43 protein-coding genes and 1 pseudogene (2 of these 44 cut by a window edge) are annotated in these 57,671 nt (G+C 68.7%); 32 read left to right on the top strand and 12 right to left on the bottom strand.

From position 1 onward, the window contains the following. The 3 genes from glmM to Q0654_RS08525 all read left to right on the top strand — a co-directional run. Positions 1-870, top strand: the 3' portion of a protein-coding gene (gene glmM, locus Q0654_RS08535; protein WP_298852731.1) for a phosphoglucosamine mutase. It extends 468 nt beyond the left edge of the window; only the last 870 of its 1,338 coding nucleotides appear in the window; its start codon lies beyond the left edge, outside the window; the stop codon is at positions 868-870. Between the two features lie 239 nt (positions 871-1,109). Next, on the top strand, positions 1,110-2,042 hold the full coding sequence (locus Q0654_RS08530) for a 2-oxoglutarate and iron-dependent oxygenase domain-containing protein (protein WP_298852729.1): 933 nt from the start codon (positions 1,110-1,112) through the stop codon (positions 2,040-2,042). Positions 2,043-2,306: 264 nt separating this feature from the next. Beyond that, a complete protein-coding gene (locus Q0654_RS08525; protein WP_298852725.1) occupies positions 2,307-3,215 on the top strand; it encodes an aldo/keto reductase in 909 nt (302 codons plus the stop codon). Positions 3,216-3,232: 17 nt separating this feature from the next. On the opposite strand, the gene rsxA is transcribed toward Q0654_RS08525, so the two are convergent. Next, complete coding sequence (gene rsxA / locus Q0654_RS08520; protein WP_298852722.1) at positions 3,233-3,811, bottom strand: electron transport complex subunit RsxA; 579 nt, start codon at positions 3,809-3,811, stop codon at positions 3,233-3,235. A gap of 90 nt (positions 3,812-3,901) precedes the next feature. On the opposite strand from rsxA, the gene Q0654_RS08515 reads away from it, so the two are divergent. Both Q0654_RS08515 and Q0654_RS08510 read left to right on the top strand, forming a co-directional pair. Continuing rightward, on the top strand, positions 3,902-4,870 hold the full coding sequence (locus Q0654_RS08515) for an alpha/beta hydrolase (protein WP_298852720.1): 969 nt from the start codon (positions 3,902-3,904) through the stop codon (positions 4,868-4,870). A gap of 172 nt (positions 4,871-5,042) precedes the next feature. Next, a complete protein-coding gene (locus Q0654_RS08510) occupies positions 5,043-6,545 on the top strand; it encodes a phospholipase (protein ID WP_298852718.1) in 1,503 nt (500 codons plus the stop codon). 436 nt (positions 6,546-6,981) lie between these two features. Here the strand turns inward: Q0654_RS08510 and Q0654_RS08505 are convergent, their stop codons facing one another. Further along, positions 6,982-8,067 carry a porin gene (locus Q0654_RS08505; protein ID WP_298852716.1) on the bottom strand — a complete coding sequence of 362 codons (1,086 nt, stop codon included), beginning with the start codon at positions 8,065-8,067 and terminating at the stop codon, positions 6,982-6,984. A gap of 285 nt (positions 8,068-8,352) precedes the next feature. On the opposite strand from Q0654_RS08505, the gene Q0654_RS08500 reads away from it, so the two are divergent. The 4 genes from Q0654_RS08500 (at position 8,353) to Q0654_RS08485 (ending at position 14,103) form a co-directional block, all read left to right on the top strand. Continuing rightward, positions 8,353-10,017 (top strand): diguanylate cyclase, encoded by a 1,665-nt coding sequence (locus tag Q0654_RS08500; RefSeq protein WP_298852713.1) that lies wholly within the window; start codon positions 8,353-8,355, stop codon positions 10,015-10,017. Between the two features lie 554 nt (positions 10,018-10,571). Continuing rightward, positions 10,572-12,671: a glycoside hydrolase family 97 protein gene (locus Q0654_RS08495; RefSeq protein ID WP_298852711.1), complete on the top strand. Its 2,100-nt coding sequence runs from the start codon at positions 10,572-10,574 to the stop codon at positions 12,669-12,671. A gap of 131 nt (positions 12,672-12,802) precedes the next feature. Beyond that, positions 12,803-13,285, top strand: coding sequence for an energy transducer TonB (locus Q0654_RS08490; protein WP_298852709.1), 483 nt, complete (start codon positions 12,803-12,805; stop codon positions 13,283-13,285). Between the two features lie 494 nt (positions 13,286-13,779). Then, entirely contained in the window at positions 13,780-14,103 is a 324-nt protein-coding gene (locus Q0654_RS08485) for a hypothetical protein (protein WP_298852707.1), read from the top strand. A 68-nt stretch (positions 14,104-14,171) separates the two neighbouring features. On the opposite strand, the gene Q0654_RS08480 is transcribed toward Q0654_RS08485, so the two are convergent. Both Q0654_RS08480 and Q0654_RS08475 read right to left on the bottom strand, forming a co-directional pair. After that, on the bottom strand, positions 14,172-14,543 hold the full coding sequence (locus Q0654_RS08480) for a YciI family protein (protein WP_343230132.1): 372 nt from the start codon (positions 14,541-14,543) through the stop codon (positions 14,172-14,174). Between the two features lie 148 nt (positions 14,544-14,691). Continuing rightward, complete coding sequence (locus Q0654_RS08475) at positions 14,692-16,224, bottom strand: serine hydrolase domain-containing protein (protein WP_298852704.1); 1,533 nt, start codon at positions 16,222-16,224, stop codon at positions 14,692-14,694. 154 nt (positions 16,225-16,378) lie between these two features. Here Q0654_RS08475 and Q0654_RS08470 point away from each other — a divergent pair, with 154 nt between their 5' ends. The 7 genes from Q0654_RS08470 to Q0654_RS08440 all read left to right on the top strand — a co-directional run bounded on the left by Q0654_RS08470 (position 16,379) and on the right by Q0654_RS08440 (position 23,493). Then, positions 16,379-18,874, top strand: coding sequence for a right-handed parallel beta-helix repeat-containing protein (locus Q0654_RS08470; protein WP_298852702.1), 2,496 nt, complete (start codon positions 16,379-16,381; stop codon positions 18,872-18,874). Between the two features lie 495 nt (positions 18,875-19,369). Next, positions 19,370-19,792 carry a hypothetical protein gene (locus tag Q0654_RS08465; RefSeq protein WP_298852700.1) on the top strand — a complete coding sequence of 141 codons (423 nt, stop codon included), beginning with the start codon at positions 19,370-19,372 and terminating at the stop codon, positions 19,790-19,792. Between the two features lie 146 nt (positions 19,793-19,938). Next, the gene (locus Q0654_RS08460) at positions 19,939-21,471 is read left to right on the top strand and encodes a hypothetical protein (protein WP_298852696.1); all 1,533 of its coding nucleotides are present in this window, start codon (positions 19,939-19,941) and stop codon (positions 21,469-21,471) included. Positions 21,472-21,600: 129 nt separating this feature from the next. After that, positions 21,601-21,876 carry a hypothetical protein gene (locus Q0654_RS08455; RefSeq protein WP_298852694.1) on the top strand — a complete coding sequence of 92 codons (276 nt, stop codon included), beginning with the start codon at positions 21,601-21,603 and terminating at the stop codon, positions 21,874-21,876. Positions 21,877-21,971: 95 nt separating this feature from the next. Further along, the gene (locus Q0654_RS08450; protein WP_298852692.1) at positions 21,972-22,472 is read left to right on the top strand and encodes a hypothetical protein; all 501 of its coding nucleotides are present in this window, start codon (positions 21,972-21,974) and stop codon (positions 22,470-22,472) included. A 157-nt stretch (positions 22,473-22,629) separates the two neighbouring features. Then, positions 22,630-23,022 (top strand): MAPEG family protein, encoded by a 393-nt coding sequence (locus tag Q0654_RS08445; RefSeq protein WP_298852690.1) that lies wholly within the window; start codon positions 22,630-22,632, stop codon positions 23,020-23,022. 183 nt (positions 23,023-23,205) lie between these two features. Then, positions 23,206-23,493, top strand: coding sequence for a hypothetical protein (locus Q0654_RS08440; RefSeq protein WP_298852688.1), 288 nt, complete (start codon positions 23,206-23,208; stop codon positions 23,491-23,493). Positions 23,494-23,547: 54 nt separating this feature from the next. Here Q0654_RS08440 and Q0654_RS08435 read toward each other — a convergent pair whose 3' ends face one another. Together Q0654_RS08435 and Q0654_RS08430 are read right to left on the bottom strand one after the other, a co-directional pair. Further along, positions 23,548-26,619: a ligand-binding sensor domain-containing diguanylate cyclase gene (locus Q0654_RS08435; protein ID WP_298852684.1), complete on the bottom strand. Its 3,072-nt coding sequence runs from the start codon at positions 26,617-26,619 to the stop codon at positions 23,548-23,550. Positions 26,620-27,075: 456 nt separating this feature from the next. After that, the gene (locus Q0654_RS08430; RefSeq protein ID WP_298852682.1) at positions 27,076-28,389 is read right to left on the bottom strand and encodes an amidohydrolase family protein; all 1,314 of its coding nucleotides are present in this window, start codon (positions 28,387-28,389) and stop codon (positions 27,076-27,078) included. Between the two features lie 428 nt (positions 28,390-28,817). Between Q0654_RS08430 and Q0654_RS08425 the strand changes: the two genes are divergently transcribed. From Q0654_RS08425 to Q0654_RS08385, 9 genes are all read left to right on the top strand, one after another. Then, complete coding sequence (locus Q0654_RS08425; RefSeq protein WP_298852680.1) at positions 28,818-29,981, top strand: acyl-CoA dehydrogenase family protein; 1,164 nt, start codon at positions 28,818-28,820, stop codon at positions 29,979-29,981. Then, a complete protein-coding gene (locus Q0654_RS08420) occupies positions 29,971-31,317 on the top strand; it encodes a hypothetical protein (RefSeq protein ID WP_298852677.1) in 1,347 nt (448 codons plus the stop codon). Before Q0654_RS08425 ends, Q0654_RS08420 begins: the two co-directional genes overlap by 11 nt. A 166-nt stretch (positions 31,318-31,483) precedes the next feature. Then, on the top strand, positions 31,484-32,242 hold the full coding sequence (locus Q0654_RS08415; RefSeq protein ID WP_298852675.1) for a PspA/IM30 family protein: 759 nt from the start codon (positions 31,484-31,486) through the stop codon (positions 32,240-32,242). Between the two features lie 287 nt (positions 32,243-32,529). Then, positions 32,530-34,179 carry an AAA family ATPase gene (locus tag Q0654_RS08410; protein WP_298852673.1) on the top strand — a complete coding sequence of 550 codons (1,650 nt, stop codon included), beginning with the start codon at positions 32,530-32,532 and terminating at the stop codon, positions 34,177-34,179. Continuing rightward, positions 34,176-35,051: a hypothetical protein gene (locus Q0654_RS08405; RefSeq protein ID WP_298852671.1), complete on the top strand. Its 876-nt coding sequence runs from the start codon at positions 34,176-34,178 to the stop codon at positions 35,049-35,051. The genes Q0654_RS08410 and Q0654_RS08405 overlap by 4 nt, the downstream gene beginning before the upstream one ends. 52 nt (positions 35,052-35,103) lie before the next feature. After that, entirely contained in the window at positions 35,104-36,789 is a 1,686-nt protein-coding gene (locus Q0654_RS08400) for a phosphate ABC transporter substrate-binding/OmpA family protein (RefSeq protein WP_298852669.1), read from the top strand. 66 nt (positions 36,790-36,855) lie between these two features. After that, positions 36,856-37,428, top strand: coding sequence for an excalibur calcium-binding domain-containing protein (locus Q0654_RS08395; protein ID WP_298852667.1), 573 nt, complete (start codon positions 36,856-36,858; stop codon positions 37,426-37,428). Between the two features lie 138 nt (positions 37,429-37,566). Beyond that, positions 37,567-40,584 carry a diguanylate cyclase gene (locus tag Q0654_RS08390; protein ID WP_298852664.1) on the top strand — a complete coding sequence of 1,006 codons (3,018 nt, stop codon included), beginning with the start codon at positions 37,567-37,569 and terminating at the stop codon, positions 40,582-40,584. Positions 40,585-40,691: 107 nt separating this feature from the next. Continuing rightward, positions 40,692-41,633 (top strand): 2OG-Fe(II) oxygenase, encoded by a 942-nt coding sequence (locus tag Q0654_RS08385; protein ID WP_298852661.1) that lies wholly within the window; start codon positions 40,692-40,694, stop codon positions 41,631-41,633. A gap of 290 nt (positions 41,634-41,923) precedes the next feature. On the opposite strand, the gene Q0654_RS08380 is transcribed toward Q0654_RS08385, so the two are convergent. The 6 genes and pseudogenes from Q0654_RS08380 to Q0654_RS08355 all read right to left on the bottom strand — a co-directional run bounded on the left by Q0654_RS08380 (position 41,924) and on the right by Q0654_RS08355 (position 49,281). Then, complete coding sequence (locus Q0654_RS08380) at positions 41,924-43,897, bottom strand: methyl-accepting chemotaxis protein (RefSeq protein ID WP_298852658.1); 1,974 nt, start codon at positions 43,895-43,897, stop codon at positions 41,924-41,926. A 16-nt stretch (positions 43,898-43,913) separates the two neighbouring features. Then, positions 43,914-44,462, bottom strand: coding sequence for a DUF6436 domain-containing protein (locus Q0654_RS08375; RefSeq protein WP_298852656.1), 549 nt, complete (start codon positions 44,460-44,462; stop codon positions 43,914-43,916). 300 nt (positions 44,463-44,762) lie between these two features. Then, a complete protein-coding gene (gene rluB / locus Q0654_RS08370; RefSeq protein ID WP_298852654.1) occupies positions 44,763-46,322 on the bottom strand; it encodes a 23S rRNA pseudouridine(2605) synthase RluB in 1,560 nt (519 codons plus the stop codon). Further along, a complete protein-coding gene (gene scpB, locus Q0654_RS08365) occupies positions 46,319-47,305 on the bottom strand; it encodes an SMC-Scp complex subunit ScpB (protein ID WP_298852651.1) in 987 nt (328 codons plus the stop codon). Before scpB ends, rluB begins: the two co-directional genes overlap by 4 nt. A 229-nt stretch (positions 47,306-47,534) precedes the next feature. After that, a pseudogene (locus Q0654_RS08360) lies at positions 47,535-48,371 on the bottom strand (ScpA family protein); the annotation flags it as partial. A gap of 274 nt (positions 48,372-48,645) precedes the next feature. After that, a complete protein-coding gene (locus tag Q0654_RS08355; protein ID WP_298852649.1) occupies positions 48,646-49,281 on the bottom strand; it encodes an L-threonylcarbamoyladenylate synthase in 636 nt (211 codons plus the stop codon). 191 nt (positions 49,282-49,472) lie between these two features. Between Q0654_RS08355 and Q0654_RS08350 the strand changes: the two genes are divergently transcribed. The 7 genes from Q0654_RS08350 to rnc form a co-directional block, all read left to right on the top strand. Continuing rightward, complete coding sequence (locus Q0654_RS08350) at positions 49,473-49,772, top strand: YciI family protein (protein WP_298852647.1); 300 nt, start codon at positions 49,473-49,475, stop codon at positions 49,770-49,772. Next, a complete protein-coding gene (locus tag Q0654_RS08345) occupies positions 49,769-50,041 on the top strand; it encodes a BolA family protein (RefSeq protein ID WP_298852646.1) in 273 nt (90 codons plus the stop codon). Before Q0654_RS08350 ends, Q0654_RS08345 begins: the two co-directional genes overlap by 4 nt. Next, the gene (locus tag Q0654_RS08340; RefSeq protein ID WP_298852644.1) at positions 50,038-50,916 is read left to right on the top strand and encodes a peptidyl-prolyl cis-trans isomerase; all 879 of its coding nucleotides are present in this window, start codon (positions 50,038-50,040) and stop codon (positions 50,914-50,916) included. The genes Q0654_RS08345 and Q0654_RS08340 overlap by 4 nt, the downstream gene beginning before the upstream one ends. Before the next feature lie 24 nt (positions 50,917-50,940). Then, positions 50,941-54,444, top strand: a complete 3,504-nt coding sequence (gene smc, locus Q0654_RS08335; protein WP_298852642.1) for a chromosome segregation protein SMC — start codon at positions 50,941-50,943, stop codon at positions 54,442-54,444. A 10-nt stretch (positions 54,445-54,454) separates the two neighbouring features. Further along, positions 54,455-56,839 carry an NAD-dependent DNA ligase LigA gene (ligA, locus tag Q0654_RS08330; protein ID WP_298852640.1) on the top strand — a complete coding sequence of 795 codons (2,385 nt, stop codon included), beginning with the start codon at positions 54,455-54,457 and terminating at the stop codon, positions 56,837-56,839. 112 nt (positions 56,840-56,951) lie between these two features. Continuing rightward, positions 56,952-57,338, top strand: coding sequence for a DUF4845 domain-containing protein (locus Q0654_RS08325; RefSeq protein WP_298852638.1), 387 nt, complete (start codon positions 56,952-56,954; stop codon positions 57,336-57,338). A gap of 16 nt (positions 57,339-57,354) precedes the next feature. Beyond that, positions 57,355-57,671, top strand: the start of a protein-coding gene (gene rnc, locus Q0654_RS08320; RefSeq protein ID WP_298852634.1) for a ribonuclease III. It continues 361 nt past the right edge of the window; 317 of the gene's 678 nt are visible here — the first part of the coding sequence; it begins with the start codon at positions 57,355-57,357; its stop codon lies beyond the right edge, outside the window.

The following is a 57,671-nucleotide window of genomic DNA, read 5'->3' as shown; positions in this document are numbered from 1 at the left end:
CGCTACAGCAGCTTCTGCAAGTCGACGGTCGACCGTGGCTTCAGCCTGCGCGGCATGAAGATCGTGCTCGACTGCGCGCACGGCGCCAACTACCAGATCGCGCCCGAGCTGTTCCGCGAGCTCGGCGCCGACGTGATCTCGATGGGCGTCTCGCCCGACGGGCTCAACATCAACCAGGACTGCGGCAGCACCCACATGGATGCGCTGCGTTCGCTGGTGCGCGGCTCGGGTGCCGCGCTCGGCATCGCCTTCGACGGCGACGGCGACCGCGTGCTGTTCGTCGATGCCGAGGGCGGGCTGGTCGATGGCGATGCCCAGCTCTATATCCTCGCCTGCGACCGCCTGGCCCAGGGCGAGAACCCCGGCACCGTGGTCGGCACGCTGATGAGCAACTACGGCCTTGAGCGAGCCTTCGCGCAGCGCGGCATACCCTTCGTGCGCGCCAAGGTCGGCGACCGCTACGTGCTGGAGCAGCTGAAGGCCCACGGCGGGCTGATCGGCGGCGAGGCCTCGGGCCATGTGCTGGTGCTGGACAAGGCCAGTACCGGCGACGGCATCGTGAGCGCACTGCAGGTGCTGCAGGCGCTGCGCCGCAGCGGCACGTCGCTGAAGGCCCTGCAGGAGGGCCTGAGCTGGGTCCCGCAGAAGACCGTGAACGTGCGCATCACCCCGGGCGCCAAGCCGCTGGAGTCGGCAGGGGTGCAGGCCGAGGCCAAGGCGGCCGAAGCCCGGCTGGAGGGCAGGGGCCGGCTGGTCTTGCGCGCCTCCGGCACCGAACCGCTGATCCGCATTACCGTCGAAGCGGACGACGAGGCGCTGCTGCTGGATGTGCAGCAGCGCTTGCGTTCCGCTGTTGAAGCCGCGCTTTAGCGCGGCTTCAACGGCGGCGGGATTCGGGATTGGAGATTCGGGATTCGTTTTAGAGCCTTGCGACTGGGGCGAGCCTCTTGGACTCGCCCCGTATTCAGCCGTCAACGGAGCGAGCGCTTAACGTCTGCCGCGCGCTGACGACCGCGCTCTACGAATCCCGAATCCCCAATCCCGAATCCCGTCGCCTCCAAACCCCAGAACCCTGAACTCCGCCACTGCCAACAACGAAGGCGAACCAAATGTCCATCCCCACCCTAGATATCCGTCGCTTCGACACCGACCGTGATGCCTTCGTCGCCGAGCTTGGCGCGGCGTATCGCGAGTGGGGGTTCTGCGGCATCCGCGGCCACGGCATCCCGCAGGCGCAGATCGACCGCGCCTACGACGTGTTCCAGCGCTTCTTCGCGCTGCCGGACGAGGTCAAGAAGCAGTACCACGTGCCCGGCAGCGGCGGCGCCCGCGGCTACACCCCGTTCGGCATCGAGACCGCCAAAGGCGCCAAACACTTCGATCTGAAGGAGTTCTGGCACGTCGGCCGCGAGATCCCGCGCGACTCGAAGTACGCGGACGTGATGCCGGCCAACCTCTGGCCCAGCGAAGTCGCCGACTTCAAGGAGGTGGCCTACGGTCTCTACACCACGCTCGACCAGCTGGGCTCGCGCGTGCTGTCGGCGCTGGCCCTGCACATCGACCTGCCGGCCGACTGGTTTGCCGACAAGACGAACTTCGGCAATTCGATCCTGCGGCCGATCCACTACCCGCCGATCACCGCCGACGACATTCCCAACGTGCGCGCCGGCGCGCACGAGGACATCAACCTGATCACCCTGCTGGTCGGCGCATCCGCGGCCGGCCTGGAAGTGCTGTCGCGCAAGGGCGAGTGGGTGCCGTTCACCGCCGACGAGGACACCATCGTGGTCAACATCGGCGACATGCTGCAGCGCCTGACCAACCATGTGTATCCCTCGACCACCCACCGGGTCACCAACCCGCCGGGCGAGGCCGCGCGCAAGCCGCGCTACTCCACGCCCTTCTTCCTGCACCCGAATCCTGACTTCCTGATTGAGACCCTGCCGCAGTGCATTTCGGCGGAAAACCCGAACCGCTACCCCGAGCCGATCAGCTCGCACGACTACCTGATGGAGCGGCTGCGCGAGATCAAGCTGGTCTGATCACCGCGGTGGATGCATAAGGCGGCCCGGCCAAGCGCCGGGCCGCTACGTTTCTGAAGGCTGCAACTCTTCCGAGTGGGCGACACCTCGCAGTTGCGCAGCTTTCTCCCCTCTCCCCTCGTGGGAGAGGGGCCGGGGGAGAGGGGTGATCTTGCCGCGAGATGGCCCCCTCTCCCCAACCCCTTTCCCTCAGGGGGAGAGGGGCTTCAAATTGCCCACCGCGCGCCGCGTGCTGCACGCTCTGCCTCGCTCATTGGAACGCACATGAACACCTCCCCTACCCGCAGCCTCCCACGCGCCCGCTTCCATGGCTTGAGCCCGGTCGTCGCTGGCTGCTGGCGCATGGCCGAATGGGACATGGATGCGCAAGCGAGGCTGCGCTGGATCGAGGGCTGCATGGAGCTCGGCGTCACCAGCTTCGACCACGCGGACATCTATGGCGACTACGCGGTCGAGGGGCTGTTCGGCGAGGCGCTGGCGATCTCTCCATCAATCCGTGCGCGCATCCAGCTGGTCAGCAAGTGCGGTATCCGTCTGGTTTCGCCGGCGCGGCCGGGGCATCGCCTCAAGAGCTACGACACCTCGGCCGCGCACATCGCCGCCAGCGTCGACCACAGCCTGCATGCGCTGCGCACCGATCATCTCGATCTGCTGCTGATCCACCGCCCCGATCCGCTGCTCGATGTAGCCGAAGTCGCGGGCGCGTTCGAGCGTCTGCAGCGCGCCGGCAAGGTGCTGCGCTTCGGCGTGTCGAACTTCAGCCCGGCGCAGTTCGAACTGCTGGATTCGGCGGTCGAGCTGGTCACTCAGCAGGTCGAGCTGAGTCCGTTGGCGCGCGCCGTGCTGCACGACGGCACCCTGGATCACTGCCAGCAGCTCGGCGTGCAGCCGATGATCTGGAGCCCACTGGCCGGCGGGCGACTGCTGAAGGGTGAGGACGAGGATGCGCAGCGCGTGCGCGCCGAGCTCGATCGCATCGGCGCCGAGCTCGGCGTCAGCGCTGCCACCGTCGCCTATGCCTGGGGACTGCGCCATCCGAGCCGGCCGTTGGCGATCACCGGCAGCCAGCGCCCGGAGGGCATCGCCGAAGCGGTCGCGGCGACCCGGCTGCCGCTGTCGCGCGAGGATTGGCATGCGCTGTGGAGCGCTGGCGCGGGCGTGCCGGTGCCCTGATTCGCGGAAAGTGTGCTTCAGCGGTCCATGCCGACGAAGCCCATGAAGGCGAGCGCCATCAGGCCTGCGGTGATCAGCGCGATCGGCGTGCCGCGAAATGCGGCCGGCACGTCCGCCAGCTGCAGGCGCTGGCGCAGCTGGGCGAACAGCAGCAGGACCAGCGCGAAGCCCAGCGAGGCGCCGAAGCCGAACAGCAGCGCCTCCAGCAGCGAGTGCCGCGCCTGCACGTTGAGCAGGGCCACGCCCAGCACCGCGCAGTTGGTGGTGATCAGCGGCAGGTAGAGGCCCAGCACGCGATACAGCAGCGGCGCCCGCGCGCGCATCAGCAGCTCGGTGAACTGCACCACGGCGGCGATCACCAGGATGAAGCCAAGGGTGCGCAGATGGGCGAGCTCCAGCGGCTCCAGCAGCCAGGCCTGCAGTGCCCAGGCCAGCCCCGAGGACAGGGTCAGCACGAAGGCCGTGGCCAGCGACAGGCCGAGGGCCGAGTCCAAGCGCTGCGACACGCCCATGAACGGGCACAGCCCGAGGAACTTCGCCAGCACGAAGTTGTTGACGAGGGCGGCACCGAACAGCAGCAGAGCGAGGTCGGACATGGCGCGCAGTGTAGTGCAGCGCGCCCTCGCCACTGGCGATGCGGGGTCCGCCGCTGGCATGCTCGCCGCCGGTCGATGGGGGGGTGAACGATGCGAGTCCTGAAGCGCGTGGGCGTGGCACTGCTGGGTCTGCTGGTGATGGCTGCGGTGCTGCCCTATCTGCTGCCGATGCCGGGGCGCGGCCTGCCGCCGCGCAAGTCGCCCTATCTGGAAGGGCGCTTCACCGAAGTCTGCGGGCTGCGCTGGCATTTCCAGCGCTGGATGCCGGCGTCGGGCGCGGCCTCACGCGCGCGCATCGTGCTGATCCATGGCTTCGCCGGCTCAACGTTTTCGTGGCGGCTGACCGGCCCGGCGCTGGCCGAGCGTGGCCACGAGGTGCTGGCCATCGACCTGCCGCCCTACGGCTACACCACGCGCGGCGAGCCCGATGCGCCGCTGTCGCAGTGCGTCGCCAAGATCGTGCGCGATGAGGCGGGCGAGCTGCCGGTGATCGTGGTGGGCCATTCGATGGGCGCCAGCGTGGCGGCGCGGGTGTCTGCGGCGCTGGGGCCACAGGCCGCCGGCGTGGTGCTGGTCGACGGCGGGCTGGGCGGACGCAGCCGACCGCCCGGTGCGCTGGCCGGCCTGCTGCAGTACCCGCCGCTCTCGCGCTGGGCCGAAGTCGCCGCGCATTACCACATGCTCGAACCGCAGCGCTTCGCCGCACGCCTGGCCTCGGCCTACGGACGCGAGCCCACCGAAGCCGAGCTCGAAGGCTATCGCACGCCGCTGCTGCTGGCCGGCACCGCGCCGCGCGTGCTGGCGCAGGGGGCGGCCACCGAAGCCCTGGATGTGGCGGCGCTGCCCGCCGCCCAGCTGATCATTTGGGGGCGTCGCGACACCTGGGTGCCGCCTGCAGCGGCCGAGCGCACCGCGCAGGCCTTGCCGGGCGCCCGCCTCGAATGGATCGAGGAGGCCGCGCACAACCCGATGGAAACCCATCCGCAGGCCTTCATGGACATCCTTCTGGCCTTCATCGACGAGCAACTGCCAGCGCCTGCGGATACGCCTGTGCCGTAGCCCTGCGCGGCGCCTGCGCGGGCGCCGTCAGCGGGGAGACCGCACACAGGGGCGTTTGGCATGTCGCACCAAAGGTGGGCGGGCGCCCAGCCGCTGAGTCAAGGTCCATCCTCGGCACTCCGCTGCTGGAGCCTCACTGCGCAGGCGCCGAATTCATTCCGTGGAGACCGCCATGCCGCTGCCCGATGTCCTCGTCTTCCTGCACGGCTGGTCGGTGACCAGCACCGAAACCTACGGCGGCCTGCCGGAGCGACTGGCGGCCGAATACGCGGCGCGCGGTGCAGGGCTCGAACTGCGCGACATCCACCTCGGTCGCTATGTGTCCTTCCACGACGAAGTGCGGATGGAGGACCTTGCCCGCGCCCTGCAGGCGGCGTTTGAGCGCGAGCTCGGCGCCCTGGTCCAGGCCGGCCGCCGCTTCGCGGTGATCACCCACAGCACCGGTGGCCCGCTGGCCCGTGAATGGTGGTGGCGCTACCACGTGCAGCCGCGCAGCGCCCCGCCGTGCCCGATGAGCCACCTGGTGATGCTCGCGCCGGCCAACTTCGGCAGCGCCCTGGCCCAGCTCGGCAAGGGGCGCCTGAGTCGCTTGAAGACCCTCGCACAGGGCGTGGAGCCCGGCGCCGGCGTGCTCGACTGGCTGGAGCAGGGCAGCCCCGAGGCCTGGGCGCTCAACGAGGCCTGGTGCCGCGGCCGCTTCGGCGCGCCCGGTGGCGACGACGGCAGCGGCGTCTATCCCTTCGTGCTGACCGGGCAGAGCATCGATCGCAAGCTCTATGACCACCTCAACCCCTACACCGGCGAGAGCGCCAGCGACGGTGTCGTGCGCGTCGCTTCAGCCAACCTCAATGCCGGCCTGCTGGTGCTCGAGCAGGGCCGCGGCGGTGACCCGGGACGGCTGGAGCCGGTCGGCGGTCTGAAGCGCGCGCCGCGCACCGCCTTCCGGCTGATGGCCGGCGTCGCCCACTCGGGCGCCAGCATGGGCATCCTGCGCGGCGTGTCGGCGCAGGCTGGCGGGCAGGGCGACGAGACGGTGCGGGCGATCCTGCGCTGCCTGCAGGTCGGCACTCCTGCGGCCTATGCGGCGCTGGCCGATGCCTTCGATGCGGAATCCGAGGCGGTGCAGGCCGCTGAGCGGGTCGAGATCGAGCAGGTGCCGGTGCTGCCGGATCGCGTGCACATCCACGACCGCAGCAGCCTGGTGATCTTCAGGCTGCAGGACAGCGAAGGCCATGCGCTGAAGGACTACGACCTGGTCCTGACCGGCGTGCAGGACAGCCCCAACCTGCTGCCGGAGGGCTTCCTGCGCGATCGCCAGCGCAACAGCCGGCATGCGGGCACGCTCAGCTTCCTGTTCAACCACGATCTGATGACCGGCAGCGAGGCCATCGCCGATCCGCGCAAACCGGAGCGCGTGCTGCGCCCAGCGCGGCCCGGGGTGGACCGCCTGGGCCTGCAGCTGCGGGTGCGGCCCGAGCAGGGCTTCGTTCGCTACGCCGCGGCGGCGATCCACGCCGAGCCGACCCTGCTGCGGCAGGTGCTGCGCCCAAACCAGGCCACCCTGATCGATCTCCGCGTGCAGCGCGTGGTCGACCGCGCTGCGGTCGAGCTTGGGCCGGTCGGCGCGAGCAAGTCCTTCAAGGGCGTGAAGCCTGTGGGTGAGGGCGTGGCTTAGGAACGAGAGAGGGGCGTGTGGCGATGTTCTAGGCGCCCTTGGGTATGCGGCTTCGATGACGCTGCGGCGCCACTCGTGTTCGTAGGGCGGATAAGCGCAGCGCATCCGCCAGCCGGTGACGCAGACGCGGCGATTTTCCTGATGTCTCTGCCTGGATTCGGGCGTGTGGCATTGCTCTGGTACATGCGCTGCGCTTATGTACCCTACGCGCGCACCTGCCTGCGGCTTCGATGACGCTGCGGCGTCACTCGTGTTCGCAGGGAGGATAAGCGCAGCGCATCCGCCAGCGCGTGCTCTCAGGCTCACCTTGCCCGCGCCAGCCGCGCCAGCCGCGCCAGCCGCGCCTGCGCGCAAGGGCCGGCATGGCCCTGCTCATGCCCGGCCCTACTGAGAAGAGGTTCTCCGCGTAAGTGACCCCGATCGGAAGCGGCTTTGCTCAGAAGCTGAATTGTGCGCGCAGGCTGTTGAAGCGTCCGCGGTAGTCGCCGGGGCGCGGCGCGAGGGCCGTCTGCTCGGCGCGGTATTCGCTGTGCTCCAGCGCGAACTGCCAGTGCGGCCCGACGTAGAACGCAGCGCCGATACCGAGCTGGGTCTGCGTGCCCAGCGCATCATCTCCGAGGTCGAACTCCACGCGGCCCAAGCGCGCGCTCAGCTCCCAGGCGCGCTGGCCCGGCTCGAAGGCCGGCTTGCGGAGGCTGCCGTCGCGCAGGCTGCGGGCGTGGCCTCCGCTCAGCCAGCTGGCCTGCAGGTAGGCGCCTGCGCCGTCCGGGTCGGCGCCGCGACGCTGTCCCCGCAGCGCGAAAGCCTCGCCCTGCACAAGCCAGCTGCCGCGCAGCCATGCGGCTTCGGTGCCGATGCGCAGGCTGCTGTCGACCTCGCGGAAGTTGCCCACGTCGAGCGGGGTCAGCGGCAGCAGCCGCGACTCCGGACGTGCGCGCAGGCGCAGGCGCTCGTCCTCGCGCTGCTCGTAGGCGAGCGCCACGCCCAGGTGCATGTCCGGCCGCGCGGTGCGGACGAGTCGCAGGGCGGTGCCCGCGCTGCCCGACACCTGCTCGGCGTTGCCGGCGAAGGCGCTGGCCTGCAGCTGCAGGCCAGCGATCGGCTGGGTCCACATCACCCCGACGCGGCGGCCGATGGTGGAGGCATCGTGCACCTGCGAACGCTCGAGCAGGACCAGGTCGCGCGACGAGCCCAGCTCTTCCAGTGAGAACGGCTGCTTGTACTGGCCGAGCCGCAGGCGCCCACCGCCCAGCGGCAGCTCGGCGAACAGATCGGTCGCCGCCCCGCTGGCGAAATCCCATTCACCGCGCAGCTCCAGGCCCGAAGCGTGGCGTGCGCGCAGACCCAGGCGGCTGCGCCGCGCACCATCGGCGCCGTCCGATCCGCCGCCGCGCAGGCGGTAGTCGGTGTAGTCGTGCTGGAACACGCCGCTGGGCGTCACGCTCCAGTTCGAAGCGGCGCTCATCGCACTCACGGGCAGCAAAGCCACCGCCAGCAGCAGGGCAGGAGTCTTGGGAGTCATGGGCAGGGCTGGGCTGAGAAAGCGCAGACGATATTGCATTGAGATGACATATTTGTGACTTGGTCATCCAGACGTCATTCGCGTGTCATGTGGCTGTGTTCTGGCCGGTGCCGGGGCGTGGGCAGAGAGTCTCTGCAGGTCGGATGGACCTCGCGTGAGCCGAGGTGTCATCCACCGTTCATCGAGCCAGTCCGCGCCCGATCCGGCGGGTGATGGCGCGCTGCGAAGGGGTGACGCATCGATGTGCACTTGCGGCATTGGCGCGGATCCTGCTTCCTTCCAGCCATGATCCCGCCGCCATCGCGCCTGTCCGCGCTCCTGCTGTTCCTGCTCCTCTGTCTGCTGGCCGGTGTCGTCGGCGCGGCCGAGGTGGAGCTGCGCGTGGAGGTACAGCGTGTGCACGACGACGCCCCTGGAGCCTTCGAGCCCTTGCCGAACCCGGGTTGGCGCAACCGGATCCTGTCTTCCACCCAGCCGCAGGCGCGACTGCGCATCCTGCCGGCCACTGGCAGCTGGCCCGAGGGCGCCTGGGTGCTGCAGCTGCGGGTGTCACCGCTGCATCGGATCAGCCTTGAGGCCGCAGGCGAGCGCTGGCCGGCCACGCGGGCGCTCAATCCGGTGCGCGGGGTGCATGCCGGGCACGGGGATGTCGCCTTTCGTCTGGAGTCGCTGCCTGCGGCGGGTGCGCCGCTGACGGTCGACATCGACGCACGCGGCAGCCTGCCGTCCACGGTGGCGCTGCGCCTGCTGCCTGCGGCCGACTACGCCGCCGCGGATGCGGCCTGGCTGGCCTATGCCGGCGCGTCCCTGGCGGTGATGTTCACCATGGCGGTGATGGCGCTGATGTTCGCCGCCTACCTGCGCGACGCCAGCTTCGTCTGGTACGCCGCCTACCTGCTGGCCTACGTGTGGATTCTCGGCCTGCAGTCGGCCTTCCTGGCTTCACCGCTGGGCCTGCCGTTTCCAGAGGACGGCGCGCCGCTGTCAGGACGCATCGCCACCGCGGCGGCGGTGGCCTGTGCGGCGATGTTCCTCGATCGCTTCGCCAATCTGCGCCATTACGCGCCGCGGCTGCGCTGGGGCCTGCATGCGCTGGCCGCGGCCATCGTCGCCGCCAGCCTGCTGTCGCTGCTGCCGGTGCAGGCGTTGGTGCAGTTTGGCCGCGGCGTGACCAATCCACTGATCATCCTGGGCGGCCCGCTGCTGCTGATCGCCGCTCTTTGGGCGGCGGTACGGGGCTCGCGCTATGCGCTGATCTTCGCGGTCGGCTGGGCGCCGCTGCTGGCGGTGACGGTGATGGGCAGCCTGCAGATGTTCGGCCACTTCAGCCGCTGGCTGTGGCTGGACAACGCCGGCATGGCGGCGGGCGCCTTCGAAGCGCTGGTGCTGTCGGCGGGCCTGGCCTACCGCAGCATGGAGCTGCGCCGCGACCGCGACTCGGCCCGGCAGCTGGCCAGCATCGACCCACTCACCGGCCTGCTGAACCGCCGTGCCTGGAGCGAGCGCGTGCGCCGACTGATGGCGGAAGGATCCGCTCCGCTGAGCGTGCTGTTCATCGATCTCGACCACTTCAAGGCGCTGAACGACCGCCACGGCCATGATCTCGGCGACCGCGCGCTGGCCGCTGTCGCGGACTGCCTGAAGCAGAACCTGCGTGGCCAGGATCTTCTGGCCCGCCACGGCGGTGAGGAGCTGGTCGCAGCGCTGCCGGGCTGCGAGCTCGACGTGGCCGCGCGCCTGGCCGAGCAGCTGCGCCAGCGGGTCGGTCGTCTGCGCATCGAGGGCATCAGCCCGGCAGAAGCGGATTCAGCGACCCTGAGCCTGAGCATCGGCGTCGCCCGCCTGCGACCCGGTGAGACGCTGGAATCGCTGGTGCGGCGCGCGGATGCCGCCATGTACGCCGCCAAGCGCGCGGGTCGTGACCGGGTGGAAGTCGATCGGGCGGAGTAGGGGCGAAGCCTCGCGGTCGATTGGATCCCGTGCCCGGCACCAAGCGCCCCGGGCCTGGCGGCAGTGGCTACGCTGTCGCTAGTCAAAGATGGTAGATCCGCTGCGCTTATCTACCCTACGACTCGAGTGACACCTTGATTCGAACGAAGTCTCACGATGCGGCCGCAGAGGCAAGGCAAGCGCGGCTCCTCCAAAGGTGGCAGAGCGCGTGGCCAACAAGCGCGAACAGAGCGCGCCGGCTTCTCTGCCTGCAAGGCGTCTCTCGAGACGTAGGGCGGATAAGCGCAGCGCATCCGCCAGCAGGTCCAGAAGAGGCCGGGCGCCACGCGAAGCCTCGCCGCTCCAGCACTCAGGCCACGCCGAACTGATGCGGCAGCCTGCCTGCCGGCGACATCCCGCTGCGACCTTGTGGGGGCCCACTCGCAGGCGACACGCGCTGCCGCCGCCAACACGCGCAGCGCCAGCACGCGTCGCCTGAATACGTATGTAGCCCCACCCCCGCCGACACATTTGCGCTTACGTTCGCAGCCACCTCTGCTGCCCGGACCCGGCCCATGCGTGCGTTCGTCCATCCGCTTCGCTCCTGCCTCCGCCCACTGCTGATCGGCGCCTTCGTTTGCACCGGCCTGCCCGCGACTGCCGCCAGCGAGCAGGCCGCCGATGACACCGTCGAAATCCGCTCACCCGACAGCCGCACGCGCTTCGTGCTGGACACCGACGAAGGCACGCTGCGCTACAGCGTGCGTCGGGACGACGCGACGCTGATCGAGCCCTCCGCGCTCGGCTTGGTGTTCCGCGAAGCCGCTGACTTCGGCGCCGGCTTCCGCATCCTCCGCAGTGAGAGCAGCGATCACGACAGCCGCTGGGAGCAGCCCTGGGGCGAGCGCCGCTTCGTGCGCGACCACCACCGCGCGCTGCGCGTCGAACTGGCGCGCATCGCGCCACCGCACCACCGCCTCGACATCGAAGTGCGGGTGTTCAACGACGGGCTCGGCTTCCGCTATCGCGTGCCCGAACAGGACGGCCTGGCCGAGCTGCACCTGCTCGATGAGCTCACCGAATTCCGCCTGCCCCAGCCTGCGACGCTCGACGCCTGGTGGATCCCCGGCCGCGGCTGGAACCGCTACGAGTACCTCTATCGAAGCACCAAGCTGCCGGTGATCGACCGCGCGCACACGCCCGTCACCCTGCGCACGGCCAGCGGCATCCATCTCGCCATCCACGAGGCCGCACTGATCGACTATGCCTCGATGGTGCTCGACCAGCAGCGCGACGGCGTGCTCAAGGCCGACCTCACGCCCTGGCATGACGGCGTGCGCGTCCGGACGCGCGCCGGCTTCGTCACCCCCTGGCGCAGCCTGCACATCGCCGACAGCGCCATCGGGCTCATCAACTCCGACCTGATCCTCAACCTCAATGCGCCGAACGCGCTGGGCGACGTGAGCTGGGTCGAGCCCGGCAAATACGTCGGCATCTGGTGGGGCATGCATCTGGGCATGGAAACCTGGGGCAGCGGCCCGAAACACGGCGCAACCACGGCGAACGCCAGGCGCTACATCGACTTCGCCGCCGACAGCGGCTTCAGCGGCGTGCTGGTGGAAGGCTGGAACCTCGGCTGGGACGGCGACTGGTTCCACAACGGCGAAGTCTTCGACTTCACCACCGCCTACCCGGACTTCGACATCGAAGCGGTAGCCGCCTACGCGCGCGAACGCGGCGTCCGCCTCGTCGGCCACCACGAGACCTCGGGCCACGTCAGCAACTATGCGCGGCAGATGGACGCTGCCTTCGACCTCTACGAGCGCCTAGGCGTGCGCCAGGTCAAGACCGGCTACGTCGCCGACGGCGGCGGCATCAAACGCATCGACGAGCACGGCGTGCTGCGACGCGAGTGGCACGACGGCCAGTTCATGGTCAACGAGTACCTGCGCACCGCGATCGAAGCCAGCAAGCGACGCATCAGCATCAACACCCACGAGCCGATCAAGGACACCGGCCTGCGCCGCACCTACCCGAACTGGATCACCCGCGAAGGCGCACGCGGGCAGGAGTACAACGCCTGGGGCAATCCGCCCAACCCGCCCGAGCACGTCGCCCTGCTGCCATTCACGCGCATGCTCTCCGGCCCCATGGACTACACGCCCGGCATCTTCAACCTGGCCTACGAGGGCCTCGATGCGGTGAATCGCGTGCAGCACACCCTGGCCAAGGAGCTCAGCCTCTACGTGGTGCTGTACAGCCCCATCCAGATGGTGGCCGACCTGCCCGAGCACTACGCCGCCCACCCGCAGGCCTTCCAGTTCATCCGCGACGTGCCCACCGACTGGGAGGACAGCCGCGCCCTGGCCGGCGAAGTCGGCGACTACATCGCCATCGCCCGCCAGCAGCGCGGCAGCCGCGACTGGTACCTGGGCGCGCTCACCGACGAGAATCCGCGCACGCTGAGCCTGCCGCTGGATTTTCTTGAGGCGGGCGAGCGCTACTGCGCCCATCTGTATCTGGACGGCGAGGACGCGAACTGGCGCAGCAATCCGTATGCGATGCGGATCGAGAAGCGCTGGTTGCGGGCGGAGGACAGCCTAGAGCTGGTGATGGGGGCGAGCGGTGGAGCGGCGGTTAAGTTCGAGGCGGCGGTGGAGGGGTGTGAGGACTAGCTGCGACTCGCCCCAGCGAACTCTCAGGGGCTTGGAAGTGCGGGACCTTGCTCTAAACTCCCCAGAGCCGAAATGTTGCGTGGCGTTTGCTGTCAACCCGACTGCCATTGGCCTTTCCAGGAGTTTTCTCGATGCGTTGGATGCCCCTAGTTCTTTTCTTCCTCGTGGGCTGCGCCCCTGTCAGTCAGTTTCAAGGCGACCCTGTGAGGACGATCAATGACGACCTGGATCGTCAGGAAAGCGAGCGCACCACATCGACGACAGCTGCGGATCAAGGAAAGCTGATCCAGCTGTACGCGGATCTTCCTGATGTGGCCGAGGTCATCGATCGAACAGCAGAGGGCAGGGTGCTGCCTCGTCTACGCACTTCGGTCCCTCCGGCCTATCCCCGCGATGCGTTTGCTGCGGGGACAAAAGCGACGGTTCGGCTTGCATTCGTCGTCGACGAAGACGGGCGACCCACCGCCGTGCGCGCCCTGGATGCCACAGACGATCGCTTCGTGGCTCCGGCCATCGAGGCCGTCAACCAGTGGACGTTCTATCCCGGCACCACTGGCGGGCGGGTCGACAGGTTCCTGATGATTCTTCCCCTTGAGTTCGCGCCTGCACCATGAGCGTTGCTCGCGACGACCTGCTGCGCAGATGCGCTTGAAGAGACTTTGATCCGTCATCCCCGCGAAGGCGGGGATCCAGTGGCCTTGCGACTGAGGTGAATGCTCTGGGCCCCGTCCCCGCCTCCGCGAGGACAGTTTGTGGGGGCGACGAGCGCGTGGATCGGTCCACGGGCCGTTTCCTTTCATCGCCCGAAGGCCAAAGTGATGCCGGGGAACTTCCAGCGTCGCCAGCCCACTCAGCCACGCTCGACTAGTCAGCTCAAAGCTGGTAGCTACCTCGCCGGCACACCGCGCTTACGCCGGGTCGAATCGCATGAATCCGATTGTCCTGAGCAGCGCCAGCCATTTCGGACGGATCCGCGATGACAACTGCGTCTCGCAACTGGCGGCGTCGGGGGCTCGGGCTCGTGGTCGCTGCAGCTCCTGTCATACTTGCCGTGCTTTCGCTGATCGCGGCTCTGCGGGCAACTGTGGGTCCGCCAGCAAGCTTGGCGATGGTGATCGCCGTAGGCTTCCTGATCGTCGCGATCTGGATTGCTTTGAGGAACTTCTACACCAGCTTCTTTCGCTACCCGCTGCTGAAGCTGTTGCGGGCTTCAACGATCCCAAACGTCTCGGGCTACCCCGTCGTTGGCACTCTTGCTGCCCTCGCGTCCCTGTTGCTCGGGTTTGGTTCCCTGCCGATCAGCGCGCTTGCGCTTGTCGTGCTGGCCATCGACACCGGTGGTGCACCGTGGTTCGTTGCGTGCACGTGGCGCTCGCGCGAGCTCTGGGATGGAGCAGCCAGGGGCGCTGATCCCCATGAAGAAGCGCCGTAACGCGTTCCGAGCCAGACAGACCTACGGCGCGTAATCCTTGTGTAGGGCGCGATAGCAATGCAGTGCCCTCAACCCGCACTGCCCTGGTCATTGCTCAGGTCCTCCGAGCCATAGAGCGGTCGGAGTTCGATGTCGCTCGGGCCGGGCATGGGATTCGGGCAGCGAAGCGCCCATGCCATCGCTTCGCCCATGTCCTTGACCTCCCACAACCAGTAGCCGGCGACGAGATGGCGGGGTTCCGGAAACGGGCCATGCGAAGCCGTGCGCGCTTCCCCATCGATGTGGATCCGTCGGCCGCGTGATGAGGGTGTCAGGCCCGCTGCCGCGAGGAGAACGCCGGCAGCGCGTAGCTCATCGTTGAAGCGGCCCATCGCCTCGAGCATGGAGGTGCTCCATGGGGATGGGACGAATCCTTTCTCGCTGTCTTCCGTGGCTTTCACCAAGACCAGTACCTGCACGCTCGTCGATCCTCGCTCTGTCCTGATTCCAACCTTGCGCGTGGATGGTCGAACTGCCGGCCTTGTGATCGACATCGCCGGCGCATCAAGCGTTGAAGTGCTGAACAACCCGCTGTCAAGCGGGCGGCACTCAAAGGCTTACGCGCTTGAACTGGTGGTCCCTCCAGCGAAGGGCTTCCGCTTCGTACTCGAATGCCTCAGCCGCCTCGACTTCTGAACCACTTGCCCCAAACAACCCCTCCCGCGCCGGCGTCAGCTGCAGCCGCATCGCACCCAGCCGAGCTTCCAGCCCGTCTGATCCCAGTCGCACTGTCATCCGCCCCAGGCGTTCGCTCTCGAACTCGCCCACATAGGCCTGCAGTTCCTCTCGCGTAGGCCTCCACGCCCAGCCGCCCCAGCTCGGATCGGCGCGGGCGCTCGCCACGGCCTCGCGTCGCGATTCAATGAGACGTGCGAGGCGGCCGGGATAAGCGTCCACCGCCTGCCGCAGTCGCGCGAGTTCAGAGTCATCGCCATGGGCCAGGCCGATGAAGGCCTTCATCAGCTCCAGCGCGAAGCCCTCGATGGCGCTGTCGCTGTTGACGGCGAAGGACAGGCCGGCGCCGAGATCGGGCAGCAGCAGGCTGACGCTGACCGCGCCGCGATAGCTGCCGGGGTGCATCAGCACGCGGTGGCCGCGGTAGCCGCAGGCGTACCAGCCCAGGCTGTAGCCGTCGCAGACGAACTCGCGGTCCGAGAGGTTTGCTTCCACCACCGGCCGCTGCGCGCGCTCGAAGCTCGTGCGCGAGGGACGGCCGCTGGGGGAGCGCAGGCGCAGGTTCGCGCGCAGCCAGCGCGCCATGTCGGCCGAGGAGGCATACAGCCCGCCGGCGGCGTGCATCAGCGCATCGGGCTTGGGCGCTGTGGCCAGCCAGCGCTGGCCGTCCCACTGGTGGTTCCAGGCCAGAGCCTCCTGCGCGACCTCCGAGCTGCGTGCGTGCACGTAGCGCAGCTGCAGCGGCTGCAGCACTTGCTGCTGCAGCTGCGTCTGCCACGCGGCGCCGGTACGCGCTTCCAGCGCGGCGCCGTAGATGAGATAGCCAAGGTTGGCGTAGCGGAAGCCCGGCTCGCGCGCCTGCGTGTGCTCGGCCAGCAGGGCGGGGTAGTCGGCGGCCGGCAACTCGCGCACATAGGCGCTCAAGAGGTTCAGCGTGTCGGTGCGCAGCGGCGCCTGGTGCGTGAGCAGATCAGCCAGCGAGATGTCCGCGGGCTCGGCGGGTGCGGGCAGGCGCAGCTCGGGCCAGACCTCGGCCAGGGTGGTCGACAGCGGCAGCGTGCCCTGGGCATCCAGCTCGACCGCCAGCAGGCCGACAAAGGACTTGGTCTGCGAGGCGATGTAGAAGCGCGAGTTCGCATCAGCCGTGCGGGCGTGGCCCGCATGCAGCTCGCCCCGCGCCAGCAGCAGTGGCGTTTCCTCGCCGTGCACCACGACGGCTGATACGGCCGGGAAGGCGCCGGGCAGGCGCTGCACCTCGCGGACGGCCTGGCCGATGGCTTGGGCGGCGGCCTGGATTTGCGGTCCGCGCTCGCCCGGTGTGGGCACCTGTGCCGAGGCGCCAGCCAGGCCCGGGGCGAGCAGCGCGCACAGCGTGGAAATGAGGTGCCGCCGGGGGTGGATAGACATGCAGGTTCGTCCTTGCGGCGCGTATGCGGTCGGCACGCGCCGGCCACTCTGTCAGCGAAGGAGACGGTCGGTGCGCCTGAGGTTGCAGGGTCCTGCGTTCGCTTTGCCCGCCCGGGTGCATTCGTCCGGTGAGGTGCCCCATCGGAGACACGCCGTGCATCGTCCCCTGCTTGCTGTCCTTCTACTCGGCTTCATGGCGCTGCTCCTGCCCGGCGCCGCGCGCGCCCAGGCCGCGGCCTGCGTGCGTACCGTCGCCGAGTTCGATGCGGCTTACCGGCTCGCCCTGTTGCAGCCAGTCACCATCCGCATGGCCGCCGGTGCGTGGAACATGGCGGGCAGCACGATCGCGCCGCACCAGGCCAACTTCGTCTACCCGGCGCGCTCGGTGCGCATCGAGGGCGGCTACAACAGCAGCTGCACCACGCGCAGCGAGGATCCGGGCGCGACGGTGTTGACCGGCAGCGCGCTGACCCTCTCGGCGCCCCTGGGCGAAGGCCACACCCTGCACATCGAACGGCTGAGCTTCCGCGAGCTGGTCCGCATCGAGATGAGCTTCGCCGAAGGCGAGGTGGTCCTGAATCGGGTCTGGTTCGACACGGTGACCGACACCAGGGTCAATGCCCTGCGTTTGACCTTGCGCAACAGCATCGTCGCCTATGGCGGGGCGGGTGGATCCGACTCGTCGGGGCGCTGCGCCCTCGACTACTTCAACCACAATCCGGAACGCGTGCGGGTGGAGCACTCGAGCTTCGTGCGCAATCTCGGCCCGGCGGCCCTCTGCTTCCGCGACTACGGCGGCGAGCAGGTGACGATCACCAGCAGCGTGTTCTGGCAGAACGGGCTCGACATCCGCGCGCAGAACCGCAGCGAATACGGCGGCAGCACCGCGATGGTGCTGCTCAACAACGTCCTCGGCGCAGGCGTCGAGACCGCGAGCCCGCTGGCGGTACCGCAGATCGCCACGCAGACCGGCAATCCGCTGTTCGTGTCGCCCGACAACTTCCGCCTGTCCAGCGGGTCGCCGGCGCTCAACAGCGGGCGCACCGATTCCAGCCTGCTCTACGACCTCGATTTCGAGGGCAACCCGCGCTGGCAGAGTTCGGCGCCCGACCGCGGCGCCTTCGAGGCCAGCCTGGGCGTGGCCAGCCCGGTGCTGACCGTCACCAATACCAACGATTCTGGCGCGGGCTCGCTGCGCCAAGCGTTGATCGATGCCAATGCCGGACCAAGCCTCAACACCATACGCTTCAACATCCCCGGCGCCTGTCCTCGCACGATCACGCTGGCCAGCCTGCTGCCCACCATCGCGCATCCGCTCGCGATCGAGGGCTATACGCAGCCCGGTGCGAGCCGCAACACGGCCGTGCTGGGCTGGAACGCCAACCTGTGCATCGTGCTGAATGGTGCGAACCAGCTGACCGGTGCCTACGGTTTCAATGTCGACACCGCGGCCTCGCCGGACGCCACGGTCAGCATCGAAGGGATCGCCTTCTCCGGTCACTCCTTCGCCGCCGCCCAGTTCGTTGGCGGTCGCAACCACCGCTTTGTCGGCAACCAGATCGGTGGAGTCGCAGGCTCGACCCTGTTGCCGTCGGGCACCGGCCTACGCGTTGGCGGCACGGTGAGCGGAGTGCGCATCGGCGGGCCGGAGCCCGCCGAGCGCAACGTCATCGCCAGCACGCTGGGAATCGGCATCAACGTCAGCGGCTCGGGCTCGAACCAGCCCGTCGGGGCGCTGGTACAGAACAACTACATCGGCACCCAGACCGGTGGCGACGTGCGCGGCAACGAGCGCGGCGTGTTCGTCGCAGGGCCCGATCACGTCCTCCGCGACAATGTGATCGCGAACGCGAGCAGCCACGGCGTTGAACTGGCCGGTGCCCTCGCCACCGGCAATCGCATCACGGGCAATCGGATCGGCGTGCCGGCCCTGTGCGCGGGCACCTGCGCGAATCGCGGCAACGCTGGCCACGGCGTGTTCCTGCGCAACAGCGCCAACAACAACCTGATCGACGACAACCACATCGCCTACAACGCGCTGGATGGCGTCGCCATCACCGGCGCCCGCGGCAATACCCTGCGCGCCAATGCCAGCTACGCGCACGGCGGAATCGGCATCGACCTCGGTGACGATGGTCGCAACCTGTTCGACGCCAACAACGCCGTAGCCGCCCCCATCGCGGCGGGCAACGACAGCCAGAACGCGCCCGTGCTCAGCAGCGTGGCCGGCACCGCGGCCAGCGCGCTGGTTGCGGGCAGCCTGAACTCGGCCAACGGCTGGTACCGCATCGACTTCTACGGCAGCGCTGCGGCCTGTTCACTGGTCATCAGCGGTGGGCTTCCGGCCGGCTTCCATGGCGAGGGTTTGCACCCGCTGGGTTCGACCTTCGTGCAGATCACCCATGGCAGCCCGTTCGCCAATGGCGTTGGCAGCTTCAGCGGGGTCGAGATCCGGTTGGCGGGCTCGTCGAACTACTTCGTCGCCGGAAGCACCTGGATCCTTGCCACGGCCACGCGCATGAGTGGCCCTCCGCTCGCGCTCAACCAGCGCTATCTCGGCACCTCGGAGTTCGGCCGCTGCCGCCAGTTCGCGGAAGCGGCCTTGTCCGACGAGATCTTCGCCAATGGGTTCGAGGGGGAGCAGTCTTAGCCAAACCCTGATCAACTCCGTCCTCGCCTTGATCCGTGATCGCGAGTCCGGCACGTGTCCGGACTCGTTTGGCCGCTACGCGGCAACGCCTTCGCTTCGTTCGGTTGCGCTCGATCAGCCACTCGCGTGCTCGATCCGGCGGCGCGCCCTCCATGGGACGCGACAACGCTGCTTTGTTCAGCCTTGCCTATTGGCTTGCGCGCTTTGGAGCGTTGAGATGTCGCGTGGTGGATGTCTTGCAGAGCCTGCGGGGCACGGTGTGTGTCAACGCACGACAAGGCACCCCGGGTGCGCGACGCGCGGCAAGCTGCTGCGCTTGCGTGATGTGCGCCCCCAGGAGGCTTCGGCCCACCTCGGTTCTGGTCAAGAAGTGCTTGTCCGGCAAGCGCCTGCCGGGCACGCTTGCGGTAGACGTGTTCAGCCTTTAGCGTCTCTGACGCAGGGCAGGTGTTCTGCGTTTGCCTTCCAGTGGCCTCCCCGATCCGAGTGTCTTCCATGTCGGTCAAGACGTTTCGCGTCCTGCTTGTAGCTCACCTTGTCGCACTGATCGCCAGTGTCGGCGTCGACTTCCTGCCGGGAGCGATCCCCGAGGAGCTGGAGCGGGCCTACCACGATCTGCAGCAAACCGTCTTGGTCGGGCATCTGGTGCTCATGGTACTGGCAGTTCCACTGCTGCTCGCTTGGATTATCGGAGTGATCGGACTGTTCCTGACAAGGTCATGGGCACGCGGTCTATCGTCGTACCTGACCTTGTTGGGTCTTTTCATGTACCCAGTACTCGGGCCCTCGATAGTGTCCGCCTGGGGCAGTGCGTTGTCTGAGCTTGCAGCCCTGCTGTGGGGCGCGGTTCTTGCGTGCTCGTACTTTTCGCCCGTGGCCGTGGCGTTCGATCGCAAGCTGACGTCGTCTGGAACGTGAGCCTCAAAGCGCGCCGCCAGGGTGACGTCAGCGGTAGTTGCAGGTCGCTTGGAGTTGAATCGCGCGTTGGCAACTCCGCAGATTCCCGAGATCGGTCTTCGCCTTCGAAGTTGCCCCTGAAATGAGTTTCTGAACAAGAGGTTTCAATGCGAAGCGCATTCGTCCTTGCGGGTTTGCTCCTGGTCGCTTTCGTGCTTTCCTCGCTGCCTGCATTTGCGGTCGGACGCGCTTCCGGCGAGTTGGAGGGGCAGGCCGCTCCTTCTGCTCCCATAGGGGGAGCTGCAGATGACTATCCACGGCGGGTTGATCAAACCCTTGCATTGATCGAGAGGTCGGCTGGCATTGACGCGGAACCTGCTCTGGCGGTGATCCTTGCGGAACCTGGTTTCAAGCGCCTTCCCAAAGCCAAGCGCTATGACGTTCTGATCGCCGCGGGTCGCAATGCGGTGCGTGCAGGCAAGCTAGAGCTTGGTCGTGATCGACTGGTGGGCGCAGTCGCGCTCGATGCGGACCAGCCTTATGTCTGGTATCTGCTGGCATTCACCGAGGCTGACCTTGGGCGAGGCGTCGAGGCGGCTTCGCGCCTCAGGCATTTCGCGATCTCCTGGCCAGAGCTCGTGAACCACGTGGAAGCGCGCCAGCTTGGATACGTCGCCTACCTGCTCGAACGCGGGTCAGAGGGACATATCCGCCTGCTGCAGGCTTTCTTCGACGCGGGCTGGAATCGCTCCCCCGCAAGCGCCAGCAGCTTCTGGTTCCAGCTTGCTCTGATGCATCTGGAGCAGGGCGCAGTGGATGCCGCGCGTGCGGTCGCGGCGCGTGTCATCCATCCCACGGACATTGTCTCCATGCGGATGGACCGTCGCTTCGCGCCACTGACGGCAGGCAAGGAGGACCATTGGGATCCTGTGGTGAGGGGCAGCCAGCTGCTCGCCATGCTGCGCGATCGTGCCGCGGATGCGCCCACCGACTTGGAAGCGCAAACCGAGCTGTTCGAAGCCATGCTGGTGATGGGGCTGCATGAGGAAATCCTGGAGCGCTCGGAGCCCATCCTGCAGGCCATCGATGCGGGCGATCCTGCTTACCAGGGGCAGCCCATGCAGAATTGGATTCGCAATCATCGCGCCTTGGCCCTGCTGCGCCTGGGCAGGGTCGAGGACGGGCTGGCGCAGATGAGGCTTGCCAGCGAGATCTCCGAGCATGGACAGGTGGGAAACACCAGCCAGGTGCTGAATCTGGCTCAACTCTATGGCCGCTTGGACAGGCCGCAAGACGCGTTGGCGACGCTCGGTCGAGTCGACGGGATGAGTGACTACGGTCGCATGGTTCAAGCCAGCGTTCGCCACACGGCAAGCGTAAGGCGAGGTGACGCGGAAGCTGCAGCCGAGGCGCTAGAGTTCCTGCGCGAGCACCGTGCCAAGGCGCCTGAGCAGTATCTGCACGCGCTGTTGTTCGCCGAAAGGGAGGATGAAGCCGCGCTTGCCGTAGTGGAGCTCTTGCGCTCGGACAGTGAGCGATCGAGCACCTTGCGGTGGCTCCAGGATCTCAAGCAGCCACCCGTTCTCAAGGGCGAAGAGCCGATGCGCGAGCGCTGGCTGCGCTTGCGCGAGCGCCAGGATGTGCGAACCGAGGTGGAGCGCTGGGGAAGCATGGGGGCGTATCCAATCTATGCGAGCTAGGGCCTCATGTCTGCGAGTGCCTTCCATTGCGCGTTGGCGAGTTCAGCGCGGTGCATTCAACTTGGACAAGGGTGGTGGCCTTGGGACGGGCTGCCCCGATGACGCTTCAGACGCCGGGAATGCGTGCCCATGAATGAAAGTCAGCCTGCGATCGGGCTCGATTCTTTCGTCTGCCTCTTCTGCGCTGAGCCGATCGAGTCCGGACCGCAGGATCCCTGTGCGCTGCATCTGACTGCCTGTATCGATCGCGCTGAGCGCCTGTGGAAGGACCAGACGTTCTTCTGTCACCTGCGCTGCCTGCAGTCGCGGGCGATGATTGGCCCTGAAAGCTTCTACATCGCCGAGCCGGATTTCGCGACACGCGGTGAGATCGAGGCCGAACGTCAAGCCTATGGCGACGACTAGAGCCGCCGCATCCCGCTGGCGTGCCCTGTCGATGCCATCGTTCGATGGTTCTTCCCTGAGTGCGCACGAAACTTGAACTCTCGATTGGCACTTCCATGCAGACCGACAGCAACCCCTACGCTGCGCCGCGCACGCCACTGGCCGAGCAGGCGACACGCTTGCGCATCACCGCTGTGTTGGTGGGCGCTGCCATCGCCAACGGCATCTACTTTGGCGTGATGTCGGTGCTTGGCCTCGGCTACTTCTGGCTGCTGGTCCTGCAGGGCGTGCCCACCGATCAGCTTTACGCACATGCGTACGCTTCAACCCCCTACATTGCTTTCGCCCATGTCGTTGGTTTCGCCTGCATGGTGCCGGGCGGTTACTGGAGCGCTCGACTCAGTCCGAACGCAGGCAAGGCGGCCGCCCAGTGGGCAGCGGTTGTCCTATCCGCGCTGGCGGCGCTGGATTACCTCTCGCCCTACGAATTCCCGGTTCCGCTCTGGTCGCGCCTGGCTTCCTTGCTGGGGCCGTTCCCGGCCTTCTGGTTCGGGGCTGTGCTCTGGTCTCGCGATGTCGAGGCGCCTGCGCAGAGCGGAAGCGGCGACGTTTGCTGAGGGGTGCAGGTCACGCGCGTCCTGAAGCAATGGCGGCGAGGGATGCATCATCAGCGGTGTACGTTGACATGGCGGTTTACGCGCGACGGGCTCTTGTACATGAACCCCGGCATGCGCGTCGCGCCTCACAGTCCACCGAGGATGGAGAAGACGTCTCATGTCGAACGCACTGATCCTGCCCATGGCCGCACACGTCGCCCTGGCCGCCCTGCTGTACGCCGCGCTGACCGTGGCGCGCGCGCCCAAGGTCTGGGGCATAGGACGGCGGGCGGATGGTTCCAATCCCTTCGCTGTGATCGAGCCTCGGATCAGCGCCAATCTGTCGAACCAGTTCGAGTGGCCGCTGTTCTTCCATCTCGCCTGCCTGCTGCAGCCCGTGCCCTCGACGGCTGAGATGGTCCTGGCCTGGACGTTTATCGGCGGCCGCCTGCTGCACAGCGTGGTGCAGATCTTCACCGCCAATGTCCGTCTGCGCGGACTGGTGTTCATGCTGAACTTCCTGGCGGTGCTGGGGCTGTGGGGGCTGCTGGTGGCGCCTCGGCTGGGCTGAGGCCGCGCCGCGGGCGTCGTCATGACTGGTCGCGGCGCTTGCGTGGGGCTCTTGGGCTTGCGTCGAATCTGTGGCTTCTGACACGCCGCGGCGCGATGCCACTGCGCACCATTGCAAACGGTCGTGCCGCGGGATAGTCCATCCGACACGACCATTTCCTCACACTGCAATGGAGTCGTTCAAATGAAGAGTCTGATTCTTGCGGTCGTTTGTGCGCTCGGCTTTTCGGCCGGCGCCTTCGCCGCACAGCACGAGGCGGAGTCGGCCTCGACGTTCACCTTCGCCACAGCGGTTGAGCTCAAGGCCAGTAGTCCCCTGGAGGTGGATGCGTACGCAACCGGGTCGGAGATCTGCTGGGCGACGTACACAGCTTGCATGCTTTCGTGCGGCTACTACGATCCAGCTCAGTTCCCGGTGGATGCCTGCTCTGAGTCGTGTTTCAACGAATATCTGGCCTGTGCGGGCTTTTGATGCATCGGGGCCGGCGATCCGCCGGCCCCTCTCAGCAGGTGGCTGTCCGCTGTCCTAGCTGTGCTTTCGGCCTTCATGGGCACTCGAGGCCGTGGGTTCCAGGGCAGCATGCGCGGCTTGCGCCGCACCTCCGCTCAGGAAGCGCAGCTCGGCGCTGTCCTCCAGCGTGCTCTCGCCCTCGCGCAGCAGTGCCAACACGCGCTGCGCGGTGACGTCGGGCCTGGCCTGGTACACGCCCCAGCCGTTGCGGCCCTCGCGCTTGACGCGATACAGGGCGCGATCGGCGAGCTCCAGCAGATGCTCCCAGTGCAGCGCATCGTTGCCGCCGGGCAGCAGCGGGTACTGGCACAGGCCGATCGAGCAGGTCAGGCGCAGCGGCTTGGCGGCGCCGATGTCGAAGGGAAAGGCCGCGATCGCCGAGCGCAGGCGCTCGCCCAGCACCGGCAGGAAAGCCAGGGGCATCGGCCGGAACACGAGAACGAACTCTTCGCCGCCCCAGCGCGCGACGTAGTCGCCGGTGCGCACCTGGCCCAGCAGCACCTCGGCGAACTGCTGCAGGACGCGGTCGCCGATGGCATGGCCATGGGTGTCGTTGATGCTCTTGAAGTGGTCGATGTCGGCCAGCGCGAACACCAGCACCCGCGGCTGCGGCGCCGGGGCGCTGAGCTCGCGCGCGTAGAAGGCGATGTCCTTCGGAATCTGCGCGCTCAGGTAGCGGCGATTGCGCAGGCCGGTCAGGGGATCGGTCTGGGTCGCCTCGTGCAGCCGCTGGTTGGCCTCGGCGAGGTCCAGGGTGCGCTGCTGCACCAGGGCTTCCAGCTGCATCGCGCGCTGGTGGTAGCGGTGCCGCTGCAGCCGGTAGCCGGCGAAGCCGAGCAGGGCGACGGCGGCGATCACCAGGGCGATGAAGCCGCGGGTCTCGCGGAAGCTGGGTTCGATGCGGAAGGCGAGGGTGGCCGCCGGGCTCCACTGCCCGGTGGAGGTCGAGGCCTGGACCTCGAAGCGGTAGCTGCCGCCCGGCAGGTTGGTGTAGCCGGTGACGCGCTGGCCGGCTTCGTCGGTTTCGCGCCAGTCCTCGTGGTAGCCGATCAGGCGATAGCGGAAGCCGATGCTGCGCGGCTCGTAGAAGCTGATCGCGGTGAACTCGAAGGCGAGGTCACGTACCGCCGACGGCAGGTCCAGTGCCTGTGATGTGCTCACCGCGCGCCAGTCGCTGTCGATGCGCACGCGCTCGATCAGGGTGGTGGGTGGGGCATCCGGCAGGCGCGCGTCCTGGGTGTCCAGCGCCACCAGGCCGTCGCGGCTCGGCGCCCACAGCTGGCGTCCACGCTGCAGGCCCTTGCTGTTGCCGGCGCCGTTGCAGCAGAAGCCCTTCTGGCCGCCGCGGCGGTCGCCGCGTTCGTTCAGCAGCATCTCGCCGCGCACGCGGTCGCTGCGGCCGCTGGTCAGGGCCTGCAGGTCGCTGAGCGGCACCCGGCCGATGCCGCGGATGCCGCCGACCCACAGATAGGTTTCGTCATGGGCGAGGAAGAAGGGCGCGTTGCCGGGCATGCCCTGGGCCTTGCCCAGCAGATGCCAGCGGCCGCCGCTGAAGATGTAGATCAACTCGGCCAGCGAGCCCGCCACCAGATCGCCGTTGGCCAGCTCGTGCAGCACGGTGATGTCCAGCCCGGCCGGCATGCCGAGATCGGCCGCAAACGGAAGCGCACGATCCTCGCGGATCTCGAACACGCCCGACTGGGTGCCGACCAGCAGGCGGCCGTCCTGGGTCGGGAGCACGAAGCGCACGCGCGGGTCGACCAGGCCTTCCGCTTCGCCGAGTCGCCTCACGCGTTCGCCGTCGTCCTGGAACAGGCCGCCACTGGTGGCCAGCCACAGGCGGCCGCGGCCGTCGCGGACGATGCCATTGATCTGCAGGGTGGCCAGCGCCTCGAAGCGCGGCGGCGTGCTGAGCGCATCGCCTTCGAGGACCGCTAGCCCGAAGCGCGTGCCGATCCAGACCCGATCGCCCTCGGCGCGCAGCGAATAGGCGCTGGGATGCGGCAGCGCCGCGCCCTCGACCACCTGCTCGAATCGACCGTTCTCGAAGCGCACCAGGCCGGAGTCGCTGCCCACCCACAGCGCACCGTTGGGCGCTTCCGCCACCGACCACAGCAACGGGGTCTGCAGGCCCTGGCGCTGGTTGTAGCGGCGCGTCCAGCCGTTGCGCAGGCGGGTGACGCCGCTCCACTGGCTGCCCAGCCAGAGGTTGGCCTCGCGGTCCTCGAACAGCGAGCGGATCGACAGTCCGGCGCCTTCGCGCACCACGCGCTCGAAGCTGCCGTCGGCGCGCAGCCGGGTGAGATGGGCGAGCTCGGCGATCCAGTGGTTGCCGTCGCGGTCCAGCAGCATGGCTTCGATCGGCGTGTGCGAAAGCCCGGCCTCGCCCAGATGGCGCTGCCAGCGATCGCCCTGCAGCACCATCAGGCCCTCGCTGGTGCCGGCCCAGAGCAGGCCGTTGGCGCGCAGCAGCACGCGTGTCGCGGCGGTGCGGGCATCATCTGGGAAGGGCTGGAACTGTGGGGCCGCATCGGCTTGGCGCAGGTAGATGCCGCCGACGCTGCCAATCCACAGGTCGACGCCTTCGGCCAGCAGCGCACGCGCGGGTTGATCGAGCTGCAGATGGGGGTGCAGCGCGTCGTCGCGCACACTGAAAACGGTGTTGCCGGCCGCCGCCAGCACCTCGCCCTGTGGGCTGCGCGCCAGCGCCTGGATGTTGGGCCCGCTGGCCGCATCGCCGGCGACCGGTACGGCGAAGAACCCGCCCTCGCGCCAGCCCGCCATGCCCTTGTAGGTGCCGACCCAGACCGTGCCCTGGTCATCGGCCAACAGGGCATTGATGTAGGTGCCGGGCAGGGCCGGAGCGGTTTCCGGGGTGAAGGCGGTGAAGCGATGGCCGTCGAAGCGGGCGATGCCGGCCTGGGTGCCGACCCACAGATAGCCCTGTGTGTCCTGCGCCAGCGCCAGCGCGCTGATCTGCGGCAGGCCTTCTTCGATGCTCCAGGTGTTGCTGACGAAGTTGTGGAACTCCTTCGAACTGTCCAGCGCGAGGGCGCAGGGCGCCAGCAGCACGGCGGCCAGCAGCATGAGTCGTGCCAGGCAGCGGGCGCGAGGTCGATCCGACCGGGCCGGCCGGGCGGCATGATGCTCCGGCCCGGGTCCCGCGTGGCGAGCCGCGGTGGGTGCAGCTGGCGTCGTGGGGAGTGCGCTCACGGGCGGGCTTCGGCGGACGATGTGCAGTGGCATGCACAACGCGTGCCCGGTGGCAGCCGGCGCTGGAGCCCTGCGCTCGGCGCGGATCCGTGGCGGGCCCAGCAGGCTGTTGCAGAACAGCCTGCTAGACCGGCCATGGATGGTCGGAGCGACCCATCAAGCGTGTAAGCGCTTGATGGGTCGTGAGGCGGTACGGACCTGCGCCGGACCGTCGACGAAAACAACGCCCGGGGAGGGCGATTCTTCAACAGGCTGCCGAGCCGCTCGCCCGCGTGCGCAAGCCGGCTCCGGGGCAACGCTGATGCATTCAGCCTTGCCCGAAGCAGGTTCTCAGGGCGCCTTGACCACGTCGCCGGCCTTCATCACGAACTGCACATCGCGCATCAGGCCGATGTTCTCGATCGGATTGCCAGCCACGGCGACCACGTCGGCGAGCTTGCCGGCTTCCAGGCTGCCCAGGCTCTCCCATTCGCCGAGCAGCTCGGCGGCGTTCTTCGTCGCGCTCTGCAGGGCAAAGCTGGCGGGCATGCCGGCCTCGACCATCAGCTCGAACTCACGCGCGTTGTCGCCGTGCGGGAACACGCCGGCGTCCGTGCCGAAGGCGATCCTGACACCGGCGGCATGGGCGCGTCCGGCCGTGCCCTGGATCAGCGCGCCGATGCGCTGGGCCTTGGGCCGCACGATCTCCGGGTAGTAGCCGACCTCGCGGGCCTTCTCGCTGACGAACACGCCGGCGCTGATGGTCGGCACGTACCAGGTGCCTTTCTCGCGCATCAGCTTGAACACGTCCTCGTCCATGTAGGTGCCGTGCTCGATCGAGTCGACGCCGGCCGCCACCGCGCGGCGCATGCCCTCCTTGCCGTGCGCGTGGGCGGCGACCTTGTAGCCGTAGTCGCGTGCGGTCTCGACGATGGCGCGGATCTCGTCTTCCATGAACTGCGGGTTGTCGCCGCTCTTGGCGAAGCTCAGCACGCCGCCGGTGGCGGTGAGCTTGATGACGTCCGAGCCTTCCTTGTAGCGCTGGCGCACCGCGCGACGGGCCTCGTAGGGCCCGGCGACCACGCCTTCCTCCGGACCGGGCCAGCCCAGCGATTCCGCCAGCTCGCGGTTGATGCCGTTGCGTGGATCGGCATGGCCGCCGGTGGTCGCCAGGGACTTGTCGGCGGCGAAGATGCGCGGGCCGACGATGCGCCCCTCGTTGATCGCATTGCGCAGGGCGAGCGTCTGCAGACCGCCGAGGTCGCGCACCGTGGTGAAGCCGGCCTTGAGCGTGGTCTCCGCATAGCCCACCGAGCGCAGGGCGTAGTCCTCCGGATTCAGGCGGAAACCTTCGGAATAGGCCGCCGGGCTGGTCTGCGAGCCGAGGTGCACGTGCATGTCGATCAGGCCCGGCAGGCAGGTGTGGGCGGACAGATCGATGGCGGTGGCATCGGCGCCGAGTGTCGATGCCTCGACCTTGCCGGCACGCACTTCCGTGATGCGGCCCTCGTTGATGACCAGGCTGTGCTCGCCGAGCAGGCGCGCGGAGTTCGCGTCGAAGACCTGCCCACAGTGCAGCACCTGCGGCGCGGCGTGCGCTGCGAGTGCGGCGGACAGCGAAACGGCGAGCAGCGCGAGCTGGGCGCGGCAATGGCGTGCGTGCATGGTGTTCCCCTGATTGAATGCTGCGAGCGCGCCGCGAATCGGCGCGAGTCCCCGCGGCGATGGTAGGCGAGGGCGCGGCAGGTCGTGCCTGTCGGAAGTCGGGGGTGCCGCCTCGGATGGCGTTCGGGCTAGGGCCTTCGCACGCGTGGAGCGCGGTGTCGCCTGCAAGCGGGCTCCTACGCAAGGCGGTGGCGTGCTGAGGTCAAGCCTTCCGGGCTGCCCTGCCTCTGCAGATGCAAAGTCGCGCACGCGAACCACACACCCGCGGACAGCCGCCAGACCAGCGCGAACCTGCCGGCGGTACACGAATCCCGAATCCCCACTCCCGAATCCCGGCTCCAAGCCGTTCCGCTCCACGGCACGTTGATGCCTGCGAAGGTCGGGCCCGGCTACAATTCGCAACTTCCAACCACCGATCGACCGCCCCCATGCCCCTGAACGCCTCCGACCTGTTCGATGTCCGCTCGCTGCTCACCGACGAGGAGCGCGCCGTGCAGGACACCGTGGCCCGCTTCACCGACGAGCGCGTGCTGCCGATCATTGGCGACTGCTTCGACCAGGGGCGCTTCCCGAAGGAACTGGTGCCGGAGATCGCGAGTCTCGGTCTGTTGGGCTCCTCGCTGCCCGAAGACTACGGCTGCGCCGGCCTGAACGCGGTCAGTTACGGCCTGATCTGCCAGGAGCTGGAGCGCGGTGACTCGGGCATCCGCAGCTTCGTCTCGGTGCAGAGCTCGCTGTGCATGTATCCGATCTACGCCTATGGCTCGGAAGAGCAGCGTCGTCAGTACCTGCCGGGCATGGCACGCGGCGAGATCATCGGCTGCTTCGGCCTGACCGAGCCGCACGGCGGCTCCGACCCGGCCAACATGAAGACCCATGCCAAGCGCGACGGCGACGACTGGGTCATCAACGGCGCCAAGATGTGGATCACCAACGGCAACCTGGCCCACATCGCCATCGTCTGGGCGATGACCGATGAAGGCATCCAGGGCTTCATCGTGCCGACCGACAGCAAGGGGTTCGCGGCCCAGGAAATCCACCGCAAGATGAGCCTGCGCGCCTCGGTGACCAGTGGCCTGTTCTTCGACAACGTCCGCGTCAACGACCGCCAGCGCCTGCCCAACGTCAAGGGCTTGAAGGGGCCGCTGGGCTGTCTGACCCAGGCCCGCTACGGCATCACCTGGGGACCGATCGGGGCAGCCATCGCCTGTTACACCGAAGCGGCGAACTACGCCAAGGAGCGCATCCTGTTCAACCGCCCGATCGCGGCGACGCAGGCGGTGCAGATCAAGCTGGCCGAGATGGCCCGCCGCATCACCCTGGCGCAGCTGCTGGTGCTGCAGCTTGGCCGCCTGAAGGATGCCGGCCAGATGCAGCCGACCCAGGTCAGCCTGGCCAAGTGGAACAACTGCCGGATCGCGCTCGACATCGCCCGCGAGGCCCGCGACATTCTCGGCGGCTCGGGCATCACCACCGAGTACTGCCCGATCCGGCATGCGCTGAACCTCGAATCGGTCATCACCTACGAAGGCACCGAGACCGTCCACCAGCTGGTGGTGGGCCGCGAGGTGACCGGGATCAATGCGTTCTGATCCGCTGCGCTTCGGCCGGCGCCTGCGGGCGCTGGTCGAGGCGGTCGCTCGCTGCGGCGCTTCGCGCTTGTGCGTGCGCTCGGCGTTGACTGCAGCCTTGCTGTGCAGCGCGCTGCTGGCCCTGCCGCTCAGCCTGCAGGCGCAGCCGCTGCGGCCGGTGCAGTGGCCGAACGGCAACCCTGAACTTGTCGTCGACGGTCCGGCTGGCGTCGCCGATGCCACCGGTCGACGCGGGCTGGCGCCGGCGCTGCGGGCGCTGCGCGGACCCAGCCGCGGCATTGCGACCGGCCTGGAAGAGGGCGGCGTCCAGCGCGTGAGCAGCGAGGCGCGGCCGGGCGTGAATCTCGGCTTCTTCGATCTCGGCCCGAACTGCGACCGCGAGCCTTTCGGCGTGCTCGCCAACCTGCACAAGCCAGGCGTGCGCCAGCGCGTCACCGACATCCTGGTCGAGCTGCGCGCGCGCGGCAGCGAGAGCATCGCGGTCGGCATCTACCACTTCCGCGCGCCCGGCTCAGCCGATGCCGATGGCGTCTGGCCAGGCTCGGCCATCCTCGACTCGACCGGCGGCGATCTGCATCCGCGGATGCGCCAGAACCTCGCTGATCTGCTGGCCGACATCCGCGCGGCCGGCTTCGCCCAGCTGCTGGTGCGCTTCCACCCGCAGGGCGGCAACGACGTGGCGCAGTGGACCCGCTACGACGAGAGCATCTTCGAGGAGAACTGGAACCTCATCGCCAACCTGATGCCGATCATCGAAGGCTCGGGAGTCGACTACCGCGTCGACCTGATGACCGAGGGCATGCCGCGGGCGCGTTTCGTCAACCTGCTGGGGCAGACGGTGTTCCTGCCGACCGAGCCCGACAACGAGCCTTGGAGCCGCTACGCGAACCGAATGTGGCAGAACTACGTCAGCCGCTTCGACCCGCAGCGCAGCGTCGGCTTCTCCTCGATCTCGGACCCGGATCCCGACCGCCTGCGCGCGCGCCTGGAGCACACCAGCTATGTCTATCGGCTGCCGGGCGGTGAGCGTGTCTATCCCGGGGCCTTCGCCTTCTCGATCTATCGCTGGCCCGAGGCCGACGAGGGCGAGCTGTACGGGCGTATCGTCGATCGACTGCGCCGGATTGGCCTGGGCGAGGTGCCGCTGATCGTCGCGGAGTCCTACTACAACGACCGCGAGGGCATGGCCCGGCTCGCCGCGGTCGCGCGCGAGCAGCAGGCCCCGCCGCTCTACGTGCTGCACTGGCCGGTCAGTCGCGACGACAAGTCGTGCTCGCCCGACGTCAACGTCGCCTTTCCGGTCGAGATCGACCAGGCCCTGCGTTTTGGTTTCTGATCCGGCCTGAGCCGCGACGGCCCAGCGCAAGCCTTTTTCACGCAAGCCCAACGCGGTAACGTGTCGCGTCACAGTGGCGCCGACGCGTGCGTCAGGCGCCGTACCGCCGGGGAGCGTGGGAACCCCGGCCCGATCAACGCCCATCGCGGGCTTCGCTGGAGCAGCCATGTTCGGTCGCCTTGTCAATGTTGTGCGCGGTTTCTTTTCCCTGTTCATCAAGGGCATCGAGAAGCGCAACCCCGAAGCCCTGCTCGAGCTGGAGCAGGAGAACCTGCGCAAGCAGATCGGCAACTACAACCAGAGCCTGGCCGCGCACGCCGGCCTGGTCGAGCGTCTGATCTCGCAGGTGCGCAAGCTGGAGCGCGACGAGGCCGAGCTGCGCGCCAGCACCACGGCGCATCTGCGCGCCGGCAACCAGCAGGCCGCCGCCCAGTACGCGCTGCGCCTGCAGACGGTGAGCCGCGAGCTGGCCGAGAACCGCAACCAGATGGCCTCCGCGGAAGAGACCTACCAGAACCTGATCAAGGCCCGCGATGTCGCCGTGCAGGCGGCCCGCGCCAAGATCGATTCGCTGAAGGGCGCGATCAACGACATGCGCATGAAGTCGGCAGTGGCCGAGATGAACGAGATGGCCGCCGGCATGATCGGCAGCATCGGCGGCTCGGGCGACACGCTCAATCGCCTGCACGAGATGGTCGAGGAAGAGCGCAACCGCGCCGCCGGCCGCGCCCGCGTCGCCAAGGACTCGCTGGACATGACGGATATCAACGTCAAGCAGGCCGAGATGGATGCGCTGGCCTCGCAGGCCTTGGCCGACTTTGCCGCCGCCGAAGGCATCAGCCTGCCGGGGCAGGCGGCTCCTGCGGCGCAGCCGGCGACGCGCAGCATGGGCACGAGTGCGGCACCGCAGTCGGAGCAGCAGTAAGAGCCGGGATTGGGGATTGGAGGGGATTGCGGCGGTGTCGTGACTGCGCTGCGTCCGACGGTCACCTCGCAATCGCATAGGGTGGGCCCTGGCCCACCGGAGCTGCACCCTCGCCCCGGTCATTGGCTGTCCGGCCTCGATTTGCGTGGCTCGCCGGAAGCGTTCGTATGCAATGCGGCGCTTCGCACAGCCCTCTACCGGCCCCTCTCCCGTGAGGAGAGGGGTGCAGAGCGCGACCCTCAGCCGATGCTCCGCCCACACGCGGCAACCACCGGAAGACCTCGACCTTGAATACCGCCACGACCGTCCTTCCGCCCTGGGCCCAGGCCCTCAAGCTGGCCTACGAAAGCGGTGCCCATGGCCAGTTCATCCTGCACGGCAACGTCGCCGATCGCTTCGTGCTGAACGGCCGTCTGGTCGGCGTGGTCGAGTACCTCGATGCGCGACTGCTGCAGGGCTTCCCGCTGGTGTTCGTCTTCGATCCTGGCAACGGGCTGTCGGCCCTGCGCAGCAGCGAGGGTTTCCAGGCCTGGCCGGGAGCGGCGCAGCTGTCCAGCGTGGGCCACGACCCGCGCGCGGCGGTCGAGCTGATCAGCCGCTATCTGCGCTACCGCGGCAACCTGCGCGCGCTGGGCCGTGGCGAGGCCGAGCCTGTCGCGGTGCTGGTGCGCGGCGCCGACCAGTTTCTGCCGGCCAATCGCGCCGGTGATTTCGAAACCGCCAGCCTCGCCAGCCTGGTCCGCGACTGGGCGGGTGAATCCCCTTTCGCCGAGCTGCCCTTCGTCAGCCTGCTGATCGCCGACAACCTGCACGACCTGCATCCGCTGGTGGCCAACAATCCGCGGGTCGAGCGCGTGCAGCTGCCGCTGCCGCAGAAGCCCGAGATCGAGCAGGCGCTTGCGCAGCTTCGCGTCGACCACCCAAGCGCCTTCGATGCGGGGCAGGGCAGCGAGATCGCCGACCAGCTGGCCGGCGTATCCCTCAGTGCGCTGCAGTCGCTGGTGCGCCGGCGCGCGCACGAGGGTCAGCAGCTGGCCGAGGCCGACTGGATCAACGTGCGCAAGGCGATGATCGAGGGCGATGCCGCCGGCCTGATCGAGTTCATCCGCAGCGAGCGCACGCTCGACGACTACCACTCGCCCGAGGCGCTGAAGGCCTGGCTGCGCCAGGACATGGCGCTGTGGCGCAAGTCCGACCTGCGCGCGCTGCCGATGGGCTACATCTTTTGCGGGCCGGTCGGCACCGGCAAGACCTATCTGGTCGAATGCCTCGCTGGCGAGGCCAGCGTGCCGGTGGTGAAGCTCAAGAACTTCCGCGACCGCTGGGTCGGCTCCAGCGAGGGCAATCTGGAGAAGATCTTCCGCCTGATCCGCGCGCTCGGCCGCTGCATCGTCTTCGTTGATGAAGCCGACCAGACGCTGGGCAAGCGCGACTCCGGCAGCGGCGACAGCGGTCTGTCCGGGCGCCTGTACTCGATGATCGCGCAGGAGATGAGCGACGGTAAGAACCGCGGCCGGGTGATGTGGATCCTGGCCAGCTCTCGCCCCGACCTGATCGAAGTGGACTTGAAGCGTCCCGGCCGCATCGACGTCAAGATTCCGCTGCTGCCGACCAGCACGGAGCACGAGAGCGCAGGTCTGCTGCACGCGCTGCTGAAGCGCCTCGATGTCAGCCCCGGCGTCGATGCGCTCGCCGAACTCGACCTGCCCCTGCTGCTGACCCCCGGTGCCGCCGAGGCGCTGGCGGTGAAGGTCTATCGGCGCGTGCGCACGCTGGAAGAGTCCACGGTCGACGCCGTGCGCGCCTGCCTGGTCGGCTATCAGCCGCCGGTGCCGCTGGATGTGCTCGAGTTCCAGATGCGCATCGCCATCCGCGAGGCCACCGACATGCAGTTCGTGCCCGAGCGCCTGCGGCCCTACGGAGCCACGCCGGCATGAAGTACGTCTGGCGCGCCTTCAATGCCCGTCCGCTGGGCATGCCGATCCCGCCGAACTGGATCGGTCTCGCTGCCTTCGGTCTGCTCGGGGCGTTCCTGAGTCCGGGCTTCTGGGTGCTGGGCGCGGGGCTCGAAGTCGCCTACCTGTGGGCGACCTCCAGCAGCAAGCGCTTCCGCGCCACGGTCGACTCGGCAGCGTTCAAGCCCGGCCACAGCGAGCGCATCGAGGAGTCGGCCGAGGACGCGCGCTATCGCGCCCTGCTCGGGCAGCTGGGCGCCGCCGAAATCGCGCAGCACCAGCAGATCGAAGCGCGCGCGAGAGAGATCGTCGGCCGTCTGCGCAGCTCCAGCCTGATGGCCACCCATGCCGACAGCGTAGAGCAGCTCGTTTGGCTGCATCTGCGCCTGCTCGCCGCGCGCATGGCGATCGGCCACGTGGTGCAGACCGCGCAGGCCGAGAGTGCGCGCCTGCAGCAGCAGGAGGACGCGCTGCGTGCGCGCCTTGAAGACAGCAGCCTCGGCGTCGACCTGCGCCGCAGCCTGGAACAGCAGGTGTCGGTGATCGACCAGCGCCAGGCCGCGCACGCGGCCGCCGGCGAGCGGCTCGAGCATGTCGACGCCGAGCTCGCCCGCATCGACCAGCAGATTTCTCTGATCCGCGAGCAGAGCCTGCTCGCCACCGATGCCGATGGCGTCGTGCATTCGCTCAATGCCCTGGCCAGCTCATTCGACGAGGCGAACCGCTGGCTGGAGCGCCAGCGCGACCTGGCCGGCATCCTCGAAGGCCCCGAACCCGTGCGCCTGCCCAAGCGCGTGCTGCAGGGGCCGCCGCCGGTGCCGCAGCGGGGGCGCGCGTCAGAGCGGCTGTCGTGACTTCGAACCCCTGTTCAATCTGCATCGCCACCCGCGCTCAAGGAGTGCCCGCATGAACCGACTGAAGCTGCAATCCGGCAATGCCGCCGGCAAGTTGATCTCCGTGCTGCTGGTGCTCGGCCTGCTCGCACTGGGCGGCTGGCTGGTGATGCAGGACATGGGCAAGGACGCGCCCGGCGATGCCACCAGTGCCGACCGCGGATCGCGTTCTGAAACCTCGGAGGCCGCCAGCGTCGATCCGATCGAGCCGCTGACCGCGCCGCCCGTGCTTGACCGTTCCGCGCCCTACCAGATGAAGGACGGCATCCTCGATGTCGATCTGAGCGAGTACGCCGGCTACGCGGGCCTGATCGTCGCCAACGGCGGCTTGCAGCCGAACCCGGACTCTTTCTTCGCCCGCGAATACGGCTTCCAGCTGCGCATCACGCTGAGCGAGGAGGAGAGCTGGTCCAAGCTCAACAACGGCAAGGTCGCGGCCAGCGTGACCACGGCCGACGTGCTGGCTGTGCTCGGCCGCCAGTTCGACATCGTGGTGCCGGCGCAGATGGCGTTCTCGCGCGGCGCCAACATGATCGTGGTCGACAGCGGCGTCACCGGCGTCAATGCGCTGCGCGGCAAGGTACTGGCCGGCACCCAGTTCAACGAGAGCGAGTTCTTCCTGCGCTACCTCGCGTCCGAGTCGGGCGCGGCGGTGAATGTGCTGCGCGATCTCGACGCCGCGCCGCGCGCCGATGCCATCAACCTGGTGTTCTACGATGACGCCACTGTCGCCTGCGAGGCCTATGCCGAGCAACTGCAGGCCTCGCGTCCGCGTCTGAATGGCTGCATCGGCTGGTCGCCGAGCACCGACGCCACCATTGCCGGCAGCGGTGGCCGCGCCAAGATGCTGGTCTCGAACCGCAACCTGCTGGTGATCGCCGACCTGCTGCTGGTCAACGGCGAGTTCGCCCGCGCCAACGCCGACAAGGTGCAGGCCCTGGTGCACGGTCTGCTGGAGGGCAATCGCCAGCTGCGTGAATCCCCCGAGAGCCAGCTGGGCACGGTCGGCCGCGCCTTCGGCTGGAGCGTGGAAGAGACCCGCGCCGAGCTGGCCAAGGTGCACTTCTCCAACCTGCCGGAGAACCTCGCCTTCTTCGAGGGCACCATCGATGCGGCCGGCAGCTACCAGGGCATTTTCCAGAGCGCGCTGCTGGCCTATGGCGGGATCATCCGCAACCCGGCCGACCCCGCGCGCTACATCGACCTGGCCGCGCTGAAGGCGCTGCAGGTGAAGCCTGAGTTCGCCGCGCAGACGGTGGCGATCGCGCCGATCCGCACCCAGGGCGCGGTGAACCTCGAAGGCGACGCACTGCTCAGCCGCGACATCCGCTTCTTCTACCAGCCGAACTCGGCCGAGCTCGACGCCAACTCGAAGGAGAACCAGGAGTACCTGGAGATCATCCGCGGCTTCCTGCAGGTCAGCCCCGGCTCGATCGTGGTGCTGCGTGGCCACGTCGACAATGCGCGCGTCGGTGAGTTCGAGCAGCAGGGCGGGCAGGCGCTGGTGCGCAGCATGGCGCTGAAAGCCATGGAGCTGTCGCGCCAGCGCGCCGAGTCGGTGCGCGACGCGCTGCTGGCCAAGTACCCGAACATTGACGCCAATCGGCTTGAGCTGGTCGGCCGCGGCTGGGAAGAGCCAGCCGGCCCCGACAGCGAGCTCAATCGCCGCGTCGAGGTGCAGTGGTTCACGCTGGAGTGAGTCTCGGCCGCTGCCGACCTAGCTTGCCTTCGACCTCAAGCGTGCCCTCCAACTCAGGCGAGAGCCATGCGACGACACGGCGTACTGATCGAGTGGAGGGAAGCGCGAGGCTTTGGCTTCATCGAACCTGCGGGGTCGAACGAGCGCGTTTTCGTTCGTTTGTCGAGCTTTCGGGCCTCCGAGATTCGTCCATACGCGGGTCTCGTCGTGTCGTACGAGCTAGGTTCGGATACCGCGGGCCGAAAGCAGGCCATCGATGTGTTACGCCCAGGTGATGTGAATCCTGTTGAAGCCCCCGGGCGGCATTTGCCAATGCAGGCACGGGAGCACGCAGCTCCCGCGTGGCTGCGGGGTTTGATCGTTATCGCGGCACTCGCCGGCTTCGCATTCCTGTTGAGTGGCGAGGGCTGGCACAGTGAGCAGCTCGCTGAGCCGGTGGCGCGCTTGATCAAGCCGCCAGCTCACATTGCGGCCCCAGCCGCGGTGCGTGAAGTGGAGAGTTTCCAGTGTGACGGGCGCACCCGTTGCCCCCAGATGCGATCCTGTGCAGAGGCCGAGTACTTCCTGCGGAACTGTCCGGGCGTCGAGATGGACGGGGATTACGACGGGGTTCCGTGTGAGATGCAGTGGTGCCGATGACTCAACGCGCCCCAGCAATTGTTCGGATAGCGGTCCGAATCCTGCATCCTGCTGTGATCGCCTCCAGTTGTGACCTTCATGTTCCACTCTGAACCGTGGCCCATAGAGCGGTGCGTCAGGCGAGGGCGAGCCCTCGCCTTGCTAGCCCTCGCTTTGCTGTTTCCGTTCCCCGCACGCGCCGCCACCGAGTACTCGGTGGCCAACGGCCTGTCGCAGAACTCGGTGCTGTCGATGGTCCAGGACGCCGAAGGCTTCGTCTGGCTGGCGACCGAGGATGGGCTCAACCGCTTCGATGGCTACGAGTTCCGGGTGTACCGGCCGTCCGAGTCGCTGGGAGTGGGCGCGGCCGCGAACTACATCTCGGACCTCGCCCTGCAGGACCCCTATCTGTTCCTCGCCACCAATGGCGGCGGCCTGATCGTCTTCGATCGGCGCGACGGGCGCTTTCGCCACCTGGGCGTCGACGATGGACTGCAGGCGGAGCACCTGACCTCGGTCGAGGTGACCGGGCCGGGGCGACTGCTGCTGGCCTCGCGAGGTGGTCTGGAGCGACTCGCCTGGGACGGTGATCCCATGCAGGCCGATTTCAAGGTGGAACGCCTGGCACAGCAGCCGGAGCACGCTGGCCGCGAGTTCTGGGAGCTGCATGCGAGCAGCAGCGGTGTCTGGGTCGGCAGCGGTGACGGCATGTTCCGCGTCGACAGCAATGGCGAGCTGCTGCCCTTTCCGGTGCAGGGATCGACCGCACCCTTCAACACCGATGCGTTCCTGGAGCATCCGGCCGGCGTTCTGTGGATCGGCGCCTGGGACCAGGGCCTGTTCCGGCTGCGGCTGGATACCGGCGAGACGCGGCACTTCCTGCCCGGCCAGCCGCAGTCGGTGGGCCTGCGCTCGCGCCGCATCCTCTCGCTGGCCGCGGGGCCCGACGGCTCGGTGTTCGTTGGCACTGACCAGGGCCTGGCCTGGTTCGATCCGGGCTGTGACTGCCTGCGGGTGATGAACCACCGCCGCGCCGCGCGCCTCGCGGGTCGTGGCTTCCTCGTGCAGTCGCTGCTGTCCGATGAGCAGGGTGGCGTGTTCGCGGGCTACTGGGGTGAGGGGCTGGTGCGCTTCACGCCGCAGGACCGCGCCTTCCACGTCGAAGGCTACCGCGATGAAGGGCCGGCCGCGCTCAATCATCATCGCGTGCGCGCGATCCTCGAGGCCCGCAACGGCGACCTCTGGCTGGGCACCTTCGGCGGCGGCGTGCAGCGCGTGCGCGGCGAGCGCCGGCTCGGCGAGCCCTGGCGTTTCGAAAGCGAGCCCTTCGGTAGTGCCGAAGATGTGCTGCCGATGACCTCACGTCTGGTCTGGGCCCTGCTGGAAGGCCGCGACGGCCGCCTGTGGGCGGGCACCGACGACGGCCTCTTCCTGCGCACTGGCGAGTTCGAACCCTGGCAGCGCGAGCAGCCGATCGGCGTCGAGGTCGCGATGGCGGGCGTGCGCGTGCTGGCCGAGGATGCCCGCGGTCGGATCTGGGTGGGTTCCTCCTCGGGCTTGAGTCGGATCGAGTCCGGCGGCAGCGAGCGCGCGGGGATCTCGCTGGCGACGCCGGAGTTCCCGCTGTGGCGGCGGCGCCAGATGGAGAACATTCAGTCGCTGTACATCGACCCGCAGCAGCGCGTGTGGGTGGGCAGCTGGGCCGGGCTCGCGATCCTCGATGCGGACGGCGCGACAATCGCCCGCTACGGCGTCGAGCACGGCCTGCCGGCGCCCATCGTCTGGGACATCCATCGGCATACCGACGGCAGCCTCTGGCTGGCCACCAATGGTGGCGTGGTCCGGGTCGGCAATCCGGATGCGCCGGAGCAGCTGCAGCTTCGGGCGCTGGGGCGTGCCGAGGGCTTGCCCTATGGCCCCGCGCTGGGTCTCGTCAGCGATCGCAGCGGCATGCTGTGGATCACCAGCAATCGCGGGCTGCTGCGCTACGAGCCGCGCGGCGGTGGCCTGCGCCTGTTCACCCGCGCACAGGGCATTGCCGCTGACGAGTTCGCGACCCAGGCCGAGGCGCTTGGCCGCAACGGCTGGCTGTACTTTGGCGGGATCGACGGTCTTACAGCGTTCGACCCTGCCGCCCTGCCGGATGCGCTGGAGCTGCCGCGGCCCCGGCTGTCCGACCTGCGCGTCGACGGCGAAGCCGTGCCCTCGCTGGCGCCTTCGGGCACCGCTCCGGGCACGCTGCGCCTGCCGCATGACCATGGTCCACTGATCCTCGACTTCACCGGGCTCGTCTTCAACCAGCCCGAGAGCGTTCGCTTCCGCTATCGGCTGCGCGAGGACCAGGCCTTCATCGACCTCGGCACGCGGCGCTCCCTGATCCTCGACCACGTGCCGGCCGGTACCAGCACGCTGCAGCTCGAGGTCGACAACCAGGGGCAGCGGGCCGAGGCGGCGCTGGTCTCCTTCGAAGTCGTGCCGCCGTGGACCGAATCCTGGCTGTTTCGCGGCGCTGCCGTGGTGGCAGTGCTGCTGGTCCTGCTGGCCCTGTACCTGTGGCGGGTGCGCAGCCTGACCCGCCAGCGCTCGCGGCTTGAACGCCTGGTCAGCGAGCGCACTCGTGAGTTGCGCCGGCAGAAGGAGGCGCTGGAAGCCACCGCCCTGGCCCTGGGCGAGGCCAACCAGCGCTTCAAGAACCTCTCGCTGCAGGATCCGCTGACCGGGCTCAGCAATCGCCGCAGCCTGATCGAGCGCCTGCAGGCGGACTTCGCCCGCGAGACGGGCGAGCGGCCGGCGCTGCTGATGATCGACCTCGACCACTTCAAGCGCATCAACGACAGCCTGGGCCATCGCGCCGGTGACGCCGTACTGCGTGATTTCGCCGAACTGCTGCTGTCGGAAGTGCCCGAACGGGGCGCTGTCGGTCGCTGGGGCGGCGAGGAGTTCCTCTGCCTGCTGCCGGCGCATCCGCCGGAGTTCGCCTGGCAGTGGGCCGAGCGTTTGCTGGCGCGGGTTCGCGAGCGTCGCGTGCAGGTCGGCGGCCAGATCATCGAGTATCGCGCCAGCGCCGGGCTGGCCTTCGCGGCCCCCAGCGGTGGGGTCGATGCCAGCCTTGCACTGGCGGATGGCGCGCTCTATGCAGCCAAGAGCGCCGGACGCGACTGCCTGCGCCAGGCCTGAGCGCGAGTCCTTGCGCGGGCTGCACGCCGCGTCCGCCCTGCTATCGTTCGCAGCCTTCGCCGGGTCGCTGTCACTGCGAGCCGGCCCCGCACCGACCGGATTTCCCCATGTCTTCGATCCAGGATCTTGTCAGCGTCGACGTGCTCAGCCGTGCCGCCGCGCTGGGCGACGGCTTCCAGAGCGCCCAACCCTTCCGCCACCTGCAGGTCGAGGGCTTCTTCCGGCCCGACTACTTAGAGCGCCTGCGCGCAGAGTTCCCGGATTTCGATCCGCGCTTTGCCAGGAACGAGCAGGGCGAGATCGGCAACAAGGCGGTGGTGGAGCGCATCCGCGCGATCGGCCCGGCCTATGCCGCGCTCGATGACCTGATCCAATCCAAGTCCTTCCTGGACCTGGTGTCCACGCTGACCGGCATTCCCGATCTGCTCTACGACCCCTGGTACTTCGGCGGCGGTACCCATGAGAACCGCCACGGCCAGGACCTCGATGCCCACGTCGATTTCAACCGGCATCCGATCACCGGCTGGCATCGGCGGCTGAACCTGATCGTGTATCTGAACCCGGAATGGGACGAGGCCTGGGGCGGCTGCCTCGACCTGCATCGCGATCCGCGCGCGGCTGACGACGAGATCGTGCGGATCGCTCCGATGGACAACCGCTGCGTGATCTTCGAGACCAACGAGATCAGCTGGCACGGCTTCGAGCGCATCGACCTGCCCGAGGCCCGCCGAAGTCTGTCGCGGCGCTCGATCGCCCTGTACTTCTACACCCAGGAGCGGCCCGCCGAGGAGTTGGCCGATTCGCATTCGACGATCTATGTCGACCGCCCCCTGCCCGAGCGCTTCGCCGCCGGACACACGCTGAGCGAGGCTGACGCGCAGGAACTGCGCGTGCTGATCACCCGGCGCGATCAGCACATCCAGCGCCTGTATCGCGATGTTGGCCGCATCACCACCGAGCTGGACCAGGCGCGGGCCTTGCTCGCGCGCTCGCGTCTGGGGCGGGCGATCGGCCTGCTGCGGAGGGCGTGGGTGCGTTTGAAGCGCTGAGCCGCCTGCCGCGGTGATTCCGGGGTCCTCGCGGCATCGTGCGGGCGATGTCGTGTCGAGTGGCTTGGGCTCGGGCTGTGGCGCGGCGTCCCCAGCTCTGTCCGGTGCGCGACACGCGCACCCTACGGGGCAGTCGTCTGTGGGTAGGGTGCGCGCGTCGCGCACCGCGGCGCTCGGTGGCCCTGCGCTGCCCATCCGAGGCGCTGCGGGCGCCCAACACTGGCACACGATGACGCTGATCCCGAAGCCAGCGCGACTGCGTCAGCGCCTGCAGCGGGAGCGGGCGCTGCCTACAGCTTGAAGCGCGCGACCGCTTCCGCCAGCTGGTTCGCCTGCTCTTCGAGCGTGCGCGCGGCGGCGGTGGCTTCTTCGACGAGTGCCGCGTTCTGCTGGGTGGCCTCGTCCATGTGGGTGACGGTGGCGCTGACCTGTTCGATGCCCGAGGTCTGCTCGGCCGAGGCCGCGCTGATCTCGCCCATGATGTCGGTGACGCGCTTCACCGCCGACAGGATCTCGGCCATGGTGGCACCTGCCGAGTCGACCAGCTGGCTGCCGCTGCCAACGCGCTCGACGGTTTCGGAAATGAGCTGCTTGATCTCTTTTGCCGCAGCCGCCGAGCGCTGGGCCAGCGAGCGCACCTCCGAGGCCACCACCGCGAAGCCGCGGCCCTGCTCGCCGGCGCGGGCGGCCTCGACCGCGGCGTTCAGGGCGAGGATGTTGGTCTGGAAGGCGATGCCGTCGATGACGCCGATGATGTCCTCGATCTTGCGCGACTGCGCGTTGATCTGGCCCATGGTGTCGACGACCTGATGTACGGCCTGCCCGCCGCGCTCGGCGACGTCGCCGGCGCCGATCGCCAGCTGATTGGCCGAGCGCGCGTTCTCGGCATTGCCGCGCACGGTGGAGGTGAGCTCCTCCATGCTCGCCGCGGTCTCCTCAAGAGCAGCGGCCTGCTGTTCGGTGCGCGAGGACAGGTCGGCGTTGCCGGCGGCGATCTCGGCGGCGGCCTGGCGGATGGTCTGGCTCGCGGCGTTGATTCCTCTGATGGTGTCGGCCATGGCCTGCGCCGCGCTGTTGGCGTCGCTGGCGAGCCGTGCATAGGTGCCCTGGTACTCGCCGCGCATGCGTTCGCGCAGGTCGCCGCGGGCCAGGCCCTGCATCATGCGCCCGGCATCGCCCAGCACGTCGCCGAACAGCTGCACAAGGCTGTTGATGCCCTCGGCCAGCTGCTTCTGGAAACCTTGCATCCGAGTGGCATCGATGCGGTGGGCGGTGTCGCCGGCGCGGGCCGCGACCAGTGCGCCGTCCTGCATCTGGATGAAGTTGCGCAGGCTGTGGCGCAGGGTGTTGATGCTGTCGCGCAGGACTTCGAAGCGTCCCTCGGCGGCCATGTCGAGCCGCGCGCCCAGATCGCCGGCAGCCAGCTGGCCGGCCGCGCGCGTTGTCGCGCCCAGCACGTCGTCAAGCTGCTGGCAGGAGCGATTGATCGAGTCGGCGATATGCAGGTAGCGACCACGCTTGCCGGCGGAATCGACGCGGCCGCTGAAGTCGCCTTGGGCGATCGCGCCCATGACCTCGTCGACCTGGCCCAGCGAGGTCTCGATCGCCGCGGCGCTGCGCATCACCGCGTCGGCGATGCTGCCATCGGGGACCTTGCCCAGGCTGTCGAGATCGGCGGGCTCGCCATCGGCCAGCCGACGCGCCACCGAGATCAGGCGCGCCGGGTTGGCGCCGACCATCTGCACTTCGCGTTGAAGCGAACGCGCCATGATCACCAGCACGAGGGTTTCCGCCACCACGAAAAGCGCGTGGATCACGACGATGATGAAGCCGGTGTCGGCCACGAACACCCACACCGGCAGGCCCTGGCGCTGCATGTAGTCGAAGGCCAGATGGTGCACGGCGATCACCGCCGCGGCGAAGACGATCGGAATCCAGTCGCGGTAGTAGAGCAGCAGGGCCAACAGCACGAAGATGCTGAAGTGCATCTCGATCATGCCGTGGGCCTGGTGGATGGTGAGGCCCGACAGCACCATGAAGGCGGCGGCAATGGTGAGGCGCGTTGACAGGGCGCCGTTGTTCAGCAGCACCTGGGCGGCGCAGATGCCGGCGGTCGGCACGCCGATCAGCAGGAAGCTGCCCCAGGTGCCGGTGCCCAGGGCCAAACCCAGCGACAGCAGGGTCATGACCCCCACCAGAGCCAGCATGACGCGATCGGCATCGCGGCGCAGTTCGTCCAGATAGTTCAGCGGCGTAGCGCTCATGGGGATCCGTCGGGTGTCAGGTGGGGAGATAGCGGCCATCGCAGGCGCAGGGCTCGTCGATCACCGGCGCCCACAGCGGCGGTCGGTCGTCGGCCGCATGCGGAAGCACCAGTTCGACCAGGCTGCGGCCGTCGCTGCAGTGGAGAGGGGATTCGAGCGGTCCGGCGAACAGCAGCCTGCCTTGGGTGTTGAACAGGGCGGCGCCGGTGCCGGGCGGCAGCAGGTCGTGGGGCGCTTCGCTGGTGGCAGCGATTTGGGATGCCAGTCCCGTGGAGTGCGCCAGCGCCTTCAGACGCTCGCGCAGGACCGCGTCGCCTGCGCAGACGCAGGACGAGGGCAGCAGGATCAGCAGCGGACGCTGGTTGCGGCCGGCGCCGCGGGAAGCGCCCCAGGATTCGATGGATTCCACGCGCTGGGGGGCGGACGCGAGCTGGGCGCGCGCATGCGCCGGGCGACCCTCGATCAGCCAGAAGGCCCAGCCCATGGCCAGCATCCAGCCGCCGAGCAGGATGTAGCCAAGCAGGTGATTCAGCCGATCGCGCCGGGGGGCGCCTGCGATGTGCACTGGGGAGCGCGCTTTGCGGGGAGTCCCCGAGCGGCTGCAACCCTTGTGCCGATAGTCATGTCACCGCTTCGACGCGGATTGAGCCGTACCCGCCTCGGCGCGGGGACTGCGCCGGCCGTGTTTTCGGCCGCGCGCCTGCGGTGTGCCTGGGCGCAGACGCAGACTGTGCCAGGCGTCTCCGCGAACCCGGCGTTGGCGGCGCGAGGCGCTTTCTACCCCGGCTTTCGGGGCGCCCCGCCGTAGGCGGGCGCCCCAGGGATGCCGGAGGATCCAAGTGCAGCGTGGCAGGGCGGACCGGCCTCAGCGCGGACCGCGCGGGCCCTTGGGCGTGCCCTGCGGGCCGCGTCCACCGGGTCCATGACCCTTGGGACCATGCCCACCCGGGCGTGGGCCGCCCGGCTTGCCTGACGGCTTGCCACCCGGCGAGCCACCGGGGCGTCCGCCGGGCGCGCCGCCCGGACGGCCTCCCGGCTTGCCGAACTTCGAGCCACCGGGGCCGCCCGGGCCCGCGGGCCGGCCAGGGCCACCCGAACGCGCCGGCGCACCCGGACGACCGGCGCCGCCCGGACCACCGGGGCGGCCGGTGGGACGGTTCTGCGGGCGGGCCGAGGGGCTGGTGGTGGTCACGCCCTCGGGCACGTACCAGCTGCGGAACTCGCCGCTGGCGCTGGCGCCGCCCGCGGCCGTGCTGTTGCCGCTGCGCACGCGCGGGCCGCCGCGGCCGCGGGCTTCGCCGCCGGGCGCGGTCAGGGTGTTGCCGTAGTTGTCCGGGCGCTTGGCCGCGCCGCGCGGGCCGCCGGGCGCGCCGGGGCCGGACTTGAAGCCGCCCGGCTTGCCGCCGGGCTTGCGCTTGCCAGCGGGGCCGCCGGGACCACCGCGTCCCGGTCCGCGCCCGCGGCCGCGCGGGGCGTCCTCGCGGATGTTGTCGAAGGCGCGCAGTTCGCGACCCTCGTCGCCATAGGCGCCCTGGGTCCAGGCCTTCTGCTCGCGCGCGGCCGGGCGGTACTCGCTGGTCTTGGCGCGGCGCTGGCCGATCACCGGCTGCAGGGTCAGGTTGGCTTCCGGCGGCGGCAGGTTGAGGCTGGCGCGCAGCGCGTCGACCTGTTCGGCCGGCAGCGCTTCGCTCATGCCGCGCTTCAACAGGCGCGGCAGCTCGACGCCGCCGTAGCGCACGCGCTTCAGGCGGCTGACGGTGAAGCCGACGGCTTCCCACATCCGGCGCACTTCGCGGTTGCGGCCTTCGCGCAGGACCACGCGGAACCAGGCGTGACTGTCGCTGGAGCCGATCGGCTCGATGACGTCGAACTTCGCTTCGCCGTCGTCGAGCTGGACGCCGCGCTGCAGCTGGCGGATGACGTCCTCGCTGACCTCGCCGTGGATGCGGCAGACGTATTCGCGCTCGACCTCGGTGCTGGGATGCATCAGCGCGTTGGCGAGCTCGCCGTCGGTGGTCAGCAGCAGCAGGCCGGTGGTGTTGATGTCGAGCCTGCCGACCGCGATCCAGCGCGCGTTCTTCAGCTTGGGCAGCTTCTCGAACACGGTGGCGCGGCCTTCGGGGTCATCGCGGGTGGTCAGCTCGCCCTCGGGCTTGTTGTACAGCAGCACCTGCACCGGCTCGCTCTGGTTGGCGGCGACGAAGGCGCGGCCGTCGATCTCGACGCGGTCGCCGGAGGCGACGCTGCTGCCGGTCGCGGCGACTTCGCCGTTGACCTTGACTTCGCCGCGGGCGATGCGCTCTTCCAGCGCTCGGCGCGAGCCGAGCCCGGCGGTGGCCAGTACCTTGTGCAGGCGCTCTTCGACGCGGATGGCGGCAGCGCCTTCGCGCTTCAGGGACAGGACGCGGCGGGGTGTCTCACTCATGGAATCTGCTCCGGCGAAGTCTCGGACTCGCCCGTGGGGTCGGTGGTGTCTGTGGTGTTGGACGCGGCGCGCTCCTCGTCGAGGCGCGCCGCGGTGTCGAGATCGTTCTCGTAGGCATCGGCGTGCTGGGCGCCGTCGCTGCTGTCGGGGTCGGCGAGGGCCGCGTCAGCGTCGCCGCCTGCGGTGGACACTTCTGCGTCTGCGTCTGCGTCTGCGTCTGCAGCGGTCAACGCCGCTGGCGGCGTGTTTGCATCTGTGTTGCCGGCCGTGGCGCTGTCTCCGGGCGCGGCCAGTGTTTGCGCACTTTCTTCAGCATTTGGATCGATGGCGGCTTGGGCGGCGTCGGCTTCGAGTGTCGTGGCCCCCGCATCCTGGGCCTCGCCAGCGTCGGCAGCACCGGCCGGCAGCGCAGCCTTCGCGCGCGCGCCGTCGAAGTCCAGTTCGGGCTCGATGTCCGGCAGCTCCTGCAGGGCAGACAGCGGCGGCAGCTGATCGAGGCTCTTCAGGTTGAAGTAGTCGAGGAAGGCGCGGGTGGTGCCGAACAGGGCCGGCTTGCCGGGCACATCGCGGTGGCCGACCACGCGGATCCACTCGCGCTCTTCCAGGGTGCGGATGATCTGGCTGTTCACCGCCACGCCGCGGATGGCCTCGATCTCGCCGCGCGTGATCGGCTGCCGATAGGCGATCAGCGCGAGAGTTTCGAGCAGAGCACGCGAATAGCGCGCGGGCTTCTCTGCCCACAGGCGCGCGATGTGCGGGTAGATCTCGGTGCGCACCTGGTAGCGGAAGCCCGAGGCGACTTCCAGCAGCTCGACGCCGCGGCTGGCGCTGTCTTCCTGCAGCGCATGGAGGGCGCGGCGGATGTCGTCGGCGGGCGGCGCTTCGCCCTCGCCGAACAGGTCGGTCAGCTGGGCCACCGTCAGCGGCTGCGGGGCCGCCAGCAGGGCCGCTTCAAGAATGCGCTTGAGCAGGTCGAAGTCCATGCGTGGGCTAGGGCTCCTCGGTGCGGACTGGGGCAGGGGGTGTCGCCTGCTGTTCGGCGTCGGCGTCGGCGTCGATTGGATCGGTCTCCGACACATCCGCGGAGGCAGCACGCGGGAGCGACGGCATCTCATCGGCGAACACGCCCTCGCCGGTGTCATCGAGATCGCTGCCGTCGCTGCTGGGCAGGGCGTCGGCGATCGTGGTGTCTGCGTCCTCGGCGCTGGCGCCGAGCGCGCGAACGAAGATCGGCGCCAGCGGGGCCTCCTGCACGATCTCGATCAACATTTCCTTGGCCAGCTCCAGCATCGCAAGGAAGCTGACCACCACGCCGAGGCGGCCCTCCTCGGCGCGGAACAGCTCGATGAAGGACACGAAGCGGCCGTGCGAGAGGCGCTCCAGGTGCTCGCCCATGCGCGCACGCACGCTCAGCGCCTCGCGGCGGATGTTGTGGTGGCTGAACAGCTCGGCGCGCTTCAGCACGTCGCGCAGGGCCAGCAGCATCTCGCGCAGGTCGACCGGCGGAGGCAGGCGTACGCTCGTGCGGTCGCCAGTCTGCGCATGCACCACCTGGGTGTCACGCTCGATGCGGGGCAGGGCATCAATGTCCTGTGCGGCCTGGCGGAAGCGCTCGTACTCCTGCAGGCGGCGCACCAACTCGGCGCGCGGGTCTTCTTCCTCGCCCTCGGCGCTGGGCGGGCGCGGCAGCAGCAGGCGCGACTTGATCTCGGCCAGGATCGCGGCCATCACCAGGTATTCGGCGGCCAGCTCCAGCTTGATGTCCTGCATCAGGCCGATGTAGTCGATGTACTGGCGGGTGATCTCGGCGACCGGGATATCGAGGATGTCGAGGTTCTGCCGGCGGATCAGGTAGAGCAGCAGGTCGAGTGGGCCTTCGAAGGCATCGAGGATGACCTCCAGCGCGTCCGGCGGGATGTACAGATCCTGCGGAATCTGCAGCACCGGCTGGCCACGCACCATCGCCAGCGGCATTTCCTGCTGCTGGGGTGGGCCGCTGGGCGACGGGCTGGCACTGGTGTCGGCGGGCTGCGCCGAATCGACGGTCATCGTTGAGATGAATCCTGGTCTCTGCATGGCGCGCTGCGCGCCTGGGTCAATCGTCAGCGCCGGGCCGGACCGGCCTGGCGGACTTTCAGTGGACGGCTGGCGATCCGGACGACGCAGCAGGTCCACACAAGGTGCTTGCGGCGGCAGCTGCCGCCTGCGGCCGTCCCCTCGGCCGCGCGAAGCGGATCCGCTTCGCTGGTGATGCTTGATTCCGACTACGCTCGTGGATGGCACTTGGCTGAGCGCAGGGGACGGACCCCGTCCGTGCGCGACTTCAGCTGTCCAGGAAGTCCACCGCGCCCGTGCCCTTGCGGACCAGCACCGGAACGTCTCCAGACAGATCGACCACGCTGGTCGGCCCGGGTGGGCAATCCCCGGAATCCAGCATCAGATCGACGTGACGCAGGGCGTGCTCCGCGACTTCGAAGGCATCCTGACGGTCCGGTGACTCTTCGGCGGCGTCCGCGGAGAGCTCCAGAGTGGTCGAGAGCAGGGGCGAACCCCAGGCTTCGAGAAGCGCCTGCAGCACCGGGTGATCCGGAATGCGGCAGCCGATGACCTTGCGCTTGGCCTGCTTGAACCGCCGAGGCAGTTCCGAAGAAACCGGGAGGATGAAGGTGTAGGGCCCGGGAACCAGGGGCTTGACGATGCGGAAGGCACTGTCGTCGAGCTTGGCCATCCGGCCGACTTCGCTCAGGCGGGCGCAGAGTAAGGTGAAAGGATGCTTGCTGTCCAGCCCGCGCAGTTTCTGCACGCGCTCCTCCGCGCGCACCGCGTCGATCGCCCAGGCGAACAGATAGCCGGCATCCGAAGGCGCGACCAGCAGCTCACCGCGGTTGAGCGCATCGACCGCGCGCTGGATCTGCCGCGGCTGCGGGTTCACGGGATGGATTTCGATGCGATCGCCCATGGGGCTCCTTTGCAAAGCGCGCCCGCGAAAGCGTCCCGGCACGGGGCGGGGACGTTTGAGGGGGCTTGAGGGAGCGCATATGATGCGCGGTCCGCACCGGGGCCGGATAGCCCCGTGACTTCCGCCCGCCTGGCCGCGCTCCGCCGGCGGGTGCCGCCGTTCCGCTCTCCACGCTCCGCGAGGTCCGCGCCATGTGGTACCTGATCATCGGCTGTGACGCGCCCGACTCCTTGGCCAAACGGCTGGAGGTGCGGCCTGCGCATCTCGCGCGACTGCACGCGCTGCGCGACGAGGGCCGGCTGAAGCTGGCCGGTCCATTGCCGGCGATCGACGCCGAAGATCCCGGCGAGGCGGGCTTCGTCGGCTCGGCCATCGTCGCCGAGTTCGAGGACTTCGCCGCCGCGCGCGAGTGGGCGCAGACCGACCCGTACTTTGAGGCCGGCGTCTACGAATCCGTGCAGGTGCTGCCATTCCGCCCGGTGCTGCCGTGAGCGCGCGCGTCGAGGCCATTCGCGCGGCGCTGGCCGCGCTGCAGCCCAGCCTGCTGGAGATCAGCGACGACAGCCACAAGCATGCCGGCCATGAAGGCGCGCGCGACGGTCGCGGGCATTTTTCACTGCTGATCGTCAGTCCCGCCTTTTCCGGTCTCAACGCCATCGCCCGCCATCGTGCGGTGTACGAGGCCGTGGGCAGCCTGATGCAGACCGATATCCACGCGCTGTCCATGCGCGCATACGCCCCCGAGGAGTTTCAGGGATGAGCCCTGCTGTTATCCGCCCAGCTGTTGTCCGTCTGATTCTCACCGCACTCTGTGCAGCTATCGGTTTGGCGGCATGCGCGCAGCGCAGCCCCCAGGACGCCAGCGAGGACCAGGTGCTGCAGCGCCCGCCGGAAGGCCCGGTGGTGGCGGTGGTCAACGGCGAGTCCATCACCCAGCCGCTGCTGGAGACCTTCGCCCGCGGACTCGGGCTTGACCTCGCCCAGCCCGAGCAGCGCCAGCAGGCGCTGGACCGCCTGATCGAGACCCTGCTGCTGGCGCAGACCGGGCTGTCGGGCAGCGAGTCGGGCTCGGAGTCCCTGAAAGCCGAACTGGCGCTGGGGCGCATGCAGGTCCTGGCCAGCCATCAGCTGAATGCGCTGCGCGGCGAGGTCACCATCGGCGAGCAGGAGCTGCGCGACTACTACGCGCGCGAGGTCGAGCGCACCGGGCGCGTCGAATACAACGCCCAGCACATCCTGTTTGCCGACGAGGCCAGCGCCGCCGCCGCCCTGGCGGAAGCGCTGGGCGCTGACGCGGATTTCGCCGAGCTGATGCAGCGCTACTCGGCGACTGCCGTGCAGGCACGCGATCTGGGCTGGGCCAACCTCACCCAGACGCCGCCGGAGTTCGCCGAGCTGCTGGGTCAGCTGGCCGATGGCGAAGTCGCTCCGGTGGTCGTGCAGACGCGCTTCGGCTACCACGTGCTGCGGCGCGTTGCCAGCCGTGACTTCACCCCGCCGGCCTTCGAGGCCGTGCGCGCCGGCATCGAGCAGCAGCTGCTGCAGCAGGCGGTCGGCGAGCGCATCCGCGCCCTGCGCGAGACCGCGCAGATCGCTGCACCGGGCGCCAGCAGCACCAGCGCGCCGACCCAGTAAGCCCACGCCAGAGGAACGCACCGGATGCGTCTGTCCACGATCAAGCTGGCGGGCTTCAAGAGCTTCGTCGATCCCACCACCCTGCACCTGCCGACCAACATGACCGGCGTGGTGGGGCCGAACGGCTGCGGCAAGTCGAACATCATCGACGCCGTGCGCTGGGTGATGGGCGAAAGCTCGGCCAGCCGCCTGCGTGGCGACAACCTGACCGACGTGATCTTCTCCGGCTCGTCCGGCCGCAAGCCGGTGGGTACCGCCACGGTCGAGCTGATCTTCGACAACAGCGACCACACCATCGTCGGCGAGTACGCGCAGTACAACGAGATCTCGGTCAAGCGCATGGTCAGCCGTGATGGCGCCAGCGCCTATTACTTGAACGGCACGCGCTGCCGCCGGCGCGACATCACCGATCTTTTCCTCGGCACCGGCCTGGGGCCACGCAGCTACTCGATCATCGAGCAGGGCATGATCAGCCAGATCATCGAAGCCCGGCCCGAGGACCTGCGCGTCTACCTGGAGGAGGCCGCCGGCATCTCCAAGTACAAGGAGCGCCGCAAGGAGACCGAGACGCGCATGCGGCACACGCGCGAGAACCTCGACCGCCTGAACGACCTGCGCGAGGAGGTCGACAAGCAGCTGGAGCATTTGAAGCGCCAGGCCCGGCAGGCCGAGCTCTACCAGCAGCTGCGCGCCGAGCAGCGCGAGCGCGACGCGCAGCTCAAGGCCATGCTGTTCGGCGCGGTCGAGCGCGAGCTGACCGAGCTGCGCGCAGGCTTGGGTGAGGAGGACCTGCAGCTCGAAGCCACGGTCACCGAGCAGCGTCATGTCGAGGCGCAGATCGAGCTGACCCGCGTGCAGCAGGGCGAGGCCGGCGAGGCGCTGTCGAAGGTGCAGGCCGAGAGCTACCGCCTGAGCAGCGACATCGCCCGCGTCGAGCAGCAGATCCGCCATCAGGGCGAACTCACCCAGCGCCTGCGCCAGAGCAAGGCCGAGGCCGATGCCTCGCACGCGGAAGTGCTGGCGCACATCGAGGAAGACGCGTCCAAGCTGGCCGACCTCGATGCCGTGGTGCAGGAACTTGAACCCGCGGCCAGCGAGGTCGGCGAGCAGCTGGCCGAACGCGCCGAAGCCCTGCAGGCCGCCGAGCGCGCGCTGAGCGACTGGCAGCGCACTTCCGACGCGCAGCGTCAGGCGCAGTCCGAGGCCGCGCGCGCGGCCGAAGTCGAACGCACCCGCATCGACTACCTCGACCGGCAGATGCTCGAGCTCGGACGCCGCCGCGAGACGCTGGCCGGCGAGCTGCAGGGCCTCGACGTCTCGGCGATCGAAGCCGCGCTCGAAGACGCGAAGGAACAGGCCGAGGCCCAGCGCGTCCAGGTCGATGAACTCACCGCCGGGTTGGATGCCCGCAAGCAGGCCGTGCTGGCGGTGCAGGAGAAACAGCGCCTCAGCCAGGCTCAGCTGGCCGAGGTGCGCAAGGAGATCCAGAGCCAGCGTGGGCGCCTGGGCTCGCTGGAAGCCCTGCAGGCCGCGGCGCTCGGCCAGGAGAAGGGCGCGGTGCTCGACTGGCTGCGCGCGCAGGGCCTGGAGCAGCAGCCGCGCGCCGGCAGCGTGCTCAAGGTGCAGCCGGGCTGGGAGACCGCAGTCGAAACCGTGCTCGGCAGCCTGATCGAGGGCGTGATGGTCGAGACCCCGGCACAGCATGCCGAGGCGCTCGCCGCACTGCGGGCGGGACGGCTGTCACTGCTGGCCGAGGCCGATGAAGTGCTGGTTGCGCCCGCCGATTCGCTGGCCGCCAAAATCGAAGGCCCGGCCGCGCTGCGGCGCCTGCTGGTCGATGTGCACGCCGTCGACTCGCTCGATGCGGCGCGCGCGCGGCTGCCGGCGCTGGCCGAAGGCGCAAGCCTGATCACTCGCGAAGGCGAGTGGCTGTCCGCCGGCTTCGCCCGCGTGCTGCGCTCGGGCGAGGCCCAGCAGGGTGCGCTGGCGCGCGAGCGCGAGCTGCAGAACCTGCGCGCCGAGATCCAGAACCAGGGCCTGCGCGAACAAGCCCTGGTCGAGCAGCTCAATGAGCTGCGTGATGCCCTGCAGCAGGCCGAGATCGAGCGCGAGGACGCGCAGCGCAGCCTCTATCTGGCGCATCGCAGCGTGGCCGAGCTGTCGGGCCAGCTGCAGAGCCTCGGCGGCAAGCTCGACCAGGCGCAGGCCCGGCGCCAGCGCATCGAAGCCGAGCTTTCGCAGCTGTCCACCGCTATCGAGGACGCCCAGGAGCAGGCCGGCGATTCGCGTGCGCGGCTGGAGCATGCGATGGAGCGCATGGGCGAGCAGGAGGATTTGCGCCTGTCGCTTGAAGGCGAGCGCGAGCGCCTGTTCGCCGGCCGCGAGGCCGCGCAGTCGGCGGTGCGCGAGCTGCGCGAGCGCGGCCATCACCTCGCCCTGCAGCTGGAGTCCAAGCGCAGCCAGCGCGCCGGCCTGGAGCAGGGTCTAGCGCGCATGAAGAACCAGCTGCAGCAGCTGGGCCAGCGTCGCGCCGAACTCGCCGAACAGCTGTCGGTGGGCGATGCGCCGATCGAAGCGTTGAAGAACGAATTGCAGGTCTACCTGGACAGCCGCATCGACGTCGAGAAGCGGCTGTCGGCCGCGCGCTCCGCGGTGGACGGCATCGAGGGCGAGCTGCGCAATTACGAGCAGCGCCGCCAGCAGCTCGACCAGCGCGCCCTGCTGCTGCGCGAGCGTCTCTCGCGCAAGCGGCTGGACGAGCAGGCGCTGGCGCTCAAGGCGCAGGGCCTGCTGGAGGCGATCACCGCCGCCGAGCTGGAGCCGCAGGCCCTGCTCGACAACCTGCCCGAGAACGCCACGCCCGAGACCTGGAAAAAGTCGCTGGACGAGCTCGAAACCCGCATCAAGCGGCTGGAGCCGGTGAACCTCGCGGCGATCCAGGAGTACGGCGAGCAGTCGCAGCGCAAGGAGTATCTGGACAGCCAGCACAACGATCTGACGCAGGCGCTGGAAACGCTGGAGAACGCGATCCGCAAGATCGACAAGGAAACCCGCGGCCGCTTCAAGGACACCTTCGACCGCGTCAACACCGGCGTCCAGGCCCTGTATCCGCGATTGTTCGGCGGCGGCCACGCCTATCTGGAGCTGACCGGCGAGGACCTGCTCGACACCGGCGTGGCGATCATGGCGCGTCCGCCGGGCAAGCGCGTGTCCAACATCTCGCTGCTGTCCGGCGGCGAGAAGGCGCTGACCGCGGTGGCGCTCGTGTTCGCGATCTTCCAGCTCAACCCGGCGCCCTTCTGCCTGCTCGACGAGGTCGATGCGCCGCTGGACGAGGCCAACGTCGGCCGCTTCAGCGCGATGGTGTCCGAGATGAGCGAGAAGGTGCAGTTCCTGTTTGTCACCCACAACAAGTCGACCATGGAAGCGGCCCGCCAGCTGGCCGGCGTGACCATGCGCGAGCCCGGCGTGTCGCGCCTGGTCTCGGTCGATATCGACGAGGCCAGCCGCATGGTTGGCGCGGCCTGAGAGCCACCCCATGGCGAACGACAGCCTGAGCGCGCGCGCGGCCGAACTGCGCGCGCAGATCGAGGACGCGAACTACCGCTACCACGTGCTGGATGCGCCGGGGATTCCGGACGCCGAGTACGACCGGCTGCTGCGCGAGCTGGAGGCGCTGGAGGCAGCGCATCCGGAGCTGCGCACGCCGTATTCTCCGACCTTGCGCGTTGGCGCGCGCTCCGACAGTGCGTTCGCCGAGGTCAAGCACGCAGTGCCCATGCTTTCACTGGGCAATGCCTTTGATGATGTCGAGCAAGAGGCGCCCGAGTTGCGGCACCGCGAAGTCGCGGAGTTCGTACGTCGCATTGTCGAGGAAACGGGCGACACAAGCCCAGAGTTTTCAGCCGAGCCCAAGCTCGATGGTCTGGCGATCAGCCTACGCTACAAGCACGGCGTGCTCGTGCAGGGCGCGACCCGCGGCGATGGTGCGACTGGTGAGGATGTCACCGCCAATCTGCGAACAATTCGCGCAATTCCGCTTCAGCTGCGTGGGAAGGCGCCTTCGGTTCTGGAAGTTCGCGGCGAGGTCTACATGCCGCGGGCTGGCTTCAACGCTTTCAACCAGCGTGCGCTGGAACGTGGCGAGAAGACGCTGGCGAATCCGCGCAATGGCGCCGCCGGCTCGCTGCGCCAGCTCGACCCCACGGTCACCGCACAGCGGCCCTTGGCCTTCTACGCCTACGGAATAGGCTTCGAAGAGGGTTTCGTTGTCCCGGAAACGCACACGGCACTGCTCGGGAGACTGCAGGATCTGGGCCTACCCGTCTGCCCGGAGTCGGATCGTGTCGTGGGCTTCAACGGCCTGATCGCCTACTACCGCCGCATTGGCGAGAAGCGCGACGCGCTGGCCTACGACATCGATGGAGTGGTCTACAAGTTGAACCGCTTCGATCAGCAGCGCGCGATGGGCTTCGTCGCCCGCGCGCCGCGCTGGGCCATCGCCCACAAATTCCCCGCGCAGGAGGAGATGACCGAGGTCGAGGCCATCGACGTGCAGGTCGGGCGCACCGGCGCGATCACCCCGGTGGCCCGGCTCAAGCCCGTGCAGGTGGCTGGCGTGGTGGTCACCAATGCCACCCTGCACAACGCCGACCAGATCGCCCGGCTCGACGTGCGCGTCGGCGACACGGTGATCGTGCGGCGCGCGGGCGATGTGATTCCCGAGGTGCTGGGCGTGGTCGCCGAGCGTCGTCCAGAAGGTACCGCGCCCTGGCTGCTGCCGACCGAATGCCCCGCCTGCGGTTCCGCCGTGGTGCGGCCGGAGGGCGAAGCGGTGGCCCGCTGCAGCGGTGGCCTGTTCTGCCCGGCCCAACGCAAGCAGGCGCTGATCCACTTCGCCTCGCGCCGCGCCATCGACATCGAGGGCCTGGGCGAGCGCATGGTCGAGGATCTGGTCGACTTGGGCTTCGTGCAGAGCGTGGCCGACCTCTACCGCCTCACGCTCGACGACCTGCTGGAGATGAAGCGCCGCGCCGACCAGCGCGACGGCAGCACGCCGGAGACGGTCAAGGCCGGAAAGGTAGCCACGCGCTGGGCCGAGAACCTGATCGAGTCCCTCGAGCGCAGCCGCCGGCCGGCACTTGAGCGCCTGCTGTTCGGATTGGGCATCCTGCAGATCGGCGAGGAGACCGCGAAGGCGCTGGCGCGCAGCTTCGGCAGCCTGGATGCCATCCGCCATGCCGATCCCATCCTCCTTCTCGCGGTGCCCGATGTAGGACCCAAGGTCGCGGCCTCGATCGCCAGCTTCTTCGCGCAGCCGCACAACAATGAGGTCATCGATGCGCTGCTCGCCAACGGCGTGGAGCCGCAGCAGGCGGGTCAGCCTTCGGCCTCGCTGGCGACACGGCTGGATCTGGGCCACCTGCTGCGCGCGGCCAAGGCGCTGGGCGCACCGCTGGGGCGTCTTGGCGACACCTCGATCGGCCGCATCGGCGAGGCCCGCCGCGAACTCGCTGCACTCGAAGCGGCGGGCGAGGGTGGTCTGACCGCGCTTGGCGTGACCGCCGATGCCGCCGCGGCGCTGTTCGCGATGCTGGGTGACGCGCATTGGGGGCCGCGGCTGCGCGCCGTCGATGCCGCCATGTCCGCCCTGCGCGCGGCCGCTCCGCATGAAGTCCAGGGCGGCGTGCTGGCCGGCAAAACGGTGGTCCTGACCGGCTCGCTGTCGGCCATGACCCGCGACGAAGCCGGCGCCAGGCTCGAAGCCCTCGGCGCCAAGGTCGCCGGTAGCGTGTCGAAGAAGACCAGTTTCGTGGTCGCTGGCGAGGCGGCCGGCAGCAAGCTGGCCAAGGCGAACGAGCTTGGCGTGCCGGTATGGGACGAGGCGCGGCTGCTGGCCTTCCTCGCCGAACAGGACGCCTGAGGCGCGCGAATCGTTCGGATCGCGCGGACGGCATGCCGCGCTTGCGCGCCATCGCCAGCTTCGCGACCATGACGCCCTACGGTACGACACCCCCTACACCACGAGGTCTCCCATGAAACTCGGCACCCGTCAGCGCGGCATCACCTTACTCGGCGCTCTTGTGATGCTGGGCATCCTGGGGTTCTTCGCCTTCCTGATCATGCGGCTGTTCCCCGTGTACTCGGAGTACCACTCGGTGGTGACAGCCATGAAGGGCCTGCAGGGCGAGCCTGGCGTGGGGCAGATGACGCCGGAGAGGATTCGCGAGCTGCTGAATCGCCGCCTGTACATTTCCTACGTCGAGTCCGTGAAGCCGAACCATGTGAAGATCACCCGCTCGGGCAACGGCTACAACCTCAACATCAAGTACGAAGTGCGCAAGCCCTTGGCCTACAACCTCGATTTCGTCGCGTCCTTCGACAAGACCGTGGAGCTGTCGCGCCAGGGTGTCATCGATTGATCCAGAGCCTGTTCCGATGAGCTCGGCGCTGGGCCACACCTTCGCCGATCCGGCCCTGCTGCAGCAGGCGCTGACCCATCGCAGCGCCGGCGGCCGCAACAACGAGCGCTTCGAGTTTCTCGGCGACGCCCTGCTCAGCGTGGTGGTCGCCGAGGCCCTGTTCCATCGTTTCCCCAAGGCTGACGAGGGCGCGCTCACCCGCGCGCGCTCGCAGCTGGTGCGTGAGCCGCAGCTGGCCGAACTTGCCCGCCGCCACCAGCTGGGCGATCGCCTGATCCTCGGCCAGGGTGAACTCAAGAGCGGCGGTTTCCGGCGCGAGTCCATCCTCGCGGA

The sequence above is a fragment of the uncultured Aquimonas sp. genome, assembly GCF_937888285.1.
Lineage (GTDB): Bacteria > Pseudomonadota > Gammaproteobacteria > Xanthomonadales > Xanthomonadaceae > Aquimonas.
The sequence above is the reverse complement of the archived record's forward strand: the minus strand, read 5'-3'. Positions and strand labels throughout refer to the sequence as shown.

Excerpts from the sequence above, each read along its gene's own strand:
- Q0654_RS08530 (WP_298852729.1), top strand. The coding sequence starts at position 1,110 with ATGTCCATCCCCACCCTAGATATCCGTCGCTTCGACACCGACCGTGAT.
- Q0654_RS08525 (WP_298852725.1), top strand. The coding sequence starts at position 2,307 with ATGAACACCTCCCCTACCCGCAGCCTCCCACGCGCCCGCTTCCATGGC.
- rsxA (WP_298852722.1), bottom strand. The coding sequence starts at position 3,811 with ATGTCCGACCTCGCTCTGCTGCTGTTCGGTGCCGCCCTCGTCAACAAC.
- Q0654_RS08515 (WP_298852720.1), top strand. The coding sequence starts at position 3,902 with ATGCGAGTCCTGAAGCGCGTGGGCGTGGCACTGCTGGGTCTGCTGGTG.
- Q0654_RS08510 (WP_298852718.1), top strand. The coding sequence starts at position 5,043 with ATGCCGCTGCCCGATGTCCTCGTCTTCCTGCACGGCTGGTCGGTGACC.
- Q0654_RS08505 (WP_298852716.1), bottom strand. The coding sequence starts at position 8,067 with ATGACTCCCAAGACTCCTGCCCTGCTGCTGGCGGTGGCTTTGCTGCCC.
- Q0654_RS08500 (WP_298852713.1), top strand. The coding sequence starts at position 8,353 with ATGATCCCGCCGCCATCGCGCCTGTCCGCGCTCCTGCTGTTCCTGCTC.
- Q0654_RS08495 (WP_298852711.1), top strand. The coding sequence starts at position 10,572 with ATGCGTGCGTTCGTCCATCCGCTTCGCTCCTGCCTCCGCCCACTGCTG.
- Q0654_RS08490 (WP_298852709.1), top strand. The coding sequence starts at position 12,803 with ATGCGTTGGATGCCCCTAGTTCTTTTCTTCCTCGTGGGCTGCGCCCCT.
- Q0654_RS08485 (WP_298852707.1), top strand. The coding sequence starts at position 13,780 with ATGGTGATCGCCGTAGGCTTCCTGATCGTCGCGATCTGGATTGCTTTG.
- Q0654_RS08475 (WP_298852704.1), bottom strand. The coding sequence starts at position 16,224 with ATGTCTATCCACCCCCGGCGGCACCTCATTTCCACGCTGTGCGCGCTG.
- Q0654_RS08465 (WP_298852700.1), top strand. The coding sequence starts at position 19,370 with ATGTCGGTCAAGACGTTTCGCGTCCTGCTTGTAGCTCACCTTGTCGCA.
- Q0654_RS08460 (WP_298852696.1), top strand. The coding sequence starts at position 19,939 with ATGCGAAGCGCATTCGTCCTTGCGGGTTTGCTCCTGGTCGCTTTCGTG.
- Q0654_RS08455 (WP_298852694.1), top strand. The coding sequence starts at position 21,601 with ATGAATGAAAGTCAGCCTGCGATCGGGCTCGATTCTTTCGTCTGCCTC.
- Q0654_RS08450 (WP_298852692.1), top strand. The coding sequence starts at position 21,972 with ATGCAGACCGACAGCAACCCCTACGCTGCGCCGCGCACGCCACTGGCC.
- Q0654_RS08445 (WP_298852690.1), top strand. The coding sequence starts at position 22,630 with ATGTCGAACGCACTGATCCTGCCCATGGCCGCACACGTCGCCCTGGCC.
- Q0654_RS08440 (WP_298852688.1), top strand. The coding sequence starts at position 23,206 with ATGAAGAGTCTGATTCTTGCGGTCGTTTGTGCGCTCGGCTTTTCGGCC.
- Q0654_RS08435 (WP_298852684.1), bottom strand. The coding sequence starts at position 26,619 with ATGCTGCTGGCCGCCGTGCTGCTGGCGCCCTGCGCCCTCGCGCTGGAC.
- Q0654_RS08430 (WP_298852682.1), bottom strand. The coding sequence starts at position 28,389 with ATGCACGCACGCCATTGCCGCGCCCAGCTCGCGCTGCTCGCCGTTTCG.
- Q0654_RS08425 (WP_298852680.1), top strand. The coding sequence starts at position 28,818 with ATGCCCCTGAACGCCTCCGACCTGTTCGATGTCCGCTCGCTGCTCACC.
- Q0654_RS08420 (WP_298852677.1), top strand. The coding sequence starts at position 29,971 with ATGCGTTCTGATCCGCTGCGCTTCGGCCGGCGCCTGCGGGCGCTGGTC.
- Q0654_RS08415 (WP_298852675.1), top strand. The coding sequence starts at position 31,484 with ATGTTCGGTCGCCTTGTCAATGTTGTGCGCGGTTTCTTTTCCCTGTTC.
- Q0654_RS08405 (WP_298852671.1), top strand. The coding sequence starts at position 34,176 with ATGAAGTACGTCTGGCGCGCCTTCAATGCCCGTCCGCTGGGCATGCCG.
- Q0654_RS08400 (WP_298852669.1), top strand. The coding sequence starts at position 35,104 with ATGAACCGACTGAAGCTGCAATCCGGCAATGCCGCCGGCAAGTTGATC.
- Q0654_RS08395 (WP_298852667.1), top strand. The coding sequence starts at position 36,856 with ATGCGACGACACGGCGTACTGATCGAGTGGAGGGAAGCGCGAGGCTTT.
- Q0654_RS08385 (WP_298852661.1), top strand. The coding sequence starts at position 40,692 with ATGTCTTCGATCCAGGATCTTGTCAGCGTCGACGTGCTCAGCCGTGCC.
- Q0654_RS08380 (WP_298852658.1), bottom strand. The coding sequence starts at position 43,897 with ATGAGCGCTACGCCGCTGAACTATCTGGACGAACTGCGCCGCGATGCC.
- rluB (WP_298852654.1), bottom strand. The coding sequence starts at position 46,322 with ATGAGTGAGACACCCCGCCGCGTCCTGTCCCTGAAGCGCGAAGGCGCT.
- scpB (WP_298852651.1), bottom strand. The coding sequence starts at position 47,305 with ATGGACTTCGACCTGCTCAAGCGCATTCTTGAAGCGGCCCTGCTGGCG.
- Q0654_RS08355 (WP_298852649.1), bottom strand. The coding sequence starts at position 49,281 with ATGGGCGATCGCATCGAAATCCATCCCGTGAACCCGCAGCCGCGGCAG.
- Q0654_RS08350 (WP_298852647.1), top strand. The coding sequence starts at position 49,473 with ATGTGGTACCTGATCATCGGCTGTGACGCGCCCGACTCCTTGGCCAAA.
- Q0654_RS08340 (WP_298852644.1), top strand. The coding sequence starts at position 50,038 with ATGAGCCCTGCTGTTATCCGCCCAGCTGTTGTCCGTCTGATTCTCACC.
- smc (WP_298852642.1), top strand. The coding sequence starts at position 50,941 with ATGCGTCTGTCCACGATCAAGCTGGCGGGCTTCAAGAGCTTCGTCGAT.
- ligA (WP_298852640.1), top strand. The coding sequence starts at position 54,455 with ATGGCGAACGACAGCCTGAGCGCGCGCGCGGCCGAACTGCGCGCGCAG.
- Q0654_RS08325 (WP_298852638.1), top strand. The coding sequence starts at position 56,952 with ATGAAACTCGGCACCCGTCAGCGCGGCATCACCTTACTCGGCGCTCTT.